This window comes from Methylobacterium sp. Leaf117, from assembly GCF_001422985.1.
Lineage (GTDB): Bacteria > Pseudomonadota > Alphaproteobacteria > Rhizobiales > Beijerinckiaceae > Methylobacterium.
Genome location: NZ_LMNL01000040.1, coordinates 1 through 57,671 on the forward strand (window position 1 = coordinate 1; position 57,671 = coordinate 57,671).

45 protein-coding genes, 6 pseudogenes and 1 riboswitch (1 of these 52 running past the window's edge) are annotated in these 57,671 nt (G+C 64.0%); of the genes and pseudogenes, 27 read left to right on the top strand and 24 right to left on the bottom strand.

Annotated features, from left to right (window positions below):
* Together ASF57_RS27340 and ASF57_RS23660 are read left to right on the top strand one after the other, a co-directional pair.
* Nucleotides 1-1,804 (top strand): annotated as a pseudogene (locus tag ASF57_RS27340) (hypothetical protein); the annotation flags it as partial.
* Nucleotides 1,805-1,825: 21 nt separating this feature from the next.
* A pseudogene (locus ASF57_RS23660) lies at nt 1,826-2,032 on the top strand (transposase); the annotation flags it as partial.
* A 101-nt stretch (nt 2,033-2,133) separates the two neighbouring features.
* Here ASF57_RS23660 and ASF57_RS23665 read toward each other — a convergent pair.
* The 3 genes from ASF57_RS23665 to ASF57_RS23670 form a co-directional block, all read right to left on the bottom strand.
* Entirely contained in the window at nt 2,134-3,942 is a 1,809-nt protein-coding gene (locus ASF57_RS23665) for an ATP-binding protein (RefSeq protein ID WP_162241596.1), read from the bottom strand.
* Nucleotides 3,943-4,060: 118 nt separating this feature from the next.
* Complete coding sequence (locus ASF57_RS26120; RefSeq protein ID WP_156376319.1) at nt 4,061-4,201, bottom strand: hypothetical protein; 141 nt, start codon at nt 4,199-4,201, stop codon at nt 4,061-4,063.
* A gap of 76 nt (nt 4,202-4,277) precedes the next feature.
* The gene (locus ASF57_RS23670) at nt 4,278-4,790 is read right to left on the bottom strand and encodes a hypothetical protein (RefSeq protein ID WP_056488433.1); all 513 of its coding nucleotides are present in this window, start codon (nt 4,788-4,790) and stop codon (nt 4,278-4,280) included.
* Between the two features lie 140 nt (nt 4,791-4,930).
* Here ASF57_RS23670 and ASF57_RS23675 point away from each other — a divergent pair, with 140 nt between their 5' ends.
* The 3 genes from ASF57_RS23675 (at nt 4,931) to ASF57_RS23680 (ending at nt 7,799) form a co-directional block, all read left to right on the top strand.
* Nucleotides 4,931-5,701, top strand: a complete 771-nt coding sequence (locus ASF57_RS23675) for a potassium channel family protein (protein WP_056488437.1) — start codon at nt 4,931-4,933, stop codon at nt 5,699-5,701.
* Nucleotides 5,702-5,927: 226 nt separating this feature from the next.
* The gene (locus ASF57_RS27150; protein ID WP_244477098.1) at nt 5,928-6,191 is read left to right on the top strand and encodes a hypothetical protein; all 264 of its coding nucleotides are present in this window, start codon (nt 5,928-5,930) and stop codon (nt 6,189-6,191) included.
* A gap of 327 nt (nt 6,192-6,518) precedes the next feature.
* Nucleotides 6,519-7,799 carry an IS66 family transposase gene (locus ASF57_RS23680; protein ID WP_056488440.1) on the top strand — a complete coding sequence of 427 codons (1,281 nt, stop codon included), beginning with the start codon at nt 6,519-6,521 and terminating at the stop codon, nt 7,797-7,799.
* Between the two features lie 768 nt (nt 7,800-8,567).
* On the opposite strand, the gene ASF57_RS23685 is transcribed toward ASF57_RS23680, so the two are convergent.
* The 8 genes from ASF57_RS23685 to ASF57_RS23715 form a co-directional block, all read right to left on the bottom strand.
* Nucleotides 8,568-9,305, bottom strand: coding sequence for a YoaK family protein (locus ASF57_RS23685; protein ID WP_056488449.1), 738 nt, complete (start codon nt 9,303-9,305; stop codon nt 8,568-8,570).
* Nucleotides 9,306-9,505: 200 nt separating this feature from the next.
* A complete protein-coding gene (locus tag ASF57_RS23690; RefSeq protein WP_056488452.1) occupies nt 9,506-10,384 on the bottom strand; it encodes an SMP-30/gluconolactonase/LRE family protein in 879 nt (292 codons plus the stop codon).
* A gap of 38 nt (nt 10,385-10,422) precedes the next feature.
* Nucleotides 10,423-10,653 (bottom strand): hypothetical protein, encoded by a 231-nt coding sequence (locus tag ASF57_RS27155; protein ID WP_082504445.1) that lies wholly within the window; start codon nt 10,651-10,653, stop codon nt 10,423-10,425.
* A 120-nt stretch (nt 10,654-10,773) separates the two neighbouring features.
* Complete coding sequence (locus tag ASF57_RS23695) at nt 10,774-11,037, bottom strand: hypothetical protein (protein WP_348528160.1); 264 nt, start codon at nt 11,035-11,037, stop codon at nt 10,774-10,776.
* A gap of 41 nt (nt 11,038-11,078) precedes the next feature.
* Nucleotides 11,079-11,777, bottom strand: coding sequence for a carbonic anhydrase (locus tag ASF57_RS23700; RefSeq protein ID WP_056488454.1), 699 nt, complete (start codon nt 11,775-11,777; stop codon nt 11,079-11,081).
* 128 nt (nt 11,778-11,905) lie between these two features.
* Nucleotides 11,906-12,226: a hypothetical protein gene (locus tag ASF57_RS23705; protein WP_156376320.1), complete on the bottom strand. Its 321-nt coding sequence runs from the start codon at nt 12,224-12,226 to the stop codon at nt 11,906-11,908.
* A 187-nt stretch (nt 12,227-12,413) separates the two neighbouring features.
* On the bottom strand, nt 12,414-13,259 hold the full coding sequence (locus ASF57_RS23710) for a transporter (protein WP_082504447.1): 846 nt from the start codon (nt 13,257-13,259) through the stop codon (nt 12,414-12,416).
* Between the two features lie 469 nt (nt 13,260-13,728).
* Nucleotides 13,729-13,989 carry a hypothetical protein gene (locus ASF57_RS23715; RefSeq protein ID WP_056488460.1) on the bottom strand — a complete coding sequence of 87 codons (261 nt, stop codon included), beginning with the start codon at nt 13,987-13,989 and terminating at the stop codon, nt 13,729-13,731.
* A 701-nt stretch (nt 13,990-14,690) separates the two neighbouring features.
* Here ASF57_RS23715 and ASF57_RS23720 point away from each other — a divergent pair.
* Entirely contained in the window at nt 14,691-15,158 is a 468-nt protein-coding gene (locus tag ASF57_RS23720; RefSeq protein ID WP_056488463.1) for a MucR family transcriptional regulator, read from the top strand.
* A 480-nt stretch (nt 15,159-15,638) separates the two neighbouring features.
* Here ASF57_RS23720 and ASF57_RS23725 read toward each other — a convergent pair whose 3' ends face one another.
* Both ASF57_RS23725 and ASF57_RS23730 read right to left on the bottom strand, forming a co-directional pair.
* Nucleotides 15,639-15,986, bottom strand: a complete 348-nt coding sequence (locus tag ASF57_RS23725; RefSeq protein ID WP_156376321.1) for a hypothetical protein — start codon at nt 15,984-15,986, stop codon at nt 15,639-15,641.
* A gap of 396 nt (nt 15,987-16,382) precedes the next feature.
* The gene (locus tag ASF57_RS23730; protein WP_082504450.1) at nt 16,383-17,435 is read right to left on the bottom strand and encodes a hypothetical protein; all 1,053 of its coding nucleotides are present in this window, start codon (nt 17,433-17,435) and stop codon (nt 16,383-16,385) included.
* 436 nt (nt 17,436-17,871) lie between these two features.
* Between ASF57_RS23730 and ASF57_RS23735 the strand changes: the two genes are divergently transcribed.
* Entirely contained in the window at nt 17,872-18,096 is a 225-nt protein-coding gene (locus tag ASF57_RS23735) for a hypothetical protein (protein WP_056488472.1), read from the top strand.
* A gap of 657 nt (nt 18,097-18,753) precedes the next feature.
* On the opposite strand, the gene ASF57_RS23740 is transcribed toward ASF57_RS23735, so the two are convergent.
* Entirely contained in the window at nt 18,754-19,644 is an 891-nt protein-coding gene (locus ASF57_RS23740) for an AraC family transcriptional regulator (protein ID WP_162241597.1), read from the bottom strand.
* Nucleotides 19,645-19,870: 226 nt separating this feature from the next.
* Here ASF57_RS23740 and ASF57_RS26285 point away from each other — a divergent pair, with 226 nt between their 5' ends.
* Complete coding sequence (locus tag ASF57_RS26285) at nt 19,871-20,788, top strand: catalase family peroxidase (RefSeq protein WP_056488479.1); 918 nt, start codon at nt 19,871-19,873, stop codon at nt 20,786-20,788.
* 104 nt (nt 20,789-20,892) lie between these two features.
* Nucleotides 20,893-21,315, top strand: a pseudogene (locus ASF57_RS27160) (cupin domain-containing protein).
* 33 nt (nt 21,316-21,348) lie between these two features.
* On the opposite strand, the gene ASF57_RS23750 reads toward ASF57_RS27160, so the two are convergent.
* Complete coding sequence (locus ASF57_RS23750) at nt 21,349-22,269, bottom strand: LysR family transcriptional regulator (RefSeq protein ID WP_056488485.1); 921 nt, start codon at nt 22,267-22,269, stop codon at nt 21,349-21,351.
* Nucleotides 22,270-22,413: 144 nt separating this feature from the next.
* Here ASF57_RS23750 and ASF57_RS23755 point away from each other — a divergent pair.
* The 4 genes and pseudogenes from ASF57_RS23755 to ASF57_RS23765 all read left to right on the top strand — a co-directional run.
* Nucleotides 22,414-23,411: HlyD family secretion protein (locus ASF57_RS23755; RefSeq protein ID WP_156376333.1), on the top strand; the 998-nt coding region annotated here is incomplete at its 3' end.
* 1 nt (nt 23,412) lies between these two features.
* A pseudogene (locus ASF57_RS27165) lies at nt 23,413-23,672 on the top strand (HlyD family secretion protein); the annotation flags it as partial.
* A gap of 108 nt (nt 23,673-23,780) precedes the next feature.
* Nucleotides 23,781-25,412, top strand: coding sequence for an MDR family MFS transporter (locus tag ASF57_RS23760; protein WP_056488489.1), 1,632 nt, complete (start codon nt 23,781-23,783; stop codon nt 25,410-25,412).
* 63 nt (nt 25,413-25,475) lie between these two features.
* The gene (locus tag ASF57_RS23765; protein ID WP_244477099.1) at nt 25,476-26,462 is read left to right on the top strand and encodes an NADP-dependent oxidoreductase; all 987 of its coding nucleotides are present in this window, start codon (nt 25,476-25,478) and stop codon (nt 26,460-26,462) included.
* A 244-nt stretch (nt 26,463-26,706) separates the two neighbouring features.
* Here ASF57_RS23765 and ASF57_RS23770 read toward each other — a convergent pair whose 3' ends face one another.
* On the bottom strand, nt 26,707-28,827 hold the full coding sequence (locus ASF57_RS23770) for a TonB-dependent siderophore receptor (RefSeq protein ID WP_244477106.1): 2,121 nt from the start codon (nt 28,825-28,827) through the stop codon (nt 26,707-26,709).
* 662 nt (nt 28,828-29,489) lie between these two features.
* Nucleotides 29,490-29,700: riboswitch (cobalamin riboswitch) on the top strand.
* 155 nt (nt 29,701-29,855) lie between these two features.
* Here ASF57_RS23770 and ASF57_RS23775 point away from each other — a divergent pair.
* Genes ASF57_RS23775 through ASF57_RS23800 form a run of 6 tightly spaced genes read left to right on the top strand, consistent with a single transcriptional unit; the run spans nt 29,856 to nt 37,131 of the window.
* Nucleotides 29,856-32,045 (top strand): TonB-dependent siderophore receptor, encoded by a 2,190-nt coding sequence (locus ASF57_RS23775; protein WP_156376334.1) that lies wholly within the window; start codon nt 29,856-29,858, stop codon nt 32,043-32,045.
* Nucleotides 32,045-32,788, top strand: a complete 744-nt coding sequence (locus ASF57_RS23780; RefSeq protein ID WP_056180576.1) for an ABC transporter ATP-binding protein — start codon at nt 32,045-32,047, stop codon at nt 32,786-32,788. The genes ASF57_RS23775 and ASF57_RS23780 overlap by 1 nt, the downstream gene beginning before the upstream one ends.
* Nucleotides 32,785-34,179 (top strand): DUF3526 domain-containing protein, encoded by a 1,395-nt coding sequence (locus ASF57_RS23785; protein ID WP_056488494.1) that lies wholly within the window; start codon nt 32,785-32,787, stop codon nt 34,177-34,179. Before ASF57_RS23780 ends, ASF57_RS23785 begins: the two co-directional genes overlap by 4 nt.
* Nucleotides 34,176-35,663 (top strand): DUF3526 domain-containing protein, encoded by a 1,488-nt coding sequence (locus ASF57_RS23790; protein ID WP_056488499.1) that lies wholly within the window; start codon nt 34,176-34,178, stop codon nt 35,661-35,663. Before ASF57_RS23785 ends, ASF57_RS23790 begins: the two co-directional genes overlap by 4 nt.
* Nucleotides 35,660-35,971, top strand: a complete 312-nt coding sequence (locus tag ASF57_RS23795) for a hypothetical protein (protein ID WP_244477100.1) — start codon at nt 35,660-35,662, stop codon at nt 35,969-35,971. The genes ASF57_RS23790 and ASF57_RS23795 overlap by 4 nt, the downstream gene beginning before the upstream one ends.
* Nucleotides 35,968-37,131, top strand: coding sequence for a heparan-alpha-glucosaminide N-acetyltransferase domain-containing protein (locus ASF57_RS23800; RefSeq protein WP_056180585.1), 1,164 nt, complete (start codon nt 35,968-35,970; stop codon nt 37,129-37,131). The genes ASF57_RS23795 and ASF57_RS23800 overlap by 4 nt, the downstream gene beginning before the upstream one ends.
* A gap of 366 nt (nt 37,132-37,497) precedes the next feature.
* On the opposite strand, the gene ASF57_RS23805 is transcribed toward ASF57_RS23800, so the two are convergent.
* Together ASF57_RS23805 and ASF57_RS23810 are read right to left on the bottom strand one after the other, a co-directional pair.
* A complete protein-coding gene (locus tag ASF57_RS23805) occupies nt 37,498-38,445 on the bottom strand; it encodes an alpha/beta hydrolase-fold protein (protein WP_056488502.1) in 948 nt (315 codons plus the stop codon).
* Between the two features lie 70 nt (nt 38,446-38,515).
* Nucleotides 38,516-40,708, bottom strand: coding sequence for a TonB-dependent siderophore receptor (locus ASF57_RS23810; RefSeq protein WP_056488505.1), 2,193 nt, complete (start codon nt 40,706-40,708; stop codon nt 38,516-38,518).
* A gap of 625 nt (nt 40,709-41,333) precedes the next feature.
* Here ASF57_RS23810 and ASF57_RS26130 point away from each other — a divergent pair.
* From ASF57_RS26130 to ASF57_RS23825, 5 genes and pseudogenes are all read left to right on the top strand, one after another.
* On the top strand, nt 41,334-41,548 hold a 215-nt coding region (locus tag ASF57_RS26130; protein WP_244477107.1), incomplete at its 3' end, for a phage integrase N-terminal SAM-like domain-containing protein.
* 1 nt (nt 41,549) lies between these two features.
* Nucleotides 41,550-42,279 (top strand): annotated as a pseudogene (locus ASF57_RS23815) (tyrosine-type recombinase/integrase); the annotation flags it as partial.
* 4 nt (nt 42,280-42,283) lie between these two features.
* Nucleotides 42,284-43,052 (top strand): transposase zinc-binding domain-containing protein (locus ASF57_RS26665; protein ID WP_210166835.1); only part of this gene is annotated, 769 nt, incomplete at its 3' end.
* A 1-nt stretch (nt 43,053) separates the two neighbouring features.
* A pseudogene (locus ASF57_RS26670) lies at nt 43,054-43,624 on the top strand (transposase); the annotation flags it as partial.
* A gap of 530 nt (nt 43,625-44,154) precedes the next feature.
* On the top strand, nt 44,155-44,469 hold the full coding sequence (locus tag ASF57_RS23825; protein ID WP_244477101.1) for a LysR family transcriptional regulator: 315 nt from the start codon (nt 44,155-44,157) through the stop codon (nt 44,467-44,469).
* A 12-nt stretch (nt 44,470-44,481) separates the two neighbouring features.
* Here ASF57_RS23825 and fdhF read toward each other — a convergent pair whose 3' ends face one another.
* Genes fdhF through ASF57_RS23840 form a run of 3 tightly spaced genes read right to left on the bottom strand, consistent with a single transcriptional unit; the run spans nt 44,482 to nt 49,594 of the window.
* A complete protein-coding gene (gene fdhF, locus ASF57_RS23830) occupies nt 44,482-47,454 on the bottom strand; it encodes a formate dehydrogenase subunit alpha (protein WP_056488511.1) in 2,973 nt (990 codons plus the stop codon).
* Nucleotides 47,455-47,497: 43 nt separating this feature from the next.
* Complete coding sequence (locus ASF57_RS23835) at nt 47,498-49,216, bottom strand: NAD(P)H-dependent oxidoreductase subunit E (protein WP_056187197.1); 1,719 nt, start codon at nt 49,214-49,216, stop codon at nt 47,498-47,500.
* Between the two features lie 54 nt (nt 49,217-49,270).
* Entirely contained in the window at nt 49,271-49,594 is a 324-nt protein-coding gene (locus ASF57_RS23840) for a hypothetical protein (RefSeq protein WP_056187202.1), read from the bottom strand.
* Nucleotides 49,595-49,831: 237 nt separating this feature from the next.
* On the opposite strand from ASF57_RS23840, the gene mobB reads away from it, so the two are divergent.
* The gene (mobB, locus tag ASF57_RS23845; protein ID WP_056187205.1) at nt 49,832-50,374 is read left to right on the top strand and encodes a molybdopterin-guanine dinucleotide biosynthesis protein B; all 543 of its coding nucleotides are present in this window, start codon (nt 49,832-49,834) and stop codon (nt 50,372-50,374) included.
* 126 nt (nt 50,375-50,500) lie between these two features.
* On the top strand, nt 50,501-50,872 hold the full coding sequence (locus ASF57_RS23850; protein ID WP_056187245.1) for a hypothetical protein: 372 nt from the start codon (nt 50,501-50,503) through the stop codon (nt 50,870-50,872).
* A 517-nt stretch (nt 50,873-51,389) separates the two neighbouring features.
* On the opposite strand, the gene ASF57_RS23855 is transcribed toward ASF57_RS23850, so the two are convergent.
* The gene (locus tag ASF57_RS23855; protein WP_056187208.1) at nt 51,390-51,965 is read right to left on the bottom strand and encodes a TetR/AcrR family transcriptional regulator; all 576 of its coding nucleotides are present in this window, start codon (nt 51,963-51,965) and stop codon (nt 51,390-51,392) included.
* 114 nt (nt 51,966-52,079) lie between these two features.
* On the opposite strand from ASF57_RS23855, the gene ASF57_RS23860 reads away from it, so the two are divergent.
* A complete protein-coding gene (locus ASF57_RS23860; RefSeq protein WP_056187210.1) occupies nt 52,080-52,778 on the top strand; it encodes a glutathione S-transferase C-terminal domain-containing protein in 699 nt (232 codons plus the stop codon).
* A 296-nt stretch (nt 52,779-53,074) separates the two neighbouring features.
* On the opposite strand, the gene ASF57_RS23865 is transcribed toward ASF57_RS23860, so the two are convergent.
* Nucleotides 53,075-55,738 (bottom strand): MHYT domain-containing protein, encoded by a 2,664-nt coding sequence (locus ASF57_RS23865; RefSeq protein ID WP_056488514.1) that lies wholly within the window; start codon nt 55,736-55,738, stop codon nt 53,075-53,077.
* A 116-nt stretch (nt 55,739-55,854) separates the two neighbouring features.
* Nucleotides 55,855-57,671 carry the 3' portion of a response regulator gene (locus ASF57_RS25270; RefSeq protein WP_162241332.1) on the bottom strand. It continues 1,156 nt past the right edge of the window, so the window shows 1,817 of its 2,973 coding nt (coding positions 1,157-2,973); its start codon lies off the right edge, out of view; the stop codon is at nt 55,855-55,857.

A 57,671-nucleotide genomic window follows, 5' to 3' on the forward strand; every position in this document is an offset into this window, starting at 1 on the left:
GTACATGCTCGCCAACTTGGCCGTCGGCGGATGGGGTGGAAACACCAACGCCGCGACGACCTTTCCGTCAACGTATGCGATCGATTACATCCACGTCTACGAGAACCAGTACACCGTCACCGAGAACGCCGCCCCGATCGGTGCGCCAATCGTGTCCGGCACGGCCGTACAGGGTCAGACGGTCCAGGCCCTCCGGGGTACGCTCACCGATGCCGACGGAGTTCCAACGACGCTGCGCTATCAGTGGCAGCGCGACGACGGAAACGGCAACTGGATGACCATCGATCAAGCTCACGGACGAGAGTACGTCCTGACCCAGGCCGATGTCGGGCATGACCTCAAGGTCATGGTCCGTTACGCCGACGGGAACGGCATCGTCGAGCATGTCGTCAGCAGCAACGCCATCTCGGGGGTGGCGAACGTCAATGACCTACCCACCGGATCGCCGGTTCTCTCGGGTACCGCCCGGCAAGGTCAGGTCCTGACGGCGACGTCCGGGACGCTGGCGGATGCGGACGGGCTCGGCGTGCTGAACTACCAGTGGCAGCGCGACGACGGGCAGGGCGGCTGGCAGAGCATCAGCGGCGCGACGCAGTCGACCTACACCCTTGGTGCGGCTGATGTCGGTCGCACCGTGCAAGCCGTGGTGAGCTACACCGACGGCATGGGCACGGCCGAGTCGGTTCGCACGGCTGCCTCAGGCCTTGTTGCCTCAGACGGCGGCATCGCTCCGCCACCGCCCCCTCCTGCGCCGACCCAGACACCGCCTCCTCCGCCGCCGACCCAGACCACGCAGTACACCGCGGGCGATGACGGCGCGAACGTCATCAACCTCTCAGCTCGATCAGCGCCCCAGCTGATTGCCGCCAAGGGCGGCAACGATATCGTCACCGGGGGTTCCGGCAACGATACGATCAATGGCGGCGAGGGCAATGATGTCATCACCGGCGGCCTTGGTGCCGACCGCCTGACGGGTGGCGCGGGCGACGATCGCTTCGTGTTCACCAAGGCAGATCTGGCCGGCACCACCGCAGCAGGCGCCATGCTCGACCGTGTGGACGATTTTGGCGGCGCCGGTATGCCCGGTGGCGATGTTCTCGTCTTCCAGGGCTTCGATCCTGGCGCCTCCCTTGTCCACATCAGTGCCAGCAACACGCTACACAGTTACGAGGTCCAGGAAGGCGGAACGGCTGTCGGCCGCCTCACCGTGGTTCACGCCGGCCCCGCGCTCCTCTCGGACGACGTCTTCTTCGAGGGCGCCGCGCCGCCCACCCCGCCGCAGACCGCTCAGTACACCGCCGGGACGGCTGGCAACGATCTCATAGACCTGTCATCCCGCGGGACGCGGTCACAGCTGGTTAATGGGCAGGATGGCAACGACACCATCATCGGCAGCTCCGGCAACGACACGCTGAACGGCGCTGCGGGTGACGATCGGATCGTCGGAGGCAGTGGTAAGGACACCCTGACCGGCGGCACGGGAGGCGACACGTTCGTGTTCAGCAGCGTCTCAGGAGCCGGAAACGGCACCCATACGACCACCGGGCGGGATGTCATTACGGACTTCGTCAGCGCACAGGGCGACCGGATCGACCTTGCGGGCATCGACGCGGTGGCGGGTGGGAGCGACGATGCTTTCAGCCTCATCGGGACCGCAGCTTTCACCGCGGCAGGACAAATCCGGTACGTCGTGCAGGGTAGTATCACCGTCATCGAAGGCAACGTTTCGGGAGCCGACGGTGCTGAGTTCCAGATCCAGATTTCGAAGGCGATCAACCTGACTGCAAGCGATTTTCTCCTGTGATCAGAGTTGATCTGTCCGCCCGTGCCAGACAACATCACCTTGCTGCACCTGCCCGCGCGCTCACCCGAACTCAACCCAGTCAAAAACCTTTGGCAGTTCATGCGGGACAACTCGCTCGGCAACCGTATCTTCCAATCCTATGCCGACATCCTTGATCACTGTTGCAACGCCTGGAACAAGATCATCGCTCAGCCCTGGCGCATCACGTCCATCGGATGGCGCCAATAGGCCCATGCATCCTGATCAATGAGAGTTGGTATGAGGTGCAAGATCCGCTTCAGCCATAAAGCGGCCAAACGCAAAACTACGTGACCGACGACGCACTAACTTCACCCTTGGGTCACCGAATGGGCGCAGGCCTGAGCCGCGTGTCTGGCCTCGTTCAGACGGGGTAGATAAAGGGCGATTGTGGTTCCTTGCCCCACCTCAGAGCTGATCGATACGTGCCCGCCTGATTGCTTGACGAAGCCATGGACCTGCGACAGGCCAAGCCCAGTGCCCTTGCCGATGGGCTTGGTCGTGAAGAAGGGCTCGAAGACCTTTTCCTTGATGTCCGGCGTCATGCCCGTCCCGGTGTCCGACACCGCGATCAACACAAAGTCCCCAGCGCCCACATCCGGGTGCAGTGCTGCGTAGGCCACGTCAAGATGCCTATTCGCAGTCTCGATGGTGATCTTCCCACCGTCTGGCATCGCATCGCGCGCGTTCACCGCAAGGTTGAGGATGATGCTTTCGAGCTGGTTGGCGTCGGCGAAGATGGGCCACAAGCCGTCTGCAAGGACCGTCTCGACAGCAATGTTCCCGCTCAATGTCCGTCGCACGAGGTCGGACATGTCCGACATGAGTTTGTTGACATCCACTGGTGCTGGATCGAGCGGTTGCTGGCGCGAGAAGGCAAGCAGGCGATGTGTCAGCGCGGTAGCGCGGCTCGCGCCGTCAATCGCGTTTGAAACGAGGCGCACAAGACGTTCGTCGCTATCAGCCATCCGTTGACGCAGCAGGTCGAGGCTGCCCAAAACGATGGTCAAGAGATTATTGAAGTCATGGGCGATGCCGCCGGTCAGACGGCCAACGGATTCCATCTTCTGTGCCTGGCGTAGTTGTTCGCCTATGCGCTCGCGCTCTCGGGCCTCCTCCTGGAGGGCATCGGCTGTGTTCTGCCACTGCTTTCGAGCCAGTTGCTCGCGCCGCGTCTGCCGGATCGCCAAGTTGGAGACCGCCAGGAGAGCCAGGGAGGCTAGGATTGCCACGATGCCGAAGTCGAGGAGGTTGCGCCGCCATGGCGCTAGGGCAGAAGGCACGCTGATGCCGAACCCAACGAACACAGGATACTCGCCTACCCTTCGATAACTGAAGATTCGCTCAACACCATCAATCTGTGACAGGAGCCGGAACGACCCACTCGGCGAGGACCGGATCTGCTGCATCATGGTTCCGGACGTTGTGAGCGCGGCCACTGAGGTCGGTGGCTCGCGCGCCAGGATTTGGCCGTCCTCGCGGACCAGGATGACGTTATGCTCGAACTCGGGATCAACGCTTCGGTAGAAATCCTCGAAGTAGCTCCGGTCGACCGAGACCGCTGTTACGCCTTCGAACGTGCCCTGACGATCCCGAATGCCACCCGCCACATTGAACACCTGCTTGCCGGATTGTGGCCCGGTGTGAGCGCGCGAGATGTATGGAAGCGGTGAGTTGGCCTCATTCAGCGCCTGAAACCAGTTGCGCTCGGCGAAGCTAACACTCGGATCGGCCGGGTACGTCCGCCCGCTTGCCCGCATGCGACCCTGACGGTCGACGATCGTGATGGTAGCAACTTGGTCGAGTTGGTTCTGCAGGCGAACCTGAAGTTGATGTAGCGCGGCGCGATCCTCCTCGCTCGTCCAATCGACAACGCGCAGGCGTTCCCCGACCTGATCGATTACGAGCCGGTTCGTCTCGAAGACCTTGACGGCATGTTCGTGCAGGATGCCGACGGTTCGTTCGACTCGTACCTCCGCATCGCGCAGGGCGTCTCCGTAGCTCTGCCAGGATGCGAGCGCGAAGATCACCGCCGGAAGGAGAATGGCTGCCGCGAGCAAGGCCGTGCCGGGCTGGAGAATACCTTGCAGGCGCGAGCGGCCTGACCGCAGATTGGACAAGCTGGACTCGCTATTCCGAGGCACGGTCTACAGCCAACGCATTATTGCAATTTCTGTCCTGCCCATGAGGTATGCCCGCGAGGTTTTGATCAGGCAAGGAAGGGGATAGGGACGGTTCTCATGACCCATCACCCCTCTCGACAATGAAATTGGCGCCATGCCCCGCCTGATGAATGCCTTCGGCGAGCGCGACGAACATGCTGAGCGGCACCGTTGCGATGGTCGACAAGGGGCGACGAAGGGGTTTGGGTGCGCTCATGGTTCAGGCGCCTGACCGTCGTGCTCTGCGCAGGCAACGGTGCTGCCCCCTCAGAGCTAAACCGGACCGCCTGGACCTAGCGTACCTTGCGGCTGCGCTCCAGCACTGGCTTGTGACCCTCCGCGTCGAGGGCGCCCGAGGGGGCGATCCCGCCATTCGGAAGCGATCTCATACCCTCCCCGGCCGTACGCGAGGACGGACGGTTCGCGGATGGGTCGCCGGCGGCGCGCTTCATCCGCAACGCACGCCGGGCGTTCCCGCTCAACTCGCTGCGCGCGGCGTCGTGGCGCCGACGCTCGTGCTCCCGGCTTGCCCGCTTGAGGGCGCCAGCCAGAACCGCACCCTTGCGCTTCGTACCGGTGTCATCGGTCGCTGGACGTACGCCGGATGGGGCGGACTTGCCGCGAACCTCGCGGCGCTGCTGCTGGGAGATGTCGCGGGCCCTGTCTCGACGCTCGCGCAGGCGCTTGACCAGGTCAGAGAGGGCGCCGTCGTCGAGGCTGCGAAGGGCTGGGTGGTGTGCCTGCGAGACTAGTTCGTGCTCATCGCCGCTCAACAGGCGTGCCTCATCCTTACGGGTCGCTGACATTCGGCAATGCTCCATCGGGGTAACCGCTCCCGGCCATTCGGGTCCACGGTCCGTCCACAACGTGTCAGACGTCCCAAGAGGGCCGAACCATCCGGTTATCGCGCGAGACGGGGACATCGGTCTGAAGCTAGAGACCCTGCATGAACCCTTTGAAGCAGCAACTGCGGGACCTCTACGAAGGCGAGACCGACAGGGCCCATCGGTTCCGCTACGGCCTTCTCGTCTTCGATGTCGCCACCATCCTGTTCATTGTGGTGTCGTCGTTCATGCCGCGGGCCCCCCTAATCGAGGGCCTCGACGTGCTGATCGGGCTGGCCGTGCTGACGGACTTCGTCGCGCGCCTCTCCATCTCCCCGCATCGCTGGCGGGAGTTCCTGCGACCGGCGACCTGGGCCGACGTTGTCGCGCTGGTCTCGTTCCTCGCCCCTATCATCGGCGAGGGTGCTGGGTTCCTGCGCATCATGCGGACCCTGCGGCTTTTGAGGGCCTACCAGCTCCTCGACCGGCTTCGGGCGGACAGCGCGTTCTTCCGCCGCAATGAGGAGGCGGTGCTCGCCGCGACCAATCTCGCGGTCTTCGTCTTCGTAATGACGGGGGTCGTCTACGCCACCCAGCACAGGTCCAATCCAGCCATCGGCAACTACGTCGACGCCCTGTACTTCACGGTGACCTCCCTCACGACCACGGGCTACGGCGACATCACCCTGTCGGGTACATCTGGACGCCTGATCTCGGTCGTGGTGATGCTCTGCGGGGTGACGCTGTTCCTGCGCCTTGCCCAGGTCCTGTTCCGTCCCAACAAGGTTCGCTTCCCCTGTCCGTCCTGTGGCCTACAGCGGCACGAGCCCGATGCCGTTCACTGCAAGGCGTGTGGGACAGTGCTTTGCATCCCCGATGAGGGAGCCTTTTGAGGAGCAGAAGGGCGATCAGTATTGTCTTTCTTGCAAGAGGTTCCGCCCGCGATTTGTCGCGGTACAATTTGTCAGATCGCCTTAGAAGGCATTTCTACCAATATTTTAATCCATAGTGGCGCGTGCGTGGAGACACGTCCGGGATGAAAATTGCTTCCTATATTGCAATTACGCAACAAAGAACGGGACGGAATACCGGACCGATCAAACAGGAAGCCCAAGAATAATGAATTCAATCCGCATATCTGCTCTTGCTACCGCTGCTCTTATCAGCGTTGCTTCGCTCACCTCGGCGATGGGCTATGAAAGCAATGGTCGCTACACTGCGTTCTCGCCCTACGATGTCGAGACCACGGGGTCCTTCAATGGAGACCGTCGTCCTCCTGCTTACTTCGGCTGCCCGATGAGCTCGGCTGCAGAGGGTAATGCCAATCAGCCCAGCTTCCCTGTCCAGCAATATGGTCAGACTTCCGGGGGCAACCGGTGCTGAAGATCCTAAGAAGCGGTCTCTCGAATGGGCTGGCTGGCTTGTACTACCTGACAATCGGTGCATTCATCTTCATGCTCGTCCTTAATGTAGTCGAAAAATCAAAGGATATTATTGGTATGTAAAATATAAAACATGAAATAAAGTATAATATGGATACTTATAAGTTGATAATTTAATATTATAATATAATACTGAGGCACTTCCTAATCCGAGGAGGTCAACTCAATCGCCCGGCTCTGGTCGGGCGTTTTTTTGTCCCAATCGTATTCTTCGAAAGCAATTACCCAGGCCCTTGCGCGGGTCGGATTTCGCTGATTCCTTTATGGGATGGGGCGCAGCGATCTTGAGCGGTTGAGCCGCGAGGAGCTGATCGAGCTGGTGCTGCGGCTGCAGCGTCCGGACAAGACCTCGCGCACCTCCTCGAAGCCGCCAGCGACCGACCGCAAAGAGCGACGCGAGCAATCCAAACCCGGCGGAGCGAAGCCGGGACACGAGGGGCATAGCCGGGCGATCAGCGAGGATCCCGGCGCGGTTATCGAGCATCGTCCCGACCGCTGTTCATGCTGCGGCGGCGCCCTGCACGGCGATCTTCCCGCCGAACTCGTGAGCGTGTCCGAGCGGATCGAGTTGCCGGAGGTGGCGCCGGTCGTGACGCAGCATCGACGGTTGGCCGTGCACTGCCCGACCTGCGAGGCGCGGGTGGTCGCGCCGGTGCCGGAGGCGGCGCGCGGCACGCCGTTCGGCCCGCGGCTGCATGCGGTGGCGACGTATCTGAAGACCTTCCAGGCGCTGTCCTACGAGCGGCTGCAGGCGGCCTTGTCGGACCTGTTCGGTCTCACCCTCAGCCAGGGCGGTCTGATGAACCTGCTTCAGCGCGCGCAAAGGCGCTTCCGCTCCGGTCGCGAGGCCGCCGTGTCCGCCCTGCGCCGGGCCGCGGTGGTCGCATCGGACGAGACCGGCGTGCGCATCGAGGGCAGCAACGCTTACCATTGGGTCTTCCATTCGGCCGAGGCGGTCGTCCACCAGGCTTCGCCGACGCGGGGCGCCGTCGTGGTGCGGGAGATGATGGACGGCCACCGGCCCGCGGTGTGGATCTCGGATCGCTACACCGCACAGCAGGGCCACGCGGCTGCACACCAGACCTGCCTCGCCCATCTCGCCCGGGACGTCGCCTATGTCGTCGAAGTGAGCGACGACCCCGTGCCCTGGCGGCTGCAGCTCTGGCTGCACGCCGTGTTCGCCCTGGCCGAGCGCGTCACCGACTTGGCCACCTCGACGCTGGCCGCCAAGCGTCGGAGCCTGGATCGACAGCTCAGCCCCATCCTCGCCACACCGAGCGACTGCGACCTGACCCGAGCCCTCCAGGCTAAGATCGGCCGGGCTCGCGATCAGCTCCTGGTGTTCCTCGCCCATCCCGGCGCGGTCGAGCCGACCAACAACGGCTCGGAACGGCTACTGCGCCCGTCCGTGATCCAGCGGAAGGTGACCAACGGCTATCGCGCAATGTGGGCCGCCGAGGGCGAGGCCGACATCCGCACCGTCGTCGATACCGCACGCCTGACCGGTGCCACGCCCTTCGGCACCATCCTCAAGACCGTCGGCGCTTAAACCCCGCCATTATGGGCCTGGGTAATTACCTTCGAAACGCAAAAGCGATTAATCTATTTGATATTTAAAATACTCATCTAAAACTTATTCGTATAATAATAAATTTTTGTCTGGGCTTCAGATATATCAAGATAATTCTCTTTATTTAACAACAATATAACCTTAGGATTTATATTGATTGCGCATTAGAACTTTTGCTTCGTGTCCTGAAGATCCTGTTTGGCGTTGATCCGGTAACCAGCAATGCACTGCTTAATAAATGGACGCCGTAATTTCTGGCGTATACCAATCTCCGTTGCTCGCGATGAGCATCTCTCCTTCCAAGTGGCATGAAAATCGGTCACCCCGGGTTTCGATGCAGGGCCGGCTTGCGCTGGGAGGCCGAGCGCAAACATGATTGCAGCCGCCAACGCTAAAGGTTGATATACATTCATATGATGGCTTAACCTCACTCGATTCAGATAAACACGCGCGCTGCTAATCTAGATTTGCACGCCAATGTTTCTGCCATACAGAAACATCAATCCGAAAACCAAGGCAGCAAACGCTATCAATCCAAAAAGTATATAGAGCAGATTTCTTGATTTGCGTTTTTGCTGAGGGCCATATTGTGGTTCAGTTGTCAAATTCTCATCTACCATAATAAGCTTTCCTTTTTTCAGATGGCATGTTGCAGGTAATCTAGCATAATTTCAGAAATTATGCTGCTTCGTAAAACAGCAGGTCTTGGTTCGGCTTCGAGATGAGCAAGTTCGTTCGGCCATGAATTCAGGATCGAGGGATTCCAACCCCATCCGGTGGATGTCGCTCCACCTCACCGCTCACATAACGGCTGCCGGGCTTCAGGATGGTCAGCACCAGGGCGATGAACGCTAGGAGTGCCGAGACCGCGGCGGGGAACAGGAACGCATCCTCGCCGTAGCGCATCTGCAGGAAGCCGCCGATCACCGCGCCGGTGCTCAGGGCCGCCCAGAGGGGCGCCTGGATCCAGAACGAGGGCGCCACCGTGCCGAGCATGAGGTTGGCGAGGCCGGTCCCGAACCGCACGACGGCACCGGTAACGTAGGTGAGCGCGAACGAACGACCGGCCTCGTCCTGCAGGGTTGCGTTCTGAAGGCCCAGCGCGATGACGATTGGGTAGGCGTGGAGCGGGAAGGCGAAGGTCCCGTGCGGGATGATCAGCCCGATCGTCAGGAACACCGATTGCAGCAGGAGCAGCACCGAGAGGCGCCAGCGCCCAACCCAGGCGGCGATCAAGGTGCCGGCGAAGGCACCGAAGCAGAACAGAACGATGACCGAGGCAACGCGCGACGTGCTTTCCCAGTCGAACCGGCTCACCGAGACACCGAAACGCGTCGTATTCCCGCTCATGAACGACATGAATAGCTGCGAGAATTCGAGGAAGCCGATGGAATCAGCGCAACCGGCCACCGCCGAGAGGGCCAGGGCGAAGGGGATGCGTGTCGCGGCACTCGCCGGAAACGACTTGTTCTGCGTCTCTGCCATACGATCTTCTCTCTCGCTTCAGCGCTGGGGTGTGCCTGTTCGACGGATGCCATCCGCCCTTTCGTCACCCCATGGCTGCGGAGGCTGTCACCGTGGTTCCATCGACATGTGCCGATCGGACGTTGTCTTAAGGATGCAATGCCCCTTGGGGGGGTACTGAGCTCACTCCCGACAGGAGCGATCTCTCGGTGGTCGATTTCTCATGCCGATAAGCGGAAGGCGGGTTCGAGTAGGCCGCGAACCCACACATCGAGCAGGACCGTGCGTCCATGGCCTGGATCGGCAACCTGCTCCTCAGGCGTCATGCCCTCGTAGGCACTGGTGACGAGAAGACGGTCGAGTCCTGCACCCGCGAAGGTCGGACAACTGGGCCGCGTCATAGGAAGGTGCACCGTCTTAAGGCGCACACCATCCGGGCCGTAGGCGTCGATACAGGAGGCACCCCAGCGAGCGCACCAGATCCGTCCCGCTGCATCGACGGCGGCTCCATCCAAGCCCCCTTCGCCGCCACGATGGTCGTACAGCGTCGTGGGCTCGCCTCTCGGCAGCCCTGTGCGAGGATCGAGGGGGACGCGCTGGAGGAGGCCCGCATCGGTGTCGGCGAAGTATCCGGTTCCGCCATCGGGCGAGAAGCAGATCGCGTTCGGGATGGTAAGGCCGCCGTAGAGGCGCGTCACTCGGGTGCCGGCCACGTGGTAGATTGTGCCGCGGCCCGGCTCCGCGTTCCGGCCCATGGTGCTGATCCAGAGGGCGCCGCAGGGGTGGACTCGGCCGTCGTTGGAGCGGGTCACGGTATCATCCGCCTCCAGCGGGCAGAACCGCGCCAGTGTGCCGTCGCCAAGGCTGCGGACATAGAGGCCGTCTTCGGCCGCCAGGAGGTGACACCCCTCATCAATGGCTGCCACTGCGCTCGCCATGACAGGCAGCGGGTAAGCTCGAGCCAGTCCCCCGGCGAGGGGCGCTGCGAACAGGCGCCGCTCCAGAATGTCGACCCACCAGGCGGTATCGGTTCGCGGATCGTAGCAAGGGCCCTCGCCGAGATGGCAGCGAGGCGCATCCAGCATCGTGACAGCGTCCATGCGTACCTGTCTATCCGTGAGGCCAGTGCTATCCGGCTTCAACGACTCATGCTCCGGAAGCGGCAATAACGACCTGTATCCCGGTACCCAGCCGGGCAACGTCGCACGCAGGCGCCGGCCGCGAACTTCAGCGGCGGTTGGCAGGAATATCGGTACGCCTTTGGGTGATCGATGCCGGAACGGTTCGCGGCCTGCGCGCTGTCTACTGGACCGCCGATCAGAGCGGCCGTGAGAACGGCCAGGAAGGTGAGAGTGCTGTAGGTCGACATCGTATCGGGTCATCCATTCCGTTCGCCGGCCGCCGGTTGGCGGCACGGAGCAATCCCTTGAGCAATGAGCCCTCTGAACCTCGTCATCGCGCCGGCTCGGTGTCGACGTCCGTGACGCGTTCAGCGGCAGTCGACGCAGATCCCATTCAGCACCCGATCAAGGTCGCGTTGGCGCGCAGTGCGCGCGTCCGGATCGACGGTAGGAGCGCTTGCGGCGCCTGGCGGCATGGTCTGGCCGGTGGGTGCGGTATGGGGCGCCGTTATCGTCGTCTCGGGGCCGCCGCCGGTTCCGGTCAGCGCCGGCTGTGCAGCCAAACTGCCGGTTCCGAGGGCGAGCCCGAGCGTCAGGGCAAGAAAGCTGGTCGATTGCCTCATCCGCATCATGTCAAAGCCTCCGGGTGTCGGTGACGACTCGCCGAAACGCCTCAGGGCGTGGCAGAGACCGTAAGCTCAGGGGCGGCGACCCGGGCGCCGGGTGCGACCGCCACCGGGATGTCCGCGCTGTCCTCCAGGGGGACGAAGCGGGTCTGTGCGCCGTCGTAGGCCAGGACCTCGCCGCTCTCGATCTCGAAGAACCAGCCGTGTAGGCGCAGGTCGCCCCTGGCGAGGCCCGCAGCGACGCTCGGGTGCGTGCGCAAATGGTTGAGCTGCACCACCACGTTCTCGAGGGCGAGCGCCCGGACATGGAGCTTCGGGTCGAGGTCGGCCGGGTAGGCCTCACAGACGATCTGCTGAGCGGCGTGGCTGTGGCGCAGCCAAGCGGCGACGCTCGGCATCGTCGCCAGCGCCTTGGTATCCAAGAGCCCCTTCATGGCGCCGCAATCCGAGTGCCCGCAGATGACGATATCGTTCACGCCTAGGGCCACCACAGCGTACTCGATGGCCGAGGACACGCCGCCGTTCACCTGCGAGAACGGGGGCACGATGTTGCCAGCGTTGCGGCAGACGAAGAGCTCGCCGGGGCCCGATTGGGTGATGTGCTCGGGCGAAACCCGGGAATCCGCGCAGGCGATGAATAGTGCCTTGGGACTCTGCCCCTCGCGGACCAGCCGGCGATACATCGCTGCCTGTCCTGGAAATACCGTGCCGCGAAACGCGGAGACGCCTTGAACGACCGTATCCATCTGTCCTCGTCTCATCCTCAATCGGTACAGGAGCCGGCCCACCGCGATAAATTTGGCCTACCGTCTGGGGGGGGCATCAATCTGTGCTGGGGTAGGCAGCCGCAGGAACGCGGCCGCCTGGGGAGGGCCTAGTAGCGCGGGCCGCCCGAGGTGTTGCCACGCTGCTGGGCGTAGCCGGGCAGCGAAGGGTTCCGCGCATTCGGATCACCGTTCATCAGGCGGTTACGGGTATGGTGGAGGCGGTTGGTGCGAGAATGATGGATCGCGTCGTGGCGATGGCTGCGGTGGCGAATGTGGTGCTTGCGAGCCTTGTAGTTGCCTGCATAGCCGATCGACGAGCTCGCTCGCATCCGCTCTGTCTGGGTCAGGCCAGGGGCGGCCGCGGTGGAGCCTATGGAAAAGCTGGTGAACATCAGGCCGGATGCTAGAACCATTGCGAGCGTTTTCATGTTTGACTTCCAGTCGTGTGCTCTCAGTCGGCACAGTGCGGCTGTAAGTGTGTTTACGCGATGATGTTCCAGAATAATTTATGACATTAATGTTATGGATTACAGCCCTTGTCGCGTTCGTGGATTTGATAAAATCGAGAATAATTCAATATACGAAAAATGCAGATCTGGCTGGCGTGGACTATATCTACTGGCGCGCGATCCGACCTGGGCTCGCGATGGGCAGCGTTGGCGCTGCGGCATTGGTGCTCTCCTTGTAGATCGGTACGATGACCCGCAGCCATCCACGCGTTTCGCGCCCGCCGTACTGGCGCTCGGCGACGTCCTGAGTGACGTAGGCCTGCAGGTTGACCGAGCCGAAATTGTACCCAATGAGGCCCCCCACCGCGATTTGGCCTTGGCGCCGATAACCCGGGAACCGGGTCGGCAGGTCGGTGGAGGCGAAGGCCACGGGCCCGACCTCCCACTTGCCGAACTTCTTCGTCGCGGTGAGATCCAGGTTCAGGTAGTCGGGATAGACCCCGCCCTGCGGTGAGATCGGGTCGAGGAAGATCCCGTAGAGCAGGTTGGCCGTGAGGTTCAGCCCGTCGCCGGTGTAGCTGGCGGCGAAGCGGTGGCTCAGCGATGCGTTCTGCGTCAGGAAGCGCGTCTCGATCGGCAGGTAGCCACCGAAGAGATAGCTCACGCCAAAATTGTTGCCGAGATCCCAGGCGAGTTGGCCGGCAAGCAGGGACTGACCAATGCCGCTCTGATAAGGGGTCCCGCGCGGGCTCGAGGCCACGACGGGCTGGATCGCGATGAGGTTCAAGCGTGCTCCGAACAGATTCCAAGGAGTCGACCAGACGAAAGCCGGCAGGTTGACGTTCGATTCCGAGTCGAAGGGCCGGGTGTTGCGGGCGCCGAAGCTCGACGTATTGACGAAATAGAGACCCACGGGGAGCTGTGCGCCCGCTGGCAAACCGATGGTCTGGCCCGGCTGGGCCGCGGATCCCGCAAGGGCCGAGCCCGGAGTAAGGATCAGCAAGGAAACCATCAGGAGAACTTTGCTGCTGCGCGGACGACCGATTGACGATCGAGTGGCTTTGGCGATGGTGCGGATCACGCATGTCTCTCCAGCTTGGCTCTAAGGGGAAAGGCACCGCCGGACGGCGATTGGCAGCCAAGCACTTCCTGTCAGACGAGCCCAGCCTGTATTTTAGTCCATTTGACTGGACTTTAATTCTGATTTAGCCGGGAATGATGGAAAGTCGAACGTATCCGGTGCAGTGCATGGCATGAGCTGCATTTAGACTCTCACCATACATGAGGGATGCGTTTTCTAAAGCTCGGTATGAGAAGGACCGCTCGGGCGAGCAGTCCTTCTCCAATATTGATACAGCGCTCAAAGGTTCATCAACACGTTTGTAGAGCCAATCACTGTTGCGATCAGTCCGCCTACAAAGGCGACGATCATGGCGTAAGAAAAGCCTTTTAAGAGCATACGGTTGTCCCCTCTGCCCCGATCAGCAGCGGTTTCCGCCTGAGGTTTGGCCGTATTGCTGGGTAGGGAAGTTCTGCTGATTGGCATTGCCCTCTGCGGCTGAACTCATTGGACAGCCGAAGTAGGCGGGCGGGCGACGCATATCGAAGACGGAGCCGGTGGTCTCGACCTCGTAGGGGGAGAACGAAGTGTAGCGGGACGGACGCTCTTGAGCCATCGCGGACGAGATCGAGGCAACGCCAAGGACAAGCGCGGTGGCAATGGCGGCGATACGGGTCTTCATAGCTAGCTTCGCTCCGATACAGTACGAACTTGTTTCTGGTTCGTTTCATTCTGTCTAAAGCTGATATAGGATCGAGATCTCGTTCCTGACGTGTCGCGAGGCACATGTTGGGCTGGATTAAAATTGAAATCGAGATTTGACTCGATTAGATTGATGCGAGTGATTACCGTAAGTTCTCGAATTGTATTGCATATAATAACGTATACCAGCAAAAATGCCGCAGAGGAGACATGGCGCCATGACGTTTGCTGCTCAAGGCGTCTGCGGTCAAATCATTAGAGCAAGGGGTCAGGCCGCGTGCGCGCGCCTCTCACGGGATCGGCATCGACCTCCGGCAACCAGCTGATACCGTGGCGCTGCTCTACGGATGCCTCGCAGGAATTGATTAACCCCTAACAAATGCGAAGCCGCTGGTCGGGGTGGTCCTTGTCGGCTCTGTGCTGCTGCAACGATTGCAAAATGCGCTGTGATGCTTCGAGAGCGGATCGCAACGAACCGTACGGAGGAGCGCCTACTCTACGCAGAGCGCTTCAGTTTAGATCAGGAAGGAGGCAAAGGTACCCAGAAAGATGTTGCTGCTTCCCCGCCATGGTCTTGGACGAGATGAGTTTGGCTCGCTTTTCGAATGAGGCGACGCGGCTTGATAATCATTCCCAGATGTACGATTGCCCTCCATGGGGGCACCAAAACCGAATAGCGGCATGTCACAAAACACAGAAAATCAGACCACCAACATCACCGCTCTCGCGGGCGATATTGTCTCTGCGTATGTGTCGAACAACTCCGTTCGGCCTGCCGATCTGCCGGATTTGATCCGACAGGTTCACACCGCGCTTCAGGCGCTTACGACAGAAGGCGCCACGGCATCATCGGAAGCCGAGATCGAAAAGCCGAGCGCTGCGCAGATCCGCAAGTCGGTGACGCCAGATGGCATCGTTAGCTTCCTCGACGGCAAAACCTACAAGACCATGAAGCGCCACCTGACCGGCCATCGCCTTGATCCGCACAGCTACCGTCACCGCTACGGCCTTCCTGTCGATTATCCGATGGTCGCTCCATCCTACGCTGCGATGCGCTCGCAACTGGCGAAGTCCATCGGGCTCGGCCGGATCGCCGATCGCAGCGAGGATACCCAGCCGAAGGCCAAAGGTCGTAAGAAGACTACGTGAACTCTTGAGCTGTGATCACCATCTAAAAAGGACTTACCCACTTCGTTCTAGATCAAGCACTTAGCCTGCCGACCAGCATCTAATTCGCTTTCTGGATCACAGTATCAAATCCATTTGTTATATGAACTGCACCTGCCGAGGTAGTTTTTCCAGCCTCGTCATGATGCACCTACTACGCGTAGCGTAAAATTAGAAGTAAGTTCATCCCAGGTATTAAACCCTCAGATCAGCATTCGTGATAATTAATACAATAATCGTTATATAGTATCATAAGCAATCGGAATTACCAATTGTAAGTTAATTGATTGTTAACGATTGTATATTTATAATTATAAGAAATAAGAGGAGCAATATTGGACTGGGAGATATCAAATGTCAGACCAAAGACGCGTCCAGAGGCAGCCTTGTTATCTAGATGCTCGGATCTTTGTGCCTAGAACCAGTGATCCTATCCGCTGTACAATCACGGATATCTCAACTCTAGGCGCGTTCGTGCGACCTCATACTGAGCAATGCATTCCCGCGAACTTCGATTTGTCTATTGGCGGAAGCAGGTTGCCCCGGGCTTGCCGCATCGCTCGTCATGAAGCTCATGGCTTTGGTGTCGAGTTTCTTGACCCTGTCCGGCATGAAGTCGAGGAAATTCTCATTGAAAATGCGTTCAAGGAGGAACTGCTCTTTGAGGCGCTTAGCCCAACTTTGAACGGCGTAGCAACGATGGCCACTGTGCGTCTCCAACAAACGGTGAACGCCGTCATGGGACTGATCGAACGGCGCAACGCCATGAGCTGGCAGCCCGATGCCTTCGAACCTGACCCACTCAGACATGCGTACGATCCGCGCGGTGGTCTCAATAAGGCTTTGGGCCAAAGATCGTCTACACGGCTCTTGGGTGTCGCCTAAAGCGAGTACCAAAACAGACCTTCAGCCGGCTATGTGACCGTCAAGCGACACTCGACGTTTTCCCTTTGTTCCACATGCCAGAGGTCTCGCGTTTCACTGAGCGCATGGGTCAAATGACCGGAGCACACCTGCTCCCGGTTCCGTCCCATGCTGATCGCTTCCCGTTCCGTCCTGCAGCAGCATCGCGAGGTCGCTGCGGTTCTACTCACTTACGGGGTTTTCTTGAGCGGCACCCTGGCTCTGGCCTGGGCCATTGCCTGACACCTGACTTTACAATCAGGCGCATGCTTGGGCCGAAGGCCGTGCCCCCCGCGCTAACTTTTAGATCAATGGGATGGCGGGGACCCCGCCGTAGAGCGCTGCGTGGCCGACATAGTAGAGGGCGAGGAAAGTCGCCAGGGCTACCGCGTAGTAGGCCGGGACTAGCATCGTGCTCCGGGCACGCACCGCGACACGGGCATCGTCAGCAGCAATGCCAAGCAGCACGACGATGATCCCAGAGTGACCGATCGCGTCGACCCTGCCGAACTCGAACACCGCCGAGACGAAGACCGCGGCCAGGATGATTGCGCTCATCCGGCGGACCAGCGGCGTCCAGATCAGTGCGAAGGCGAGGGTGAACTCGATCACGCCAGCTGCATTCATGAACAGCTCGTTCGAGAAGCCCATGGTCATCTCGGGCTTGGCCGCTAGCAGAGGATCGGTCCAGTGCGGGTAGGCCCATTTCTCAACCGAAGCCCACATCAGGGTGATGGCAGCGCTCAACCGGACCACGTCGAGGGGACGTAGGCCGAACAGGGTGCGATCGAAGCTGACGAGTGCCAGGTAGGCAGCGATCCCAAGAAAGACCGGGTAGTCGGCGAGGTGGAAGGCGCCGTAGTTCCAGGTGGCAAAGCCAAACAGGAACACGATGCCAAGGGCAGCGAGAGGCAACGTCTGTTTCCAGATCAGCATCGCGGCAATGCCGAGTTGCAGCCACGGGATCCAGGCGAGGTCGGTCTTCAGCTCAGGAGTGAGAACGATGCCGCCGAGGTTCCACAGCGACACGAAGAAGAAGCCCAGCGTTGCTCGGACCAGCAGGGTCGTGTCCGTGCGCAGTCGAGCTGTGACCCGATCGAGGGCGTTGAGTATGTACGTTCCAAGTGGCCTGCCTTCCATCAGGCAGCCTGCCATCAGGCACATGAGAGACAAAGCAACGAGCCACTCGAAGTCGGCACAAAGCACCTGTTCCAGCCCGCGCGGCTGACCGGCGACATCGTAGGCGCAGAACCACTTCACATGCGCGCTCGCGCCACCAACCCCCAACAGCATCAGGGGTACAGACAGGCATACCGCCACCTGTGAGGGGAGCCAGCGGGAGGCAAGCAGACGCATGAGGGGATGCTCGGGAGTACGTAAGCGGGCACCTGCCCGTCTCAGTAGTCTTATCGAAAATTCCCTTGGACGCTAATAAATTGTTAACCACACTTTTCAGATGGTTAATGCGCCCGGCACCCTTTGCTTAACCCCTGCCTGCGAAAATCAGGCAGGGAGATGCCGATGGTGGTTTTGAGTTTGATGTGTCTCGTGTCAGGGGCCGTTTCGGCTGGCGTCGCTGCGCAGCGGCCTCATCAGCAAGCTGTTCTCGAAAGCATTGGCGGCGGCCTGCTTATCGGTGGTCTATGCCTGCTGGGAGCAGGGCTACCGCTGTTTCGCTGATGGTCGTACGCAGCCTACGCCTGTCGCGGCTTGGAGCCGCGTTGGCCCTGATGGCGGCGCTTCGAAGCCTGGGGTAGACCCGCCACCCGGCATCAGCCGGGCAGGGGACGGCATGACCAACACGGACCAGCGCAGCGCCGACTTCCTCGCCATTGCGATTGAGAACGCGGAACTGCGCCAACAGCTCGCGGACGTGCAGGACCAGTGTGTGGAGCTGGCCGTCGACGCGGACGAACAGCACGCCGAGAACGAGGCGCTACGGCACCGCCTAGCCCAGGCCGAGAAGGATCGCGACGCCTGGCGCAGAGAGGCGGAACAGAGCCGGCGCGTGGGCTGAAATCGCTAGGGAGTTATCCACCGACGCCCTTGGCTGCCGCAGATCTGCGAGGTAGTTCTTCCTGGCGCGACGCAGTAGTGCCCCCCGCTCACGTCGCGCAATCCGGCCGTCCTGGCTTTGGCAAAACTCCGGGGACGCGGCGGGTGAAGGGCAGGGGCCGCTTAAGCGCCCCTGCCCGCCCGAGGCTTGGGCACGCTTCCAGATCAAAATCTGGCGCATCGCGGTAGCGGAGATTTCTCCTACACGTTGCGCCTGCTGCTTCCGACCCTTCACAGACCCTCAAAAGGTCCGCTTAGCGGCACCTTGGTGGAGGATGACCTACGTCCGGGTCGGGTGGACTTTTGCCGGTCCGCTTTCAGGATATCAGATGAGGGAAGCAGACCTTCGTTCGGGCGGGGAGATTCGACTGCTTGGCGCCGATTGCCGCCCTGCAGACAAATCCGGCAGCCGACGTTCCGTCAGTGAAGATTCCGGCTTTGCATCACGCCAGGAGCCCACCTTTGACTCACGATTGAGTGATTGCCATCTAACTGAGATGAGATGAACGCTCCTACTACAGCATCAACTACCCGGCCCCCCGGACAGCATTATTATCATTGGCCGGCTCTACGTATTGCCAGGCTCACGCGAGAACGCGAAATCAACACCTGCCGTCTCCTATGCAGATTGTCGACGATATGCGAGCGGACTTGTCCCGGTTGCTCGACGAAATGCCCGCGAAAAATTGGACTGAGACGAAAAGCAACAAGCAAGGGTGATTTCTGCGACGCCGAGGTGCCCCAGTGCCAGGAGTGACTTCGCCCGTTCAAGCCTCATGCCGGCGAGGTACCGATGTGGCGGCGTTCCCATGCGTCGTGCGAACATGCGGAGGAAATGGAACGGGCTCAGGCAGGCTACTGCGGCCAAGTCATCCAGGCTAATGTCGTCCTCGACATGCTGGGCCATGTATTCAAGCACGCGGCGCAACCGCCGTTCGTCGAGCTGGTGCTGCCGCTCCTGGCCTGAAGTGCCGCATCCCGCAGCATAGCGCTCGGCGATCCGTGCCGTCAGCCGGTGAGCCAGGCTCTGGACCAGAACCTGCGCAGTCGAGGTTGGCTCCTGCATCTCCGCCAGAAGCGCCCAGCCGACCTGACGGATTTGATCGTCTCGGAGACCGGCGAGATAGCGCACGGAGCCCTGTGCGACTAACAATCCGCCATTCTCGTTGCCATGGCGCGCGAAGCAGTCCGCGGGCAGATAGAGGTGGAGGATGTCGTGCCACTGCGAGATCCGGATATCCTCCTCCTGCACCCCGCTCGGGCAGAGCCAGGCGATCCCGGGCTCGACCCGGGTGCGCTGCCAGACGCCCTGGCCGCGCCGTGTCACGACACAGTCGCCGTGGCATGCCACAGCGATACAGATCTCAAGGGCTTTGGGTTCAAAGGGCGGCAACTCGGCCGCCTCGTGGCGGCGCAGGTCCGCTATAAGCCCAGTCCAAGCTAGCCGCCGCGATGTGTTGATGACGTCGAGTCCACCGTATTTGCGGGGACCGTCAGCTTCCAGATCCATGGGGTGGCCTCCCCGGGCAAGGCGCATCGCGACTCTATCAGCAGAAAGAAATAGCAACGCCGCGAAAACAGCAATCCGGGAACGGACAGCCGGCGGGCTCGCGTGGAACCCTCGCTTCGACTTCACTTCCGGCGAGGAACCAGCAATGCCCGCACCCCAGGGGTGGATGGCCGTAGCCATCCTGACGAGCATACAGGCCGCCGGCACTCTCCTGGGAGGATCAGCCATGGCCGAGACGGACGGACCGGACCTTCCGGCGCAACTGGTCCGGGATTTTCACCGCGCGTTCGGAGATCACCACGCACGCGCCGTCCATGCCAAAGGCGTTATCCTCGAAGGCCGGTTCGAGCCCAGCAACGAGGCCCAGGTCGTGTCGAAGGCCGAGGTGTTTACCGGCAAACGGCACCTCACCGTCCGTTTTTCCGATTTTACCGGACTTCCCGATATCTCGGACACGAGCGGCGATGCCAACCCGCGTGGTCTGGCCATCAAGTTCGACCTGCCTGGCGAGGCGACCTACGACATCGTTTCCCACAGCTTCAACGGCTTCCCGGTGGCGACGGCTGCCGAGTTCAGCACGCTCTTGCAGGCGCTTCCGCTGAGTGGCCCCGATGCCGCCAAGCCAACGGCGCTCGACCGGTTCTTCACTGACCATCCGCGGGCGCTGACCTTCTTCACAACCCAGAAGCGACCGCCGGAGAGCTTCGCCACAACCGCTTATTTCGGGGTGAATGCTTTTACTTTCACGGACACAACCGGGCGGACCCTGACTGTTCGCTACCGGTTCGTGCCAGGCGCCGGGGAGCACTACCTAGATCCGGATGCGCTAAAGAAGCGGTCGGCCAGCTACCTCGTCGACGAGATCGGCCCACGGGTAGCGGCGCATCCCATCACCTTCACGTGGCAAGCGCAGATCGCACAGCCTGCAGACAGCGCGGAAGATCCCTCGACGGCCTGGCCGGAGACAAGGCGACTCATCACGCTCGGGGTTATTACCATCGACAGGGCGGTCGAGAACACGCCTGAGCGCGACCGCGCACTGCTCTTTATGCCGGGCAACGTGCCGCCCGGAATCGGCATCGCCGATCCTATGCTCACGGTACGAAACGCGGCCTACCCAGTGTCTTTCGGTGAACGGCAATAGGCGAGCCGTATGGCCGCAGCGATTTCTGCGGCGGGAATCGGCGAAGTCGTTCTCGCGTCGCCGGCACTGGCCGAAACTCTGCGGCTCTTGAAGGATCGACAATGATGAAGCAGCGAGCAGTGTTACGGGTCAAAACGTCGATCGTATTGGCATTTTTCTCCGGCTCAGCACTTGGCGCCGAACACACACGACACGAAACGGTAGCACCTGCTTTCCAGAGCACAATTCCGAACATGCCAGGTAAAAGCCTCGTCAGCGCCGTAGTCGAGTACCCGCCTGGAGCCAAGTCGCCGAGCCATCATCACGCTTCGTCGGCCTTCGTGTATGCCTAAGTGCTTTCGGGTGCGGTGCGCAGCCAGGTAGACGGCGCGCAAGTCCGCGTTTACCGGGCCGGCGAGAGCTTCTCTGAGGCTCCTGGCGCTCATCACGCTATCAGTGAGAATGCAAGCAACACGGAGCCGGCGCGACTGTTGGCAGTGTTCGTTCTCGACACAGGAGATCATCCCCTGACGACGCCCGACAGATAGGGCCACACCTTGATCGTGTCGTATCAGCTCGCTTCAGGCTTGTTCTGCAGCCGCATCAATCCAACGGCGGTGATCGGCGAAGCGCTCCGCCAACAAGTCGAGGAAGCTTCGTACCTTCGTGGAGAGATAGCGCCGGTGCGGGTAGATGGCGTTGATGGCGAACTCGACCGGCCGATGCTGGGGCAACAGGCGAACCAAACTACCGATCTCTAGATCCTGGCCGACCAGGAACATGGGTGCCAGAAAGATGCCACCACCGTCGAGCGTGAGCTTACGAAGAAGGGGAGCGCTGTTGCTGACCAGGTTGCCAACAACCTTGATCGAAGCGGTTTTACCGTCCTCCGTCTCGAAGCGCCACTCGTCTCCATAGGGATAGAACGCGTAGCGAAGGCAATTGTGGTGGGCCAAATCGCTGAGCTGCACCGGCGCCGGATGGTTATCGAGATAGGCTGGGGCACAGGTCAGAACGTGACGCCACGGTGTCAGCTTTCTCACGATCAGACCGGAGTCCGGCGGGGGCGTCGCTCGGATTGCGAGGTCGTACCCATCCTCAATCAGGTCAACCATTCGATCGCCGACGGTCAGATCGACTGTCACGGCCGGGTAGAGCGCTAGGTACTCACGCAAAACCGGCGCCATGAAGTTCGAGATATGCCCCGCTACGTGGAGCCTCAACTGCCCGCGCGGCGTAGCGTGTAGAGCGCCTGCTATCCGATCTGCTTCATCAAGCTCCGCCAGAATCTGGCCGGACCGCTCGTAGTAAGCCTGTCCGATTTCCGTAAGACTGACCTTGCGCGTCGTGCGGTTTAGAAGACGCGCGCCAAGCCGGTCCTCTAAGGCCTGCACATGCTTGCTCACCATCGTGACGGACATGTTCAGGCGCCGGGCGGCCGCTGAGAAACCGCCTCCCTCAACGACCCGTCCGAAGACAACGAGGCTCGTCAATCGATCCATCGGCGGCCGGACATTATCCGCTCCCGGTTTACAGTCCTTCTCATACTCCCAGGATTATCACTTCGGTGCCGAAGTCGCACTCTCAGGCCATGCAGAGAAGCCGTTCCTCAACAGGGAAGGCGCCATGCAAGACAGGAGGATACCATGTCCGAGATGCCCCGCCCTGAGACCTTCCAAAAGGCAGTCGACATCGCTGAACAGACGAGGCCGGAAGCCGGTACGCCCAACCGAGTTCCGACCTGGCGGCGCACGTTCAAGCGCGCGGCCCTCGTTCTCGCGCTGCTCGCAGGCACGGGTGCCGGAGCGCACTACGGCTACGAGTATTGGACGACGGGGCAGTATCTGATCTCGACCGATGATGCCTACGTGAAGGCGGACTATACAACGATCGCCCCTAAGGTGTCCGGCTACATCGCCGATGTACAGGTCGCCGACAACCAGCCTGTCAAAACCGGGCAGGTCCTCGCCCGCATCGACGACCGCGACTTCCGCGCGTCGCTTGCCCAAGCGCAGGCTACTGTCGCTGCGGCCGAGGCCACGGTCCGCAACCTCGGAGCCCAGATTGTCCTTCAGCACGCGGTCGTCGATCAGCAGGATGCGCAGATCGCCCTGACGCAGGCCTCCCTCAAGTTTGCGAACGAAGAGGCCGAACGCTATCAGACGCTCGTCAAGACCGGATCCGGCACGCTCCAGAGGGCACAGGCGACGGAAGCCGGCCAGAGCGAGAAGACGGCGCAGCTACGCCGCGACCAATCTGCCAAGACCGCCGCCAAACAACAGATCGAGGTTCTAAGCACCGAGGTTGGCCGGGCTGAGGCGCAGCGTGACCACGCTCGCGCGCTGGCTCGGCAGGCCGAACTCAACCTGTCCTATACGGTCGTGACCGCGCCCGTGGACGGAACGGTGGGCTCGCGCACCCTACGCGTCGGGCAGTACGTGCAGGCCGGCACCCAGCTCATGGCGGTGGTTCCACTCGACGCAACATACATCGTGGCAAACTACAAAGAGACCCAACTCACCGACGTCCGCCCGGGCCAACCCGTCGAGGTCGAGGTCGACACCTTCGCCGGACGTAAGCTCAAGGGCCACGTCGACAGCCTGTCCCCGGCGAGTGGCCTGGAGTTCGCCCTGCTGCCGCCGGANCCGTCGAGGTCGAGGTCGACACCTTCGCCGGACGTAAGCTCAAGGGCCACGTCGACAGCCTGTCCCCGGCGAGTGGCCTGGAGTTCGCCCTGCTGCCGCCGGATAACGCCACCGGCAACTTCACGAAGATCGTCCAGCGCATCCCGGTCAAGATCGTGCTGGAGAACCGGGCCGCATCCGGAGCGCTGCGCGCTGGCATGTCGGTCGAGTCGATCATCGATACGAAGGGTGCCCCGTCCGACACGGGGACCCGTCCCTGAGCCGGCGCCATCTTCAACTCTCGCCGGATAGTCCTTCCCCCAATCACTGCATTCTCGCCGGCGCGCCGGCAGCGCATCCTGCCTTACTAGAGCAGGAAGGAGCTTCCTATGGCCTCCCTCGTAGCCGATGACACCCCGACCGAGTCCGCCGTCTCCACCTTTGTAGAACGCGCCGAATACGACGCTGAGCAGACCCAGGCGCCTTCAGGCGTGAAGATGTGGTCGGCGGTCATCGGCGCCACGCTCGGTGCCTTCATGGCGGTCCTGAACATCCAGATCGTCAACGCTTCGCTCGCCGACATCCAGGGAGCGATAGGCGCTGGCACGGACGACGGCGGGTGGATCTCGACCTCCTATCTCATCGCCGAAATCGTCGTGATTCCCCTCTCTGGCTGGCTCGCGCAGGTGTTCTCCTTGCGCCGCTACCTGCTCGTTAATGCGGTCCTGTTCCTGGTCTTCGTGGCCTGCGCCTTCGCGACCAACCTCTCGCAGATGATCGTGCTGCGCGCGGTCCAGGGCTTCTCCGGCGGGGTCCTGATCCCGATGGCCTTCACCATTATCATCACGCTTCTCCCCAAGGCCAAGCAGCCTGTCGGGCTGGCGCTGTTCGCACTCTCGGCCACCTTCGCCCCCGCCATCGGTCCGACCATCGGCGGCTACCTCACCGAGACCTACAGCTGGAAGTACATCTTCTACGTCAATCTCGTGCCCGGCGCCCTGATGGTCGCCTTGCTGTGGTTCTCCCTCGACCGCACGCCGATGAAGCTGTTCCTCCTGCGCCAGGGCGACTGGGTCGGCATCGTGACCATGGCGGTCGGTCTCGCCGCCCTGCAGACTGCGCTGGAGGAGGGCAACAAGGACGATTGGTTTGGCTCACCCTTCATCGTGCGCCTGTCCGTCGTCGCGGCGGTCTCACTGACGCTGTTCGTCTGGATCGAGCTGACCACGCTCCGGCCGCTTTTGAACCTCCGCCTGCTCGGCCGCCGAAACTTCGGCTTTGGCATCTTGGCGAACTTCCTGCTGGGGATCGCACTCTACGGCTCGGTCTTCATCCTGCCAGTCTATCTCTCGCGCATCCAAGGCTACAACGCCGAGCAGATCGGCATCGTGCTGGCCTGGACCGGCTTCCCGCAGCTTCTCCTGATCCCGCTCGTGCCGCGTCTGATGCAGCGCTTCGATGCGCGCCTGGTGATCGGGACCGGATTTGCCCTGTTCGCGGCATCCAACTTCATGAACGTCTACATGACGGCCAATACGGCGGCCGATCAATTGTTCTTGCCCAACGTGGTGCGTGCCCTCGGTCAGGCGCTGGTATTCGCGCCGCTCTCGGCCGTGGCGACCGCCGGCATCGAGAAGGAGAACGCGGGCTCGGCCTCAGCCCTCTTCAACATGATGCGCAACCTGGGCGGCGCCATCGGCATCGCCATGCTCCAGACGTTCCTGTCCAAGCGCGAGCAGTTCCACTCGAACATCCTGACGCATCACGTCTCCTTGTTCGAAGAGGCCACCCGCGCCCGCCTGGTGAGCCTGACCCGCTACTTCCTCGACCACGGCGTCTCAGACCCCGCCGTGGCCGGCCATAGGGCGGTCGTCGCCGTCGCCCTTAGGGTGCGGCAGCAAGCCAACGTCATGGCCTTCGGTGACACCTTCTTCCTACTCGGCGCCGCTCTCGTGGTGGCGCTGCTGGCAAGCCTCCTTCTCAAGAAGCCCGATCACCTCGACGCGAGTGGCGCCCATTGAGCCTGTTCCATCCCGCCTCGGCGGACACACGCTTCACCCGCAAGCACCCCAAGGAGACACGCCATGACGACATCGGTTCTCAATGAGGCCCGGAATATGACCCACACGTCGCAGACCATGAAGGCTTGCCGCGTCCATCAGTTCGGCCTGCCGAGCGTCATCACCTTGGAGGACATCCCGCGGCCTGAACCGGGCGAGGGTGAAGTCCTTGTGAAGGTCCATGCAGCCGGCGTCGGGCCCTGGGATGCATGGATCCGAGCAGGGCGAAGCTTGCTGCCTCAGCCCTTGCCGCTGACGCTTGGCTCCGATGTCTCGGGCACCGTTGCGGCGCTCGGCCAGGGCGTTTCCAGGTTCACTTTCTCGGACGCCGTCTTCGGTGTGACGAACAAGCGCTTCACGGATGGGTATGCCGAGTATGCCCTTGCCTCAGCCGACATGCTGGCGATCAAGCCAAAGGGTCTGGCGCATGTGGATGCCGCATCCCTGCCGGTGGTTGCCGTGACGGCCTGGCAGGCACTCTTCGATCATGCTCACGTCGGCAACGGTCAGACGGTGCTGATCCTCGGAGCTGCCGGCAATGTCGGCACCTTCGCCGTGCAGTTCGCCCGTGCGGCGGGCGCGTACGTAATCGCCGGGGCAAGCACAGCGGAGCACGCCTACCTTCGCAGCATCGGCGCAAATGACGTTATCGACATCCGCTCGGAGAGGTTCGAGGACAAAACAATTCTCGTTGATGTTGTCATGGACCTTGTTGGAGGTGAGATCCAGGCACGCTCCTTCTCAATCATCAAACCAGGTGGAACACTGGTTTCTGCCGTATCCAGGCCTGACGTTGCCTTAGCCGCTACGCACGGCGTCACGGCCGCGTTCTTTTTTGTGGACGTGACTACAGACATCCTTGATCAGATCGCTGCCGAAGTCTTTTCTGGTCGCGTCGTGACGCAGATTGGGGCGCTCCTGCCACTGGCCAGCGCGCGCACGGCGCATGAAATGCTGGAAGGATCTCGCCCGCGGCCGCGCGGAAAGATCGTTCTGCGGGTTGTACCTTGATCCGTACGCATCTCGAAAAGCTTGGCGAGTGTCGTGGAACTCCTGATTTTTGCGACACTCGTAGGGGCAGGCAACGACGGCCCTACGAACGACGGTTTCTGAGTTCGATGTAAACCGACGTCTATGGCAATGTCGGGTGGATTTCAGCTGGTCTACTTACGGGCAGTTCAAGCCTTACTGCGGACGTAGACGCCAGATAGATGGGCGATCCGTCGCAGAAGCACCTTCTTGGCAACGATAGAAGTCAAAAGCGTGCTGCGACACCGCCCATGATCGTGCGCGGCGTACCCGGTGTAGCGTAGCGGTTCTGGAAGGCGCGGTCGTAGTAGGTCGTGTCGAGTAGGTTGTCGACATTAAGATAGACTCGCACCTGCGGAGTGATCCAGTAGTACGAGATTAGGTTGACGACCGTGTATTCCGGCAGGCGGAAGGTCGAGAGGGCGGTGCCGGCCACGCGCTGACCGACATAAGTCACGCCACCACCAAGACCAAGCCCCCGTAATTCTGCCCCTTGGAACTCGTAGACGCTCTGCAGGGCGAGGGTGTCGGCAGGAATGTTGGCGATCCGCGTGCCCACGGGCAGCGTGTTGTCGCGGCTCACGGCGGCATCCGCATGGGTGTAGGTGCCGATCACCCGCCAGCCGGGTGCCAGATATCCAGCAACGGTCAGGTCGAAGCCCCGGCTGCGCACCTCGCCCGCCGCTACGCTGAAGTTTGGATCGACCGCATCGGCCGTGAGGACATTGGTGCGCCGAATGTCGAACAGAGCCGCCGTGGCGCTCAGTTGTCCGTCAAGCAGGCTGAGCTTGGTGCCGACCTCGTAGCCCTCGCCTTGCTGGAAAGCGAAAGGGCGTCCCGAGCGATCCGTACCGGTATTTGGCAGGAAGGAACGGCCGTAGCTGCCGTAGACCGAGACCTCATCGGTGAGATCGTAGGTGAGGCCGAAGCGCGGGGTCGCGACCGTGTCCTGCAGGCTCGTGGTGCGGCCGGTGCGGTAGTCGGTGGAAACGAGGCCTAGGTTCTCCACGCGCACGCCCAGAAGGGCATGGAGGCGTGGGGTGAGGTCTATCTGATCCTGAACGTAGCCGCCGAAGCTCTCGGTGTTCTGCAGGAAGTTGGTGATCGAGGCGAGAGGAGGCCGGGCGGATTGCCCGTAGCGGGGCGCGAGGAGGTCGAGGGTGAAGGGGAAGAGGTTCGCGTTCGAGCGGTTAAAGACCTCTCGATAGCGGTACGTGTCGTACTCGAAGCCCATCAGCAGAGTATGGCGGAATGGGCCGGTCTCAAACTTGCCCGCGAGGTTGAGCTGCAGGTCGAGATCCGACCAGCTCAAGTCGCGATGCTCGAAAGTTCGGCGCAGGGTGCGCCTGTCGCTGAGGACATTCATGGCGCCTACGCCGTCGCCGACGAGGCTCCCACCCAGCGCCTGAACCCCAGCAGTTACCACCCAGTCCTGATCGAGCTTGTGCTCGATGCGGAGCTGGCCGAGGGCGTTGTCGTTGCGCACCGGCGGGATGCCAGGCTCGCCGATGAAGCGGTTGCGTGGCAGGGCGCGGATGTTGCCGTTGATTGGTACGACGCCCCGGTCGAAGGTCGCGGCCGTGCTGACGAACTCGCCCTCCAAAGTGACCGTGGTGTCGGCGGCCGGCTTCCAGGCGATGACAGGAGCGAGGTAGAAACGATCGCTGTGCACGAAGTCGCGGAAGCTGCCGTTGTCCTCCACGGCTCCGGTAACGCGAGCGAGCACTCGGCCTTCCTCGTCGAGGGCGCCAGTGGCGTCGAAGGTGCTGCGCTTCTGGTTGAAGCTCCCGAACTGCGTGCCGATCGCGAGGGCGCGCTCGGCCAATGGCTGCTTGGTCACGATGTTGAAGGTGCCGCCGGGATCGCCGCGTCCGTATAGGAAGGCGGAAGGGCCCTTCAGCACCTCGATCCGCTCAATGGCGACCACGTCCGGAGAGGGCGGGTAGCCCCGGTTGATCGGAAATCCGTTGCGGTAGTACTCGCCCGTGTTGAAGCCGCGGATGGTGAACTCCGTCAAGCCAAGGCCTGCAAAGTTGTTGGCCCGGCCGACGCCGGCAAGATCGAGGGCGGTGTCGACCCGCGTTGCGGCGGCGTCCTGCAGAACCCGATCCGGTACGACGACAACCGTCTGGGGCACCTCGCGAAGGGGTGTGTCGGTGCGGGTCGCGCTCACGCTATCCCGTGCAAGGTAGCCATCGACTTTGCGTGTAGATCCACCGGTAGGCGCGCCAGTGCCGGCCACTGACAATTCGTCGAGCTGCACCTCTTGAGACACGTCTGCAGCGAGTTGGGCTACAGCCGGATCGGGCCCAAAGCCGATCAACGAACCCGATTGAGCCACAACCATGAATGTAGCTGATACGGCCAGCGCAGTGCTTCTCTTGGTCATTTTTCTCGGCATTGTCACGGGCGTAAACCAGCTTAGGTTAATTCCGCCCGTTACAATTTAGAAACATACGCGGTCAAGCTCACGAGGTTCGGATCACACAGGATTAGTTTAGAGTTATTCGAACATACCTCGGCCTGAGTCTAGAAGCTTTACAATCTGTAGTATCTTGGAGAAAGTGTGTTGCGTAAGTGTTACAGCGATAAGATCGTTCTATTGGTCGGCAGCTATATTTTTCGTTTACTTGGTTTGAAGTAACATCTCGTCGGCGTAGCTCAAACCAACAGCGCAACCGTTGGAAGTCCTGATGGGTGGATGGCTGCTTTCAGGAAGTGCTCATAGATGGCCGTATGACCGACTGGGGTGGAATGCGGTCCGGCTGCTTTCGATCGGAAGACGTCCTTAAGCGCCCTATCGTAGAGGCCATCGGGCATCGGCCAGTTGCACCACTGGGCGCAGGCTGCCTAACCTCCCACCGCAGATGGACCAAAGCCTCCGCTCCTGAACACCGCAGACAGTCCCAAATCATCTGAAGACGCACAACCATCCAGAACCATACCGATGCAATGTTACAATGTTGCGGAAAATGGCGTTCCCTCGATTGACTATGCGGCAGCGCCCGGCGAATGTCTGACCGTCAAGGTTCCTGCGGGTCGTCGGCTCGCGGGCTAAGAGGGAATTCGGGGTGCTCGCAGGAGTGCTTCCGAAGCTGCCCCCGCAACTGTCAGCGGCGAGCCCTTTCCGTTCATGGTCACTGGTGCGTCGCACCGGGAAGGCCGAGGCGAGGGCAATGACCCGCGAGCCAGGAGACCTGCCTTGCACCACGATACGTCTCTCGGGCGGGGTGTCCCGGCGGAGCGCATGAGCGGACTCGGCTGCTGACGCGGCCGATCCCGTGAGGGCACCCGCTCGGCCGTCGCTCGACAACCTTGAGCGCACTGGTGCCTTTTTGTCCCAACCTGCCGACCTCGAAGGCCCCGATCCTGAACCTGCCCGTTCCGGCGAAGCGTTGTCGGACGTCGGGGCATCGAGGATCGCACTACGCGCTTGCCGCAATCCTCTCGGCAGCTGCGCCTTCCTTGGAGGCCCGGGCGCAGGAGGCCGTCACGCTGGAGGAGCTCTCCGTGGAAGGGGCTGGCGGAGGTGCCCCGGCCGTCGCTGGTGCTGGTCCCAACTCAGGTATCGGCCTGATCGGTCCGACCCCGGGTTACCGGGACGACCGGGCTGTGAGCAGCACGAAGACCGACACGCCCCAGCGCGACGTGCCCCAGGTCGTCACCGTCGCACCGCGGGAGGTCATCACGGATCTGGCCGCCACCCGGGTCGACCGGGTCTTCAACTATACGCCCGGTGTCGCCCAGCAGAACAATTTCGGCGGCCTGACGGTGTTCAGCTACGCCATCCGCGGCACGACGACCTCGGAACTCTACCGTAACGGCTTCCCGATCAACCGGGGCTCGCCGCCGCCGCCTGACACCCAGAACGTCGAGCGGATCGAGGTCCTGAAGGGTCCCGGCGGCGGCCTGTTCGGGCGCAGCGACCCGGGCGGCCTCGTCAATTTCGTCACCAAGCAGCCGACCGCCGAGCGCTTCGTCGAGATGGGCGGCCTGTGGGGCTCGTTCGAGCAGTTCCGCGGCACGGTGGATGCCGGCGGCGCCCTGAACGAGGACGGCACGCTCCTCTACCGCTTCAACTTCGCGGGCGGACGCCAGAACAGCTTTCGCGATTTCGTCGATGGCGACCGGCTCCTCGTCGCGCCCGTCGTAAGTTGGCAGATCACGCCGGACACGAAAATCACCGTCGAAACCGAGTTCCTGCGCAACCGCGTCGTCTTCGACCGGGGCGTGATCGCGATCAACAAGCAACTGGGATTCCTGCCAATCTCCCGCTTCCTCGGTGAGCCGGGGCAGAGCACCGATCAGAGTTCGGACACGATGCAGGTGCGCGTCGAGCATCGCTTCAACGCCGATTGGCAGATGCGGCTGGCCACCCACTTCAACACCGGCTCGCTGGTCGGGGAATCGGCGGAGGTCCGTGGCCTCGCCGCTGACAACCGCACGGTTCTGCGCGACCGGAACTTTCGCGATTACCGCTGGGATACCGCCATCGGCCAGGCCGAGGTGGTGGGGCGCTTCACCACCGGTGATCTGGGCCATACCGTGCTTCTCGGCTTCGAGCGGGAGAGCACCGACAGCCGCGTGGTCTACGACCGCTCGAACTTCCGCCAGAGCCCCTACAGCCTCGACATCTACGATCCGCGCTACGGCCAGGCCCTGCCGCCGCTGACCATCCGGCGCAACAACCTGGAGCGGGTCACCAATACCGCCCTCTACGCCCAGGACCAGATCGCGCTCAGTCCGGAGTGGAAAGCCCTGCTCGGGGTCCGGTTCGACTTCTTCGAGCAATCCTTCCGCGAGCGCACAACGGCGACGCAGACGGAACAATCCCGGGTGGCGACGACACCGCGCGCCGGCCTCGTCTACCAGCCCCTGCCGGAGCTCTCGCTCTACACCAATGTCGGCACCAGCTTCCGGCCCAATATCGGCCCCGACGCCTTCGCGGTAGCTCGCTCCGTGCCGTTCGAGCCCGAGACCGGCATCGGCTACGAAGTCGGTGCCAAGCTCGATGTGTTCGGCGGCGCGCTCGGCCTGACGGCAGCGGCCTTCCGCATCGAGCGGCAGAACGTGCTCACGGCCGACCCCAACAACAGCGGCTTCTCGTTGGCAGCGGGCCGCGTGCGCAGCCAGGGCTTAGAACTGACCGCCGCCGGCCAGATCACCCCCGAGATCAAGGTTCTGGCGGGTTACGTCTATGCCGACGCGGTGGTGACCAAGGACAACGTGCTTCCCGTGGGCGCACCGCTCATCAACATCCCGCGCCACTCGGGCAGCCTGCTTGCCGTGCACGAGGTGCAGGCGGGCCCCTGGAAGGGGCTAGGCCTCGGCGGCGGCGTGCGCGGCGTCGGCGAACGCGCCGGGGACGCGGCAGGCTCCGGCTTCGTGCTCCCGGCCTACATCGCGGTCGATGCCCTGGCCTATTACCGCTACGAGAACATGCGCTTCGGCCTTAACGTCGAGAACATCTTCGACGCGACCTACTACGAGAGTTCGAACAACGTCTTCCGGGTCTATCCCGGCGCGCCCCGGCGCTTCACAGGCACAATTTCGGTGCGCTTCTGATGGCCGAGGTCACGACCCATGCGGGCGACGCCGTGCTCGCCATCCGGGGGGTGAGCAAGCGTTTCGGCGAACGCCAGGCCCTCGACGGCCTCGACCTGTCGCTCCGCCCCGGCGAGGTCTTCGCCTTGCTCGGGCCGAACGGTGCCGGCAAGACGACCACGGTCAACCTAATCCTCGGCTTCCTGAAGGCGGATGCCGGCACGGTCGAGGTCTGTAGTGTGGACGCCGGCGCCGACCCGATCGGCGCCCGACGGCACGTAGCTTACATCCCCGAACAGGTAGCGCTCTACCCAGGCCTCTCGGGGGTGGCGAACCTGCGCTACTTCACGACGCTGGCCGGCCTCAACTTGAGCAAGGGGACCGCCCGCACGCTCCTCGCGGAGGCAGGCCTCGCCGAGGATGTCCACCACCGTCCCGCCGGCTCCTATTCCAAGGGCATGCGCCAGAAGGTCGGCATCGCGGTGGCACTCGCGCGCCGTGCCCGGCTCCTGCTCCTCGACGAACCAACCTCGGGCCTCGATCCGAGCGCGGCCGCGGACTTCTCGACCACGGTCCGGGCGGCCGCTGAGCGCGGCACCGCCATCCTGATGGCGACCCACGACCTCTACCGCGTGCGCGAGATGGCCGGGCGCGTCGGCGTGCTGAGCCGTGGTCGGATCGTCGAGGAGATCGACCCCAGAACCCTCGACCATGTCGGCTTGGAGCGGCTCTACATCGAGCGGCTGGCGGGGAGCGCGGCGTGAGGCAGCTCGCGGCCGAACTCGCGCGCACCGCCCAAGATGCGCGCCTTCGCTGGATCAGTGCCGTCCTCGTCCTGCTCCTCACGGTCGCAGGCCTCGGGGCTTGGCGGGATTCCACGCGCTACGCCGGCGAGGTCGCTCAGGTGGCCGCTGCCGAGCGCGCGCGCTGGCTCGGCCAGGATGCCAAGAACCCGCATTCGGCCGACCATTTCGGGCTGTGGGTGTTCCGTCCCTCCGCACCGCTTGCCGTGCTCGATCCCGGTACCGAGCCCTATACGGGCCGGATGGTACGGGTCGAGGCGCATGTCTTCAACGACGCGGTCTACCGCGCCATCCAGGATGCCGGACCGCTCGCGAGGTCCGGCCTCGGCAGCGTCGCCGACATCGTCCAGCTCGTGGTGCCGCTCGCCGCCATCCTGCTGGGCTTCTCCGCCTTCGCGGCTGACCGCGAGCGAGGCACGCTGCGTCTCGCGCTCGGCAACGGCGGCCCGCCGGGACGTCTCTTCGCGGCCCGGTTCGCGGCCCTTTTTGCCGCCCTCGCCCTGGTGGCTGGCCTCCCGCTCCTTGGGATCGGCGCGCTCGCGGTGATGAGCCAGGACCATACGGGCTGGCAGCTCGTTCCACGCCTGTTGACCTGGATCGCCGCACAACTCGCCTACGGCGCGGTGTTCCTGCTGCTCGCAATGCTCGTCTCGTTGGTCGCACGCACGGCACGGGGTGCGCTCGCCGCTTCGCTCGCGGCCTGGGTCCTCCTCTGCGTCGCGGCCCCCCGCCTCGCGGTCGTCGGCGTCGACGCCGTCGTGCCCGCCCTGTCCTACCGGGAGGTCCGAGCCCGGATCGAGGCTGGATTCCGGGGCCATCGCACCGCCGAGGCGAACGATGTTCGTACGCGCGAGGTGCTGGCCCGCTACGGCGTCAGCGATCCCGACGAACTGCCCGTGGACCTTCGCGGCCTGATGATGTCCGAGAACGAGAGCCACAACTTCGCGGTCTACGACCGCGAGCTCGGTGCCTTCTTCGATAGCCTCGCGGCCCAGGACAGAGCCTTGGCCTGGGCCGGCCTCCTGTCGCCGCGGGTCGCCCTGCAGGCCCTCTCGCAGACGCTGGCGGGCACCGATTTCGCCCAGCACGCCCACTTCGTCTGGGCGGCAGAGGCCTACCGGCGCGGAATCTCCGAACGCATGAACGCCGAGATCCGCGACCATCCCCAGCGCGGCGGAACCACCCTCGTCGCCGGATCGGATCTCTGGGGGGAGATCCCGTCTTTCGTCCCCCGGCCATTGCCGTTCGCAACAACGCTGGCCAACGCACGCGTTCCGGCCCTCGTCCTTGCCCTCTGGCTCGGTCTAATGGCGGCCCTGTGCCGTCCCCTGGTCCGGAGGTTGAAGCCGTGAGAACCGTCCGGTTCCCTATCCTGCTCGGCGCCGAACTGCGCCTGATCCTGCGCGAGCGCCTGACCTGGGCGATCCTCGCCGCCCTCCTCGTGGCGCTCTGCCTGGCGGCGTGGACGGGCGCCGGGCGCGTCGCCACGGAGCGGGCCGCCCTCGCGCAGGCCGCCGCCGACACCGACCGGGTCGTGCGGGACGCTAGGGCCGCCCATGAGCGCTACGCCAAGCCCTCGCCGATCAAGGTGAACTACTGGCAGGACCCCACCGACGCCTTCGGCTACATGACCTACTTCATGGCCGCCTACGCGGTGAAGCCGCCGACGCCGCTCGCTGCGTTCGCGGCCGGTCAGTCCGACGTGCAACCGGCGATCATGCGGGCCAGCTTCGGCTTCAGCACGGTTTTCGACGATACCGCCTACGAGCCCGGCTCGACGGCCCGGCTCAGGCTCGGCCCGTTCGATCTCGCCTTCGTGCTGGTCTACCTTGTGCCGCTCGCGGTCATCGCGCTCGCCGGCACGCGGCTTTCCTCCGAGCACGACAGCGGCATCCTGCGCATGATCGCGTCGCAGCCCGTCGGGCCGCGTCGCGTGGCGAGCGCGAAGTTCGGGGCCGTGGCGCTGATCGCCATCACGGCTGTGCTCGGCGGAACGGCGCTGGCGCTCATCGTCTCAGGCGGTCTCGGAGAGCTCAACGGTTGGGCGGGCACGCTGGCCCTCCTCGCGGCGGCCTTGGCCGCCTACGTCGTCTTGTGGGTGTCGGCCTGCGCCCTGGTGGCCAGCCTGTGGCGTGGGGGCGTCGGCGCCCTCGCGATTCTCGTACTGGCATGGGCCTGCGTCACGGTGGCCCTCCCAAGCACGCTCGGCCTCGTGGTCGATGTCCTCGCACCGACGCCTTCTCGGATCGCGGCCATTGATGCGAGCCGGCAGGCTCAGGTCCGCTTCTACACCGGGGAGGAAGGCGCGCGGATCACCGCGGCCTGGCTGACCGGCAAGGTTCCGAAGGCCGTGAGCCGGCCGGGGCTGGCAGAAGCGCCCGAGATCAAGCGCCTCGCCCGCGATGCGTTCTACGACGAAGCGCTGGCGGGCTACCGTGATGCCGCACGGGACCATGCCCGGGCGGTGGCGGCCTGGAGCCGGCGCTTGGCGATCCTGTCACCCGCGACGGTCCTCGCACGCGCACTGGAGATGGCGGCGGGAACCGACGCAGAGCGCCATTCCGCCTTCCTGGCGTCGGGCGCCGCTTATCGCCGGGACCTGCGTGCGTTCTTCGAGCCTCGCATTCTCGCCCAAGCCCTCGATCCAGTCCCGGTGTGTGAGAGCTGCCCCGCGCGTCTCGACTTCACCGCCTACGACGCCGTGCCGGCTTTCGAGCCCTCCGTCCCGCGCGTAGCGGCCGAACATCAGGCGATGGTCGCTCTCGGCTGTCTCATGGCGGGTGCCTTGTTCCTGACCGCGCTGGCCTACCGTCGTCTTTCCAGATGGCCTGCATGATGCGCCCGAACCGGAACGAAGCCTCCGAGGATGCCAGCCCGGTGGCGACCCAGCCCCATGACGTTTCCGCCGCCCGCGTCCGGCGCGGGGATGCCGGACGCGGGGCCTCGTCCGCGCGCGCCCGCCGCTACGCTCTCGATCTCATGCCGATTATCGACGCGATGCGTGGGGTAGTCGGGCGGACGCCCCAGTGCCTCGCCCTGGAGCTCACGCGGCGAGGGATCTGCAAGCCGCGCGGCGGCGCAGTCTGGACACCAGTCGATGTCGGCCGGCTCTTGCATCGGATCGGAACGGAGCGCGCGCGATGAGACCTGCAACTTTCGAAGGAGCGCACGGTCCGCGGTCCCGCATCGTCTCCATCGACGCCCTACGCGGCCTCGTCATGCTGCTCATGCTCGTCGACCACGTGCGGGAGTTCATCTACCTGCACGCCCAGGTTCGCGACCCGATGGACCTCAGCCTCACGCCTCCCGACCTCGTCATGACCCGGCTGACCTCGCATCTCTGCGCGCCTGTCTTCATCCTGCTCACCGGCCTCTCCGCCAGCCTCTATGCGCAGAAGCATGGCGACCGGGGGGCGGCTAGTGCCTTCCTGCTCAAGCGCGGCCTCCTGCTGATCCTCATGGAGGTGACGCTGGTCAGCCTCGCCTGGACCCGCAGTCTCGCTCCACCGATCCTCTACCTGCAGGTGATCTGGGCCATCGGCCTCAGCATGGTGGCGCTGGCCGCCCTGCTCTGGATACCGCGCGCTGCCCTCATCGTCTTCGCCGCTGCGGTGATGCTCGGCCACAACCTGCTCGACGGATTCGTGCTCCAGCCCGGCGACACCGGCTACGTCCTCTGGTCGATCCTGCACCAGCGCGGCTTCATCGAACTGCCCTGGGGCGTGGCGCGGACCTCCTATCCCGTGCTGCCCTGGTTCGGCGTGATCGCGGCAGGCTACGCCCTAGGGCCGCTCTTCGCCGGAGCGGTCGCGCCGGCCCCTCGTCGCAAAGAGCTCCTGGCGATGAGCGGCGCGGCGCTCATCGCCTTCCTGATCCTCCGGGGCCTCAACGGCTACGGCGAGCCGGTGCCGTGGCAGACGGGAGCGACGACCCTAATGACTGCGCTCTCCTTCGTGAACCTGACCAAGTACCCGCCCTCGGCCGACTTCCTGCTGCTGACCCTGGGCCTCGGGCTCGGGCTCCTCGCCTTGTTCGAGGCGGTGCCGGCGCGAAGCCTCGGCTGGCTGCGCACCTTCGGCGGCGCGCCGCTATTCTTCTACCTTGCGCATCTCTGGCTGTTGCGGCTTCTCCATGACGGCGCCCAGGCGCTCGGCCTCGGCGGCCCCACCGGCCGGATTGAGGCGGGAGCACCGGTGCAGATCTGGCTGGTCGCGGCGGCCCTTGCCCCCCCGCTCTGGCTCGCCTGCCGTTGGATGGTAGGCCTGAAACGTCGGGCGGCGTTGCCGGGCTTGAGCTACTTGTAGGCCCGCCAGGAGATGCCCTCTTCCAGAGGCTCGATAGAAGCCTCGCAATGGGTCCCGTTAATGGACACCGACCGATGCGAATTCACGGCTGGGTTGGGTGGGGTGCAAACGTCCGCTTCTGGACTGCAATGCATCAAAGCGGACGTTGCCCTTGCGCCCGCTCACGACCCTTTGCGGATCCTGGGAGAGTCCGCTTCCAGGCATTGGATGAGGCAGAGCTCTACGACTGGGTTGGTGATGGCCTGCGCACAGGACGTAAATTCGTGACGTCGGACGTTCGCGAGGAGCAGCGACTATCAGCAACTCTGTTGTGTACCTCAATGAATGATCCGGGCCGTGCTGAAGCCTTCGACCTTCTCCGTGAGGCTATCCCGATCTTTGCATGAAGAAGGCGACCGCCGCGTTGAGTGCTTCGGGCAGGACGGTCATGTGGGTTCGACCTGGAATGAGGCTGAAGGTGCTTGTTACGCCCGAGATCCGGCTCAACCGCTCCGTCATTTCACGGGTCAGTTCAACGGTGCGGGTCGAGGCGAGGCGGGCACGGCGCGCCTCACGGTCTGGAGCGTCCTGTTGGAACGGGGCGAGTGCTTCCTCGTAGGCACCTGCCAGCAGAAGCACTTGCGGGCCGTTCGGGGGCCCCCTCTCCAAGCCCGCGATGCTTCCAAGCACCACAGCGTCGTCCCAGTAGATGGATGGGCTGGCGGCGATCCAGTGTGAGAAGGCGGCTGGCGCCTGAGTAAGCGCGTAGAGGACGAACAGGCCGCCGAAGGAATGTCCGAAGAGCGCCTGCCGGGATGGATCGACCAGGCACCGCTGCGCGACCGCGGACCGAAGCGTCGTCGTGACGAAGTGAAGGAAGGCGTCGGCGCCCCCCGTCCGCAATGTCAGCCCCCCGGGCTTGTGGGGCGGGTAGGAGCGACCGGGAGGCGGCGTGTAGTCCCATGAGCGGCGCGAGGCATCATGGGCCTCGTCGCCTGGGTAGCCGATGCCCACGACGGCGAAGCGAGACGCGATTCCCGTAGCGTCAGGGTACGGTGCCTGAACCCGCTCGATGTCGATGGCGGTGCCCGTCACCGCGTTGCCGTCGAGGAGGTAGAGGACGGGCCAACCGTCCACCGGCGCCGCCCCGGGCGGGACGTAGAGGGTGATCCGCCAGGGCGGACGGTCCGCGTCGCCTCCCAGGTCGAAGCTGACCGCGCCGGCGAGCCGTGCCGGCTCATCGGGACCAGCGGCGAGGACCGAATGCCCACCCAGCGTCATCCAGGTGGTCGCCAGGAGGCCAACCGCAGTGCGACGTGAAACGGGGGCGCTCACTGGGCTCTGTCCGCCCTGGCCGCGCCCATCATCCGCGGGTGTTGGTCTTCGACCATGACGTCCTTCACGATCACCACCGGTAGATCAGGCTGCCGATGACGGTGGCGGGGGCGCCCCGATAGCAGAAGCCCGCCTGACAGGTGAAGTAGTCGCGGTCGAAGATGTTGTTCGCGTTCACCTGAGCGCGGAAGCCCTTGTAGGCCGGGTCGATGGCGGCGAAATCGTAGGCGATCAGCGCGTCGAACAGCGTCACCGTCGGGTTCCGGACCGTGTTCTCGTCGTTGGCGAAGCTGTTGGCGTTGAAGCGGATGCCGCCACCGAGCGTCAGGCCGCGCAAGGCCGAACTCGACGGGAACAGGTAGCTCAGGAAGCCGGTGAACGTATCCCCCGGAATGCCCGAGAGGGCATTGCCGTCGAGGGACTGACCCGCGAACGAGGTCTGGCTGAGATAGCGCAAATTGAGGTGCGTGTAGGCGAGGGTGAGGTTGGTGCCCGGTGCGAAGTTGGCGATGGCCTCCATCTCGAAGCCGCGGGACTCGACCGCGCCGGTCGCCACCTGGAAGGCGACGTTGTTGGGATCCGTGCGCAGGACGCTACTCTGGACGATGTCGAAGCCGGCAAACCCCGCTTGGATGTTTGTGCCGGGGATCAGGTATTTGACGCCAGCCTCGATCTGGTCCCCCGTCGCCGGCCGGAAGGCACGCCCGGCGGCATCCACGCCAGGCTGCGGCGCGAAGGTGGTGGCGTAGCTGGCATAGGGGACCAGCCCGGGGGCCAGGAGATAGTTGAGACCGACTCTCCCCGTGAAGGCTTGGTCGTTCTGCTGGGTCGCGGCAGCGGGGGCGCTGGTCGTGGTCTGTGACACCCAGTCGTAGCGCCCGGTCAGGGTGAGCACGAAGCGGTCGAACTTGGCTTGCTCCTGCAGGTATAGGCCGACCTGATCCTGGCTCTGCGCGGTACGTGGGCCCAACAGCGGCGCGAGGATCGGCTGCTGGCCGTAATTGCGCGTAACGAGGTTGAGATCGGGGGCCGCGCCGAAGCCGAAGCGATAATTGAAATCCGAATGCGCGTAGTCGAGACCCGCCACCAGTGTATGTGCGACCGGCCCCGTGGTGATGTGCGCCTCGATCTGGTTGTCGAGGGTGATCTGACTGAGGAACTGCCGCGAATATCCGGTCGACCGGCTGGCGCTCGCGCCGTCGGGGCTGAGCGCGGCGATCGACGCGTAGCGATAGTCGTTGCTGATGTCGTAGAAACGGAAGTTCTGCCGGAAGACCAGATCCCCGTCGAAGCGGTGCTCGAACGCGTAGCCGACGCGCCCCTGCTGCTGCCGAAAGTCGTTAAAGGCCGGATTGCCCGAGTAGATCCGGGTCGGGCGCAGGTTCTGGTTGAAGAACGTCGTGCTGCCTGGAAGCTTTGTCTCCTGATACTCGCTCAGGAACGTGAAGCTGGTGTCGGCGGACGGCTTCCAGGTGAAGGACGGCGCGATGTAGCTCCGGTCGTCCGAGCCCCCGGGGATGAAGGTGTCTGACTGCCGCTTGATGCCGGTGACGCGGTACGCGAGCGTGCCGCCCGTGCCCTCAACTGGGCCGCCGATGTCGAAATTGCCCTGATAGCGGTCGAAGTTGCCGACCTGCAGCTGAACCTCGCCGAAGGGCGTGAAGACCGGGCGCTTCGTGGTGACGTCGAGGATACCGCCGGGCGAGCCGAGCCCGTAGAGGCCGGAGGCCGGTCCGCGCAGGATCGTGGCCGCCTCGATGCCGTAGGGTTCGATGCGCGGCACCGTCAGGCCTGACGCGATCTGGCGCAGGCCATCCCGGTAGATGCCGTCGTAGGTCAGGCTGAAGCCGCGGACGAAGAACGAGTCGAAACGCGGATCGAAGCCGAAAACGTTCGAGGACACGCCGGCCACATAGCCGATGGCCTCGTTGAGCGTCTGGACGTTGCGATCGTTGAGGGCCTCGCGGGTGAGCACCGTGACCGATTGCGGGGTTTCGAGCAGGGGCGTGTTGGTTTTGGTCGCCGTGGGGCTGATCCGAGCGGTATAGCCGGTGATCCCGGAAGGGCCGCCGCCGCCGCCGCTGGTCGCCGCCGTCCCCCCATCACCGCCGCTGAGATTTGCTCCGCTACCTGCCGCCGGCCCGGGTAAGGCCCCTTCGACAGAGAGCTGGTCGAGCCGAACGCTTTGTTCCTGCGCACTCGCGGCTCCGGGGAGAGCCGTTGTGGCGAGCAGCAGAGCAAGGAGGGACGAGCGATGGGACATGGCGCACGCTAGTAGGCGCCCTAAGCGGCGCAGTATCGTACTCATTGCGAGATACGACCCGCGTAGCAAGTAGGAATTGTGCTATTTATCACACACTTAGAGCACTTAAAATCTGAAGTAGTTCTAACCTAGCCCCGTATAGCGTCGATTATCAAGGTCTTACATCAACATATCATCACTGTCCTTTTTAAGCGGTTCAATCAATTTTGAGATGCTGTTTTATGATAGTGAACTGACTGATCGCAGCGCTGAAGTTGGGTCGATGGCGGAACGTCCGCTTCAGGGTGAAGGGGCAAGGTCCGCTCCCCACCCCGAACCGAAGTTGCTGGGCGGCTAACGGACGGCCGCTTTGGAGAAACGCCGACAACGGTCTGGATGACAGGTAGGGGTCGAGACCCGTCCGTCCGTTCTACGACCGGGTCGGGTGGAAGAACGAACCCGCTCGCGCGGGATTGGTGGCAGCTTCGAGGTTTTCGGATTGAGACGAGCGCCCTGCGCTGATTGAGCGTCGCCCGGCCTGGGCGGACGATCGAGGCTCCCTTCATCCGAGTGGAGCCATCCGATGACCATCCTTGCCGTTCCCGCCGCTGCCATGGGCTCGCTGCGCCAGCGCCTCGTCGACGACATGACCCTGCGTCGGTTCTCGCGTGAGACACAGCGCAACTACCTTCGTGATGTCGGGCGTCTGGCGACGTTCCTGCGGCGCTCGCCCGACACGGCGACCGTCGATGACCTGCGCCGTTTCCAGATCGCGCAGCAGGAGGTCGGCCTCGGGGTGCCGACGATGAATGCCATCGTCTCGGCCCTGCGGTTCTTCTTCGTCCATACGATCGAGCGGCCNTTTCCAGATCGCGCAGCAGGAGGTCGGCCTCGGGGTGCCGACGATGAATGCCATCGTCTCGGCCCTGCGGTTCTTCTTCGTCCATACGATCGAGCGGCCCGATCTCGCTCGCAGGCTGGTCCGCCTCAACCATCCGCGCCCGCTGCCCGACGTCCTGAGCCCCGAGGAGGTGGGGCGGTTGCTCGGCGCCACGGTCTGCCTCAAGCATCTGGCGGCCCTGTCGGTCGCCTATGGCGCGGGATTGCGCGTGGCCGAAGTCGCGGCGCTCAAGGTCGCCGACGTCGACTCGACGCGCATGCTCCTGCGGGTCGAGCGTGGCAAAGGCGGCCGCAACCGCAACGCGATGCTGTCCGCCGATCTTCTGGGTCTCCTGCGGCGCTGGTGGACCGAGGGACACCGGCAGGGCGTCCTGCATCGCGAGGGCTGGCTGTTTCCCGGACAGGACTGGGCCCGGTCGATCAGCACGCGCCAGCTTCACCGCATCGTGGTGGAGGCGGCCCGGTCGGCCGGGATCCCCAAGCGCGTCGGTCCTCACACCCTGCGCCACTCCTTCGCCACCCACCTCCTGGAGGACGGCGTCGATATCCGCGTCATCCAGGTGCTGCTCGGACACGCCCGGCTCGACACCACGGCGCTCTACGCCAAGGTCGCCACCCGGACGGTGCGGGCCGTGACGAGCCCGCTCGACAGGCTCGCCCTGTTCCATGGGGAGGGACCCGCGCCAGGTTGAGGCGATGCAAGCCGCGATCGAGCTGGCCGACGTCTTCCGTGCCGCAGGTCCCGCCTATCGCGCCGATGGGGCCGGGCACCTGAACCTGGCCGCGCGGAAGGTGATGGCGGCGATCGAGCAGTGCCGCACGGCCAGCCTCGGCGGCCATGTCGAGGGCTGCGACGCGTGCGGCCATCTGCGGGTGGCCTACAACTCCTGCCGCAACCGGCACTGCCCGAGATGCCAGGGCGCGGCGGCGCGCGACTGGCTCGCCGCGCGCGAGGCCGACCTGCTCCCGGTCGGCTACTTCCACGTCGTCTTCACCCTGCCCGCCGAGATCGCCGCCATCGCTTTCCAGAACAAGGCCGCCGTCTACGACCTGCTGTTCCGGGCAGCGAGCGCGACCATGACGCGAATCGCCGCCGACCCAAAGCATCTCGGTGCCCGCATCGGCCTCACCGCCGTGCTCCACACTTGGGGCTCGGCCATGACCCACCATCCCCATCTCCACATGATCGTGCCCGGCGGTGGCCTCTCGCCGGACGGGACCCGATGGGTCGCGTCGCGCCCGGCCTTCCTCCTGCCGGTGCGGGTGCTGGGCATGCTGTTCCGCCGCCTGTTCCTCGAAGGGCTCGCCGCCCTCCACGAGGCCGGGACGCTCGCCTTCTTCGGCACCCTGGCCCCGCTCTCCGACGCCAAGGCCTTCGTCCGCGCGCTCGCCCCGGTGCGCGGTAAGCGCTGGGTCGTCTACGCCAAGCCGCCCAATACTGTGTTCAAGAAGAGATCACATCGGGNCTTCTTCGGCACCCTGGCCCCGCTCTCCGACGCCAAGGCCTTCGTCCGCGCGCTCGCCCCGGTGCGCGGTAAGCGCTGGGTCGTCTACGCCAAGCCGCCCTTCGCCGGACCGAAGGCCGTGCTCGCCTATCTGTCGCGCTACACCCACCGCGTCGCCATCTCCAGCCGGCGCATCCTCGCCTTCGACGGGGAAAACGTCAGCTTTGGCGTCAAGGACTATCGGCGCGCCGAGGGCGGGCAGGCGCGGATCATGACCCTGTCCGCCACGGAGTTCATCCGGCGCTTCCTCCTCCATGTCCTGCCGCGCGGCTTCCACCGCATCCGGCACTACGGCTTCCTCTCCGGCTCGAACCGGAAGGCTGGTCTGGCCCACATCCGCGCAATCCTCGGCACACCGGCCCCGCCGCGATCCACCGACCCTGAACCGGACACCCGAGTCGCTGCGACCGACGTTCGACCGCCTTGCCCCCGCTGCGGCGGTCCCATGAGAACCGTCGGCTCCTTCGCGGGCTGGTACCAGCCGCGCGGCCCGCCATTCCGCCCCGCGCCGAACCGGGCGTGTACGCCATGACCCGGCATGGCCTGATGCCACCAACCACCCGGGGAACCGCACCTCGGGGCACGCCTCACTGCGTGCCGAACGCCAGAATGGTCTTCTCGAACACTGCCGCCCGACCCTGTCACGCTCCGCCAAACGCCGGAGACCGGGCAATCCAGGAGCGCTCAGGCACCCAGGCGACGGTGCTCACGCGCCTTCCGTCCCTCACTGGGGACCACGGTCTCCCAAAATCCCCATAGCTCTGCGCCTGCCATCCCGCGGGTTCGTTCTTCCACGACTTTCGTACGCCTCGCGGCGCCCGAAACTCTTCAGGAAAGCTGCATGTCGGCTTCGACGTGATTTGACCCAAGAAGCGGACGTTTGTGGGCGTGAGGGTCTGCGTCGATGCAACGGCTGACCATCTCATCAAGAAGGCAACAGCGCAGTCATGTTCGCCTTTCTAGAAGGCTGCCTTGGCGTTAGACAGGCGCTGCGTCAGTTGATGATAAGCATGCGGGGACAGGGTGGAGCGGCGAACCATCGCCGTACGGGTTGAGCTCGGGGTGGACACACTGCTCGGTCCGGGCAAGGCCGCCCTACTGGAAAGCATCCGCGAGACCGGTTCCATCGCCGCCGCTGGCCGCCGTATGGGCATGAGCTACAAGCGCGCTTGGTACCTGATCGACACCCTGAACAAGGCGTTCCGTGAACCGCTGGTAACCGCGAGCAAGGGAGGGAGGACCGGAGGCGGCGCCCAGCTCACGCCGATGGGAAACGTCGTCCTCGATGGTTACCTCCGCATGGAGAGGCTCGCGTCCGAGGCTGTCGCGGGCGAGCTCGACCGGCTCGCTACCCTGATGAGGCCGGCCGCCCCGTAGGGCGGCCGAGGTCTATTCGGCCGCCATGTGCGCGACATCGACCGCTGAAGCCCGGGCCGCGCAGAACTTGAACTCCGGGATCTTGCCCATCGGATCAAGCGCCGGGTTGGTCAGGAGGTTGGCGGCGGCCTCGGCGTAGCAGAACGGCATGAAGATCATGCCGGCCGGCACGTCACGGTCGGAGCGCACCTTCAGGTGCACGGCGCCACGGCGCGTCTCCAGCCTCATCGTGTCGCCCGGTTCGAGGCCGAGGCGGTAGAGTTCCTTCGGCGCCAGGAAGGCCACCGCCTCCGGTTCGAGCGCGTCGAGGACGCCGGCGCGCCGCGTCATCGAGCCGGTGTGCCAGTGCTCCAGCACCCTGCCGGTCGACAGTACCATCGGGAACTCTGCGTCCGGCACCTCGTCGGGTGGGACGATGGCCGCCGGCACGATCTTGGCCCGGCCGCTCTCGGTCGGGAAGCCGGCGTAGAAGATGATCTCGTTGCCGGGCTTGTCGGGCGCGTCGACCGGGTAGGTCACCGCCCCCTCACGTTCCAGGCGCTCCCAGGTGATGTTGTTGAACGAGGGCATCACCCGGGCCATCTCGGCGAAGATATCGGCCGGCCCGCGGTAGTTCCAGACTAGCCCCATCCGGTTGGCGAGTTCCTGGATAATCCACCAATCCTGGCGGGCATCGCCCGGCGGCGACACCACAGGCTGAGCGATCTGCACCCGGCGGTCGGTGTTGGTGAAGGTGCCGGCCTTCTCGGCGAAGGCCGAGGCCGGCAGCACCACGTCGGCGTGGAACGCGGTCTCGGTCAAGAACAGGTCCTGTACGACGAGGTGGTCGAGCATCGCCAGCGCGTGCCGAGCGTGGTTGAGGTCCGGGTCCGACATCGCCGGATTCTCGCCCTCGACGAACATGGCCTTGATCTCGCCCGCGTGGATCGCGCGCATGATCTCGACCACAGTCAACCCGTTCTTCGGATCGAGGGACTGGCCCCAGAACTCCTCGAAAAGCTTGCGCACCTCCACCTTCTCGACCGACTGATAGTCTGGATACACCATCGGGATCAGGCCGGCGTCGGACGCCCCCTGGACGTTGTTCTGGCCCCGGAGCGGGTGCAGCCCCGTACCCGGGCGTCCGATCTGGCCGGTGATGAGGGCGAGCGCGATGAGGCACCGTGCGTTGTCGGTGCCGTGGACGTGCTGGCTGACGCCCATGCCCCAGAAGATGATCGAGGACTTGGCCCGGGCGTAGAGCCGGGCGACCTCGCGCAGGGTCTCGGCGTCGATGCCGCAGACCGGGGCCATCCTCTCCGGCGTGAAGTCGACGATCTTCTCCTTCAGTGCCTCGAAGTTCTCGGTGTAGCCGGCGATGTACTGCTCGTCGTAGAGCCGCTCCGTGATGATGACGTTGAGCATCGCGTTCAGCATCGCGACGTCCGAACCCGGCCGGAACGAGAGGTGCCTGTAGGCGTGGCGCGAGAGCGTCTGCCGCCGCGGGTCCATGACGATCAGCTTGGCACCGTGCTGCTTCACGGCGTTCTTGAGGAAGGTCGCCGCGACCGGGTGGTTCACGGTCGGGTTGGCGCCGATCACGATGATGACCTCGGCGTCGAGCGCCGCCGAGAACGGGGCCGTCACGGCGCCGGAGTTCAGGCCTTCCATCAGGGCGGCAACCGAAGACGCGTGGCACAGGCGCGTACAGTGGTCGACATTGTTGGAGCCGAAGCCGAGCCGGACGAGCTTCTGGAAGAGGTAGGCTTCCTCGTTCGAGCCCTTGGCCGAGCCGAAGCCGGCGAGGGACCTGCGCCCGTGGGTGTCGCGAACGGTCGTCAGGCCGCCGGCTGCGCGGTCGAGTGCCTCCTCCCAGGTCGCCTCGCGGAAGTGCGTCCACGGGTTGGCGGGATCCACCTGATCGTTGGCGTCCTTCGGGACGTTGTCGAGCCGGATCAGCGGCGTCGTCAGGCGATGCGGGTGGTGGATGTAATCGAATCCGAAGCGACCCTTCACACAGAGCCGGTTGTGGTTCGCCGGCCCATCCACGCCCTCAGCGTAGACGATCCGCTCGTCCTTCACCTTGTAGGAAACCTGGCAGCCGACGCCGCAATAGGGGCACAGCGACGTCACCTCACGGTCCGGGTAGACCGTTCGGGTGTCGTGCTCGGCGTCGAGGTAGGCGGACGGCATCAGCGCGCCGGTCGGGCAGGCCTGGACGCACTCGCCGCAGGCGACGCAGGTCGAACCACCCATCGGGTCATCGAAGTCGAACACGATTTTGGCCTCGGCCGAGCGGTAGGCCATGCCGATGACATCGTTGACCTGGACCTCGCGGCAGGCCCGGACGCAGAGGTTGCACTGGATGCAGGCGTCGAGGTTGACGCTCATCGCCGGGTGGCTGAAGTCCCCGGTCCAGCGCTCGGCCGCCGGGAAGCGGCTTTCGGTAACGTCTAGAAAGTCGGCCTGCACCCAGAAGTGTGAGGTCGGATCGTGTGAGGTCTCGCGCTCGGGCTGGTCGGCCACCAGTAGTTCGAGCACCATCGCCCGGGCCTTGGTGGCCCGCTCGGATGCCGATTTGACCTTCATCCCGATGGCGGGGGTCCGCTTGCACGAGGCGGCGAGCACGCGCTCGCCCTCGATCTCGACCATGCAGGCACGGCAGTTGCCGTCCGGGCGGTAGCCCGGGTCGGGCTTGTGGCAAAGGTGCGGGATGTGGGTGCCGATCCGCTTTGCCACGGCCCAGATCGTCTCGCCGGGCCGGGCCTCGACCTGCTGGCCGTCGAACTCGAACGCGATCGACGGTGGGGTGACCGGGCCATCCCTTAAGCCGAACGTGCCGGACGGTTCGGGGGCGGCCTGCCCCCCGGACTTCATCCCTTGAGAGTAGGCGCCGCCGGCCTCGGGGGGCGAGCCCTGCGCCGGGCCGCCGGCATCTTGCGCGCCGTCGGCCCGGACCTCGTGCTTTGCGGACTTGTCGCCGTGCGTTTCGGGGGCGTTGCTCATGCGTCCGCTCCGGGCCTGGGCTTGGAAAGGGTGATCGCGACGGTCATTCGGCAGCAAGCGCCCGGGGGGCCGGGAAGAGGTCGGGGAAGAACCGGATAACGCTGCTGAGGGGGTTCGAGGCCGCCTGGCCCAACCCGCAGATCGAGGCATCGCGCATGCATTGGGCCAGCTCCCCCAGGAGCTCGGTGTCCCAGTCACCGTTCTCCATCATGATGCGCGCCTTCTGGGTGCCGGAGCGGCAGGGCGTGCATTGCCCGCAACTCTCGTCCTCGAAGAACCGCATCAGGTTCAGGGCGGCCCCGCGTACGTCGTCCCGGTCGGACAAAACCACGACGGCCGCCGAACCAATAAAGCACCCATATTTTTCGAGGGTGCCGAAATCGAGCGGAATGTCGTTCATCGACGCCGGCAGGATGCCGCCGGACGCGCCGCCCGGCAGGTAGGCCGCAAAGGCGTGGCCCTCCAGCATGCCGCCGCAATGCTCGTCGATGAGTTCCTGGATGGTCAGGCCGGCCGGTGCCAGCTTCACGCCCGGCTGCCTCACGCGCCCCGACACCGAATAGGAGCGCAGGCCGACGCGGTCGTTGCGGCCGTGGCCCTTCCACCAGCCGGCGCCGCGCTCGATCAGGTCGCGAACCCAAAAAAGCGTCTCGATGTTGTTGATGAGGGTCGGGCGATTGAACAGGCCGACCTGGAACGGGAACGGCGGTTTGTGCCGCGGGAGCCCGCGCTTGCCTTCGAGCGACTCGATCAGCGAGGATTCCTCGCCGCAGATGTAGGCCCCTGCCCCGCGGCGGAGATGGATGCTTGGTCCTCCGGCAGGAATCCGTGCGATTTCGCGGGTCAGGATCTCACGCGAGATCGGGTACTCGTCGCGCAGGTAGATGTAGACGTCCGGTGCCTCGACCACATGGGCGCCGATCAGCATGCCTTCGAGGAAGCGGTGAGGATCGGTGTTGAGGTAGAGCTGGTCCTTGAACGTGCCGGGCTCGCCCTCGTCTCCGTTGACCGCCATCAGCCGCGGGCCAGGCTCGCCGCGGACCGACCTCCACTTGCGTCCGGTCGGGAAGCCAGCGCCGCCGAGGCCGCGCAAGCCGCCGTCGTCGAGCACCTGGAAGACGTCGTCGACGGAGAGTTCGCCGCTGCGGAGACGGTCGAGCGTCGCGTATCCGCCGGTCGCCCGGTAAGCGTCGTAATCGATGTAGTCGGTCAGGTGGGCATGGGTGTCGCCGGCTTCTACCGCGGCTCGCACGGATGCCAAATCGGCCCTGCGCAGGAAATTATGCCCGACCTCGACGGCGGGCGCGTGGTCGCACAACCCGACGCACGGGGCGCGCACGACGCGGACCTGGTCCGACGCCAGCTCGCGCTGGAGCGTCGTCAGCAATTCGTCGGCTCCGAACATCGCGCAGGTGATGCTGTCGCAGACACGGACGGTCAGGCGCGGGATGTCGGCGTCGCCCTCCTTCACCACATCGAAGTGGGCGTAGAACGTGGCCGTCTCGAACACCTCGGCGAAGGCGAGGCCCATCTCGTCGGCCAGTGCCGCGAGGTGGTCTGCCCCGATCTGCCCGTAGGTGTCCTGGATCAGGTGGAGATGCTCGATCAGCAGATCGCGTTGGCGGGGGCGCGTTCCGAGGAGTTTTTCGATCTCGACCTTGGCGCGCGGCTCGACCTGGCGGCCCTTCGGCACCGGGCGGGCCTGGTTGCGGCCCTTGCCGGGGTGGGAGAAGTTCCTGACTGTCCCTGGGGCCTCACTCATGGGCGATCCGGTTCCGTGTGTTCGTGCGGGTGATGGGTGCGGGCAGGGTACAGTCTATTGGCCGCCGAATGCCCGGAGCGGCTGGCCGGCTTCAGAGCGGTGTTCCATCGTCACGGCACCAGTGGCCGTATCCAACGACGCGACCCGCGGCCCGACGATGGACCGGAGTTCCGACTCGAAGGCGTCCAGGGCGGCGTTGAGACGACCAAGCAGGTCTCCTTCCGACCCGGTCCCGTCCGGGGGATCAAGCGTCTCAGCCAACGCTTTCCGGACCCGCTCGACGAGCTCCTGCGTAAGCGGCGGCTTCGCTTGATCGACGTAGGCTTTCGTGACCGCATCCGCCCGGCCGGTCGCCGCGAAGGTGGGATGTCCGGTCATGGTCGGGCTCGCGAGGGAGCGGTGAGGCGGTGCATGGCGTGCCCGTTCTGTCGGTAGCCTGGGTTTTTGGCCTTAGGCTGACCGTAGATACGCGATATAGTTCAGGTGGTATATCTTATTTGCAATGGTTTTAAACCGTCGGTGTGACGCGGGGGTTGAGCCTCGGAAGCATTGCTCCGGCTTACCAACGAAGTTGGAGCGCCACGGTGGCGGCGTTCGGGAGCAGGGCTTCAGGCTATGTTCGGGATGCGGGTGATAGGGCTTGCCGGATGGAGCGGTGCCGGGAAGACGACCTTACTGGTACGGGTCATCCCTGTTCTCGTCGGACGTGGCCTGAAGGTGGCGACCCTTAAGAACGCCCATCACGACTTCGACACCGACCGTCCGGGGAAGGACTCCCGCGAGCACCGCAGGGCTGAAGCGAGCGAGGTGTTGGTCTCCTCGGGTCGTCGCTGGGCCCTGTTCCACGAGCTCGGCGACGAGCCGAAGGCGACCCTCGCCGAGTTGCTCCAACTGCTGAGCCCCTGCGACCTCGTCGTGATCGAGGGCTTCAAGCGCGGGGCCATCCCGAAAATCGAGGTTTTTCGCAATGCGAACGGGCGGCCGGCCCTCTATCCAGGCGATCCGCTGATCGTCGGCGCGGCCGGTGACGTCCCCTTCGAACGTGCCGGCGTTCCGGTGGTGGACCTGGACGACGCTGAGGCGGTAGCCGGGCTGATGCGCGACCTGGACGAGCCCATCGACTTTGTGTTCCATGACCTCGCCCGAGCCCATGACTGACGTCGGTCGCGGATCGGGACGGGACTTTTCGCCATCGTCGGAGGCGTTGGCTCTGGCGATATAGCCATGCATACATATCGAGCGCCGCCGACCGACGCCGGCTGAGCGAGCAGGTGTGGACGTATGATGTTCGAGGGGACGTGGCGCAGCGCGACCGGTGCCGAGATCCGACTCTGGCAATTCGGGGAGGCGGTGTCCGGCACATATGAAGCCGGCCCCACCGAGATGCCGATGCCGCATCGTGGCCGCATCCTGGTCGGCACGGCGGAGGGTGACCTCATCGGGTTCGTGACGGCCTCGGTGCCGCCGCATGGGATCAGGAGCTGGGCGGGCCGCCTCTACCCGTCGGAGGCGGGCAAGGGGCCCGAGATCCACCTCATGTGCCAAGCGGTCGGACGGCGTGTGTCGCGAAGCGCGTTTTCGAAGTCGGTGGCGCTTGAGACCGTGGTGTTCTCCCTGGTGGACGCCGAGCAGGCCAAAGATACGCCGCCGCACTGAAACCAGCCCGGCCCATCGTTGCGGCGTCAGGGTTCCGGACCTTGTTACGACCGCCGCCGGCTTGCGGGCATCACCGCACCGGGGTTGGCGAAGGGGCGTCCGCCATCCTCATCATGATCTCCCCCAACGTCACGGGACGCCACTTCCTGCCATCTACGTTGACGTAGAATCTTGTTTGAGGGGGCGGAATGCCGCCTTGAGAATATCCGTAGACGTGGAGGTCGGCGTGTCAGAAACGAGGCCATATCCGATGGGCCTAATAGCTACCCAAGATGGCCTGTGACCTTAGCATGCCTGGGTACTGTAGGAGCGCGCGAGACATCGACGATAGGTCCCGTCGAAGTAAATCGAACTGCGCGGCAAAGGTCTGCTTTAGGACGAAGGCAAGATCCCTCTCTAAGACGTGGTAGGGTCGAGATCTGCCAATCCGCTCAACGGTAGGATCGGGTGGATTTCCGCCTGACTGCTTACGTCGGCCATGCATGAGAGCGGACCTTGCCCTCGTGCGCACTTTTGATCAGTTCGGCAGGAGTCCCGTCTCCTGATAGCTCCTGACCAACGAGTCGAACAGATCTATGTCTGAACGGCTTCGAGCAATGATCTGAGCTCCGGCCACAGCAGCATAGATGGCACGTGCTCTCGTCTCCCCGTCCTTCGGCTCAACTTGCTTTGCCGCAATGAGCTGCTCGCGCAGCCATGCCGTATTAACGTCGGCAAAAGACTGGACCTCCTTCAAAACTTGCTCAGGCAACGCGTCATATTCGGTCGCCATGAAGCTGCTGAGGCACATGCGATTGTTGCGCTCCAGAGAGAGGCGAAAAATGCCGGGGTATCGCCGCAGCGCTTCCATCGGGCTTTGCGCATCCGTTGAAATAGTCTCAAGATCGCGGGCGATGTCTTCCCAATAGCGGCGCGCGACAGCCTCGCCGAGGATGGCCTTATTGGCGAAGTGGTAGTTGATGCTGGCGGCCTTGATGCCGACGGCCTCCGCAAGGTCGCGGAAATTGATGCCGCCGTAGCCATAGGCCATCGCTGCTTCCCTCGCGGCCACGAGGATCGCCTCACGCACATCTCTCTTCAATGTCGCTGCCATTCTCAACCTCCACCTGTCATATGGCAGACAGGGATTGACGACACAAGATCTCGGCCCTAGCTTGAAGCCTGTCATATGACAGACAGGCAAACGCCCCAGGAAAGCGAGACGACGATGTCCGACAAGCTCAAGCTTTTCACGTCACCTTCGGCCTTCCCGAACCCGCAGCGCCTGAGGATCTTCATGCACGAGAAGGGCATCGCTGGTCACTTCGAGGAGACGGTCTACGACATGTCACCGGTCGGCGAGCAGCGGAGTTGGAAGCACCTGAAGATGAACGCCTGGGGCGAGACACCGACCCTCGCGCTATCCGACGGCTCCTACCTCAGCGAGACCTCCGCCATCGCCCGCTACCTCGACGACACGTTCGAAGGCCGCAAGATCATGGGCGAGACGGCGCACGAGCGTGGACTCGATCAGATGTGGGACAACCGGGTGTGGATGCACATCCTCTATCCCATCGTCACCGCCTTTCATGTCTTGCATCAGGGTCTGGGCCCGAAGCTCGAACTAACCAGCAATCCGGCCTGGGGCGAGCACTCCCGCAAGGTGGCACTGGCGCATGCCGGCTTAGTCGACCGGCACCTTTCCGACGGCCGTGCGTGGCTGCTGGGCGGCGATCAGCCGACGTTCTCGGACATCACGTTGGCGACGGCCATCGCGTTCTCCAAGTTTCCGGTGAACGCCACTCCGCTCGATGAGCGCTTCGAGCATCTCGATGCCTTCTGGGTGCGCTGGCAGGCTCGACCCGCCTTCATCGCTGCCTATGCCGACCGGAACAGCGGTGTGTCGGAGATCGACAATCGCACATGAGCGTTCGGCGGTCGGGCTTGGCAACCGCCCGACCGCAATGCTGCTTTGACCGACTTTGAGTGGCGTTCTGCGATGGCTGCGTTGAACTTGCGGCAGCGAAGGTCTCTACGATCGGCTGGGGTCGGAGGCGGAATGTGCGCTTGATAGCGAAGGGTGAGGGTCGGCTCCCCACCCATCTCAGACGGTGCATGATCCAGAAAGGTGCATCGGCCAAACTACCCCAGAATATTATGGTTCTTCCGCTTCCAAGCGGTCTCAATCCGACGGGTGTCCGCTTGGCGATTGTCTAGTTATGCTCAGCGAACGTGTGTGTCGGAAATCGCCCTTTCGTCCCCGTTATCCGCCTGCTGATTGTCGAGCTTGCGCAACTCAGTTGCGATGTCTTGGAGACTGACGTCGCCCTTGCGCAGGACGCGGTCAGCCTTCGACAGTCGATTGCGCTCCTCAGCGGTGACGTCCCGGGCGCTCAAGACCACCACAGGCACATCGGCGCAACCCGGCAATCCTCTCAGGCGGTCGAGGAAGGAGAACCCATCCATGACCGGCATGGTAAGGTCTAGGAGGACGAGGCGCGGCACCCCGTGCCTGACCTGATCGAGCGCCTCGCAACCATCGCCGGCCTCGCGGACGGTCCATCCGTTGCGTTCCAGCGCTGTTCGAACGCGGTGGCGCATGTCCGCGTCGTCGTCGACAACCAGGACGTCGCCGTCCGCCGCCCGGAACTGCTCCAGGACCGTCCGAAGGCGCGCCCAGTCCACCGGCTTCGGCACGGCCTCGATGGCTCCGAGCGAGGCACTGAGCGTCGCATCGGCTACGAAGCTCACCATGACCACCGGGATGCCGACGGTCTCAGGGTCTGCCTTCAGAGCGGCGAGCACCGACCAGCCATCCATCTCGGGCATCATCACGTCGAGGAGGATGGCACGGGGCTTGAGGAACCGGGCCAAGTCAAGGCCGGTGCGGCCGTCTCCAGCCGTGCGCACGGAGAAACGCTGGCGCTCAAGAAACCGGGTCATCAGCTCACGCTGCGACGCCTCATCGTCGATGACAAGCACTAGGGCATCCAGGCGTTCGCCGTTCTCCGGTACGGCTTCGAGCCCAACATCGACCGGCCGGTCCGATGCCGCTGCCGGCACGCGCATGGTGAAGCTCGTTCCCTCACCCTCGACACTCGTCACGGAAATGTCGCCGCCGAGCAGCTGGGCGAAGGCGCGGCTCAATGCCAGCCCGAGGCCGGTCCCGCCGTAGTTGCGCGTGGTGCTCTCGTCGGCCTGCGTGAAGCGCTCGAACAGGCGCCCGACCTGCTCGGGGTTCATGCCGATACCGGTATCCCGCACCGTGAACAGGAGCCAGTCGCCGCGGGCGCCCGCGTCGCGTCGGGCCTGCAGGGTAATGGTACCACCCTCGGTGAACTTGGCGGCGTTCGAGAGGAGGTTGAACAGGCACTGGCGCAGCTTCACCGCATCCGTTCGGGCCTGACCTGCATTGTCGGAGACGTCGAGCACGAGGACGTTCCCCTTCTTACCCACGAGTGCTTCGACCGTGGCGGCTGCGTCCGCCACGAAGGCGGCGACATCGATGTCCTCGGGATAGAGCTCCATCTTCTCCGCCTCGACCTTCGACAGGTCGAGCACGTCGTTGATCAGCCCGAGGAGGTGCTGGGCATTCGACTTGATCTTGCCGAGATCTTTGAGGAGGCTTTCCTGACCCAGCTCCTCAGCCTCCTCCTCAAGCATCTCCGAGTAGCCGATCACGGCCGAAAGTGGCGTTCTGAGCTCATGGCTCATATTGGCGAGGAATCGGCTCTTGGCTCGGCTGTGCTCCTCAGCGGCGTCGCGAGCCTCCTTAAGCGCGCTCTCGAACGCGTGTCGCTCGGTAATGTCCTCGTGGACGCCGACCCACTCCCTCACAGTGCCGTCGGCGTCGCGCACCGGTACCGCCCTGGCGACGTAGCGGCGCCACCCCGCTTCGGCGGTGCGCACGCGATGCTCAACGGTATAGGGGGCCTCGTCCCTCAGCGCTTTGGTCCAGGTCGCGACCGTGGCAGCGACATCCTCGGGATGGATCGCCTCGGCCCAACCCGCGCCCATGTACCTCTCGGGCGTCTGCCCAGTTATGGTCGCCCATCCCGCCTGCTCCTCGACGAAGCGTCCGGTCGCGTCGGTGGTCCACATCACTCCGTTCACGGCTCGGACGGCCGAGCGGAAGCGCGCCTCGCTGACATGCAGGCGACGCTGCACCCCGCGCTGGTCGAGCGAGGACGCGATCATTGCCAGGAACAGGATGAGGAAGGTGACGCCCGCCACCGCCAGGGCGAGATCACGTTGCCCCGCCGCAAGGTTGGCTACATGAGCCGCATGGGCGCCTGGCTCCTGCGCGGTGAAGGTCGCCGCGGCCATCCCGGTGTAGTGCATCCCGGCGACAGCGAGCCCCATCACGCAGGCGGCGGCGAGCTTTTGCCAAGTCCGGTTGCGACGGAAGGTCAGCCACAGGGCGGCGGTCGCGGCGGTAACCGCGATAGCGACCGATACCGCCACCACGGCGGGGTCGTAGGCGAGATTGCCCGGTACACGCATCGCCGCCATGCCGGTGTAGTGCATCGCAGCCACGCCGATACCCATGAGTGGGCCTGCGACCAGCAACGAACCAGCGCCGGTTCCTCTGCTGGCGACCCAGGCGAAAGCCCCGGCGGTGACGCCCACCGCGAGCATCAGGGACAGGAGCGTCAGGCCCAGGTCGTAAGCGGCTGTCATGCCTATCTCGAAGGCCAGCATGCCGACGAAGTGCATCGACCAGATGCCGCCGCCCATCGCCACGGCCGCGCCGGCGCCCCAGGCCCACCGCGAACCTGCGCCAGGACGCCGGACGCGGGCCCCGAGGTCGAGGGCGGCATAGGATGCGAACACCGCGATGACGATGGAAAGCGCGACGAGGAGCGGGTTGTATCCGGTATGGGCCATGGGATGTCCGATGGGGGCACGGGTTCGGTAGCACCGAAAGGCAGCGGCCTTCGGGCAATCTTCCGGCAGGGGAGCTCAAGCTTCCGCGAGCCGTCGGCGGAATGGCCAGCCGACGATCAGGCCGCCGGCGAGACCGCCGAACGCAGCAGTGTGGTCAAGTCATCCAGACCGACCTGACCCTTCCTGAGGACTTTGTCGGCTCGTCCGCCCAAGCGCCGGCGGTCCTCGTCATCGACGTCCTTGGCGGTGAGCACGATGACCGGGATCGAACTCCATCCCGGTTTGGCCCGCAGGATGGTGAGGAAAGCGAAGCCATCCATCTCCGGCATCATCAGGTCGAGGAGGATGAGGCAGGGCCGCTCCGAAACGACCGCCGCCAGCCCGACTTTGCCATTCTCGGCCGTGACGATCCGCCAGCCGTCCCGGGAAAGCCGCGCCGACATCCGTTCGCGCGTGTCGGCATCGTCGTCGATGATGAGCAGCGGGCCTTCTTGGTCCCGGGGGCGGAAGCGATCCATCACCCCATGCAGCTCCTGCCAGTCCACCGGCTTCTGCAGGTAGTCGGTGGCACCGAGGGAAAAGGCCAGGTTCTGCTCGTCGAGCACCGTAACCATGACCACGGGGGTGTTGCCGAGTTCCGTATCCCGCCTGAGTGCGCGTAGAACCGACCAGCCGTCCATCTGCGGCATGGTCACGTCAAGCAGGATCACCCGGGGCCTCAGGGCCCGGGCCACCTCCAGACCTTCGCGCCCGTCGACCGCGGCGGCAACCTTGAACCCGTCGCGCTCCAGGAAGCGGGTCAGAAGATCGCGCGTCGCTGGATCATCGTCGACGACGAGGACGAGGCCGTGTTCCAAAGTGTCGACGGGAGCGGTCGGGTCGACGTTCCCGGTCCTGGACGGTTCCTCGTTCGACCCGACGATGCGCGTCGGGACCGAGATTGTGAAGGAGGTGCCTCGACCCTCCTCGCTATCGACGGCGATGTCGCCGCCCAACATGGACGCAAAGGCCCGGGTGATGGACAGCCCGAGCCCTGTGCCGCCGAACTTGCGCGTGGTCGAGGCATCCGCCTGGGTGAAGCGCTCGAACAGCCGCGCCTGCTGGTCCGAACTCATGCCGATGCCGGTGTCGCTGACCTGGAAGGTCAGCCAATCGACGCCGTCACGTTCGCCTCGTGCGGCCCTGAGGGTGATCTGTCCGCCTTCCGTGAACTTGGCGGCGTTGCTCAGGAGGTTGATGAGGCATTGACGCAGCTTGGTCACATCGGACCGCGCCTCGCCGAGGTCGTCGGAGAGGTCCAGGGTCAGGATATTGTCCTTTGCGGAAACAAGGGACTCCACTGTCGAGGTGACGTCGCGGATGACGGTGCCGACGGCGAAGTCCTCGACGTAGGTCTCCATCCGCTCTGCCTCGATCTTCGACAGATCGAGGACATCATTGATGAGGCCGAGGAGGTGGCGGGCGTTCGCCTCGATTTTGCGCATGTCGGGCAACAGGGCCTCGTGACCGCCGTCCTCCATCTCCTCCTGCAGCATCTCGGAATAGCCGATGACGGCCGAGAGCGGGGTACGCAGTTCGTGGCTCATGTTAGCGAGGAACTCGCTCTTGGCTCGGTTGGCCTCCTCGGCCGCTTCCTTTGCAGATGCGAGCTGGAGCTCGCCACGCTTACGCTCGTCGATGTCGGTCACGACGACGACGGCCCCGGCACGCCGTCCATCCGCATCGAGCATCTGCGCCGCCGAGAAACCAACCCAAGAGCGGGTTCCGTCGAAACCCTGGTACTCGACCTCCAGGTCCGCCCGTGGCTCGCCGCCGCGCGCCACGCGGTCGAGAGGCCATTCCTCGGGATCGACCTGGCGTCCGTCCGCATGGAAGCCGTTCCATGGCGCCGGCCCGTTAATGGATGGACCGGCGACGGCAGAGTCGCCGAGGA

Excerpts from the sequence above, each read along its gene's own strand:
- ASF57_RS26120 (WP_156376319.1), bottom strand. The coding sequence starts at position 4,201 with ATGAGCGCACCCAAACCCCTTCGTCGCCCCTTGTCGACCATCGCAACG.
- ASF57_RS23670 (WP_056488433.1), bottom strand. The coding sequence starts at position 4,790 with ATGTCAGCGACCCGTAAGGATGAGGCACGCCTGTTGAGCGGCGATGAG.
- ASF57_RS23675 (WP_056488437.1), top strand. The coding sequence starts at position 4,931 with ATGAACCCTTTGAAGCAGCAACTGCGGGACCTCTACGAAGGCGAGACC.
- ASF57_RS27150 (WP_244477098.1), top strand. The coding sequence starts at position 5,928 with ATGAATTCAATCCGCATATCTGCTCTTGCTACCGCTGCTCTTATCAGC.
- ASF57_RS23680 (WP_056488440.1), top strand. The coding sequence starts at position 6,519 with ATGGGGCGCAGCGATCTTGAGCGGTTGAGCCGCGAGGAGCTGATCGAG.
- ASF57_RS23685 (WP_056488449.1), bottom strand. The coding sequence starts at position 9,305 with ATGGCAGAGACGCAGAACAAGTCGTTTCCGGCGAGTGCCGCGACACGC.
- ASF57_RS23690 (WP_056488452.1), bottom strand. The coding sequence starts at position 10,384 with ATGGACGCTGTCACGATGCTGGATGCGCCTCGCTGCCATCTCGGCGAG.
- ASF57_RS27155 (WP_082504445.1), bottom strand. The coding sequence starts at position 10,653 with ATGTCGACCTACAGCACTCTCACCTTCCTGGCCGTTCTCACGGCCGCT.
- ASF57_RS23695 (WP_348528160.1), bottom strand. The coding sequence starts at position 11,037 with ATGATGCGGATGAGGCAATCGACCAGCTTTCTTGCCCTGACGCTCGGG.
- ASF57_RS23700 (WP_056488454.1), bottom strand. The coding sequence starts at position 11,777 with ATGGATACGGTCGTTCAAGGCGTCTCCGCGTTTCGCGGCACGGTATTT.
- ASF57_RS23705 (WP_156376320.1), bottom strand. The coding sequence starts at position 12,226 with ATGAAAACGCTCGCAATGGTTCTAGCATCCGGCCTGATGTTCACCAGC.
- ASF57_RS23710 (WP_082504447.1), bottom strand. The coding sequence starts at position 13,259 with ATGGTTTCCTTGCTGATCCTTACTCCGGGCTCGGCCCTTGCGGGATCC.
- ASF57_RS23715 (WP_056488460.1), bottom strand. The coding sequence starts at position 13,989 with ATGAAGACCCGTATCGCCGCCATTGCCACCGCGCTTGTCCTTGGCGTT.
- ASF57_RS23720 (WP_056488463.1), top strand. The coding sequence starts at position 14,691 with ATGTCACAAAACACAGAAAATCAGACCACCAACATCACCGCTCTCGCG.
- ASF57_RS23725 (WP_156376321.1), bottom strand. The coding sequence starts at position 15,986 with ATGTCTGAGTGGGTCAGGTTCGAAGGCATCGGGCTGCCAGCTCATGGC.
- ASF57_RS23730 (WP_082504450.1), bottom strand. The coding sequence starts at position 17,435 with ATGCGTCTGCTTGCCTCCCGCTGGCTCCCCTCACAGGTGGCGGTATGC.
- ASF57_RS23735 (WP_056488472.1), top strand. The coding sequence starts at position 17,872 with ATGACCAACACGGACCAGCGCAGCGCCGACTTCCTCGCCATTGCGATT.
- ASF57_RS23740 (WP_162241597.1), bottom strand. The coding sequence starts at position 19,644 with ATGGATCTGGAAGCTGACGGTCCCCGCAAATACGGTGGACTCGACGTC.
- ASF57_RS26285 (WP_056488479.1), top strand. The coding sequence starts at position 19,871 with ATGGCCGAGACGGACGGACCGGACCTTCCGGCGCAACTGGTCCGGGAT.
- ASF57_RS23750 (WP_056488485.1), bottom strand. The coding sequence starts at position 22,269 with ATGGATCGATTGACGAGCCTCGTTGTCTTCGGACGGGTCGTTGAGGGA.
- ASF57_RS23760 (WP_056488489.1), top strand. The coding sequence starts at position 23,781 with ATGGCCTCCCTCGTAGCCGATGACACCCCGACCGAGTCCGCCGTCTCC.
- ASF57_RS23765 (WP_244477099.1), top strand. The coding sequence starts at position 25,476 with ATGACGACATCGGTTCTCAATGAGGCCCGGAATATGACCCACACGTCG.
- ASF57_RS23770 (WP_244477106.1), bottom strand. The coding sequence starts at position 28,827 with ATGGTTGTGGCTCAATCGGGTTCGTTGATCGGCTTTGGGCCCGATCCG.
- ASF57_RS23780 (WP_056180576.1), top strand. The coding sequence starts at position 32,045 with ATGGCCGAGGTCACGACCCATGCGGGCGACGCCGTGCTCGCCATCCGG.
- ASF57_RS23795 (WP_244477100.1), top strand. The coding sequence starts at position 35,660 with ATGATGCGCCCGAACCGGAACGAAGCCTCCGAGGATGCCAGCCCGGTG.
- ASF57_RS23800 (WP_056180585.1), top strand. The coding sequence starts at position 35,968 with ATGAGACCTGCAACTTTCGAAGGAGCGCACGGTCCGCGGTCCCGCATC.
- ASF57_RS23810 (WP_056488505.1), bottom strand. The coding sequence starts at position 40,708 with ATGTCCCATCGCTCGTCCCTCCTTGCTCTGCTGCTCGCCACAACGGCT.
- fdhF (WP_056488511.1), bottom strand. The coding sequence starts at position 47,454 with ATGAGCAACGCCCCCGAAACGCACGGCGACAAGTCCGCAAAGCACGAG.
- ASF57_RS23835 (WP_056187197.1), bottom strand. The coding sequence starts at position 49,216 with ATGAGTGAGGCCCCAGGGACAGTCAGGAACTTCTCCCACCCCGGCAAG.
- ASF57_RS23840 (WP_056187202.1), bottom strand. The coding sequence starts at position 49,594 with ATGACCGGACATCCCACCTTCGCGGCGACCGGCCGGGCGGATGCGGTC.
- mobB (WP_056187205.1), top strand. The coding sequence starts at position 49,832 with ATGTTCGGGATGCGGGTGATAGGGCTTGCCGGATGGAGCGGTGCCGGG.
- ASF57_RS23850 (WP_056187245.1), top strand. The coding sequence starts at position 50,501 with ATGTTCGAGGGGACGTGGCGCAGCGCGACCGGTGCCGAGATCCGACTC.
- ASF57_RS23855 (WP_056187208.1), bottom strand. The coding sequence starts at position 51,965 with ATGGCAGCGACATTGAAGAGAGATGTGCGTGAGGCGATCCTCGTGGCC.
- ASF57_RS23860 (WP_056187210.1), top strand. The coding sequence starts at position 52,080 with ATGTCCGACAAGCTCAAGCTTTTCACGTCACCTTCGGCCTTCCCGAAC.
- ASF57_RS23865 (WP_056488514.1), bottom strand. The coding sequence starts at position 55,738 with ATGGCCCATACCGGATACAACCCGCTCCTCGTCGCGCTTTCCATCGTC.